Genomic DNA, 56,172 nt, shown 5'->3' with positions numbered 1-56,172 from the left:
GGCAAACATGTCTTCCTCGACCTCGACGACATCCATCGTTACGTGCTGCAGTTTGCCCTTCGGATCGGTGAAGCGCAGATCGACGAACTTCACGTCGTTGTCCTTGATCTGCTTCATGATGTCTTTGGCTGTCGTCATGTCCCTGCTTCCCTATGTGATGACGTTTTGAACATGGCCTTTTAACGGGAAAATTCAGACGGCGTCCATGCCGGTTTCGCCGGTCCGGATACGCACCACCTCCTCGATGTTGGAGACGAAGATCTTGCCGTCGCCGATGCGGCCGGTCTGGGCGGCCTTGCGGATGGCCTCGATCGCGGCTTCGACCGCATCGTCGCCGAGCACGACCTCGATTTTCACCTTCGGCAGGAAGTCGACGACATATTCGGCGCCGCGATAAAGTTCGGTGTGGCCCTTCTGGCGGCCAAAGCCCTTGGCTTCGGTGACGGTGATGCCTTGCAGCCCGGCCTCCTGAAGCGCTTCCTTCACTTCGTCTAGCTTGAACGGCTTGATGATCGCTTCGATCTTTTTCATGTAAAAAGTGGCCTCCACTGCCAAAAAAGACGGGTTGTGAGCCCCGCTTGCGCCTCAATCAAGCACGAACTGTGCCAGTTGATGCGGTGCCGGGCAGCCTCACATGATTTGGATAGCATGCCACGCGGGAATGTACATTCGCGTCATTCGCTGCATTGGATGCGCCATGAATGCCGCGAGCCTACACACCGCCGCTCCCGCCGTCCGCACAAAAATTGAGCAGATCGGATATTTCATGGGCAGCCATGGAATTGCGAACTCGTCGTTCCGAGCGCTGCCGGAGTGCTTCGTAGCCTTCGCTGTTTGCTTCGGATCAAAAACTGGACAATGCTTCGGGAGATGATGTGCATGTCGCCCGCATGAGCAACGAACTTCTGTCTCCGTCCGAAATGGCCGAGGCCGACCAGCTGGCGATTGCCGCTGGTCCATTCGACGGCATCGGGCTGATGCGCAATGCCGGCGCTGCGGTTGCTGCCGTAGTGCTCAAGCGCTACTCGAACGCAACACGCGTCCACGTGCTTTGCGGCCCCGGCAACAATGGCGGCGACGGCTATGTCGTGGCCCGCATCCTTCGGGAGAGCGCCGTCGACGTCTCTTTATGGGCGTCCGGATCGCCCACAGACGGCAGCGATGCAGCACTCGCTGCTTCGGAGTGCCCGGTCGAGGCTGGACCGCTGTCTGATTTCGTTGCTAAGACGGGCTCGATCGTGGTCGACGCGCTTTACGGGGCGGGGCTGTCCAAACCGCTGTCCGGCGACGCCGCCAAGTCGATCGAGATTGCTGCGGAGCTGAACTTGCCGGTTGTAGCGGTCGACCTGCCGTCGGGCGTTGCCGGTGAGAGCGGCAATGTCCTCGGCCAGGCCTTCCGCGCCCGAACCACCGTGACCTTTGCGCGAAAAAAGCCTGGTCACCTGCTGTTTCCGGGCCGCGAGCTGTGCGGCGACATCGTGGTCGCCGATATCGGCATAAACAACAGCATCGTTGCGCAGCTTCAACCGCGGACATTCGAGAACATTCCGGCGCTCTGGCTTGGCGGCCTTCCGGTTCCGGCCGTCGACGCCCATAAGTATAAACGCGGCCATGTCGGCGTCTTTTCCGGCGAGCCGTCAGCGACGGGTGCTGCGCGGTTGTCGGCATTAGCCGCGGCCAGGAGCGGGGCAGGGGCCGTCACCTTGCTGTCACCGGCGAACGCCATGCAGGTGAACGCGGCGCATCTGACCTCGATCATGCTGCGCAAGGTAGACACCGTCGCGGATGTGGACGAATTCGTCGGCAGCCGCCGGCCATCGGCCTTCGTTCTCTGCCCGGGATTTGGCATCGGGGAGAAAACGCGCGATTTTGCCCTGGCCGTGCTCGGCGGCGCCCGTGGGCAGGACAGCGGGATCGACGGGCTGGTGCTCGACGCCGACGGCGTCACCTCGTTTCGCGACGCGCCGGATGCCCTGTTCGAAGCCGCCCGTCGACCGAATACGCCGGCTCTGGTGATGACGCCGCATGACGGCGAATTCGCCAGGCTTTTTCCAGATATCGCCGGGGACAAGGACCTGTCCAAACTCGCCAAGGCACGCGCCGCAGCCGAACGGGCCAGCGCCACTCTCGTCTACAAAGGTGCCGACACTGTGATTGCGGCCCCCGATGGCCGGGCAGCGATTAACAGCAATGGCGCGCCTTGGCTGGCCACCGCCGGTTCGGGCGACGTGCTGTCGGGCATCATTGCCGCGCTGCTGGCGCAGGGCATGCCGGCCTTCGAAGCGGCCTGTGCGGCAGTCTGGATCCATGCCGAGGCCGGCAGCCGTTTCGGACCGGGGCTGATCGCGGAGGACCTGCCGGTGGCACTGGTGCCGGTGCTGCGCGAGCTTATCGAAGGTCGCGAGATGGCTGCCGAATGAACCGCCTGTTCGCGCTGCTCGTTGCGATCGTTATTGCCGTATTCATGGCGCAGCCCGCGCGCGCCGAAGCTCCACTGACGATCGTCGACGACCCGGCCGTTCTCACCGCCCTCGATAGCACAGGCTATGGGTTCGCCGGCATTTTCGGCGTCGATGGCAAGGGCGATTTGAGGACGCTTTACGACAAGGCGCCGGCCTATCACGCGATCGTCGAAACGGTTGCAAGCGACGTCGCAGCATTGCGGGCCGAGATGAAGGCCGGCGGGCGGCCACTTTATGAGGTGACCGACGGCAATGTCGGCCGCATCATGGACATGCGCTGGCTGAAGACCGACGCAGCACGCTTCCGCCTCGTCGGCATCGTAAATCGGCTCGATCGGCGCGATTTTTCCGCGCTGAAAGGCGACAAGAGTTGCGGCGAAGTGCGCTTCGTCTATCGTCTCGCCTATAGCTTCAAGAAGAACGGCAAGGTTCTGGCCTCGCGTCTGCCGTTCAATTTCAGTGCCGTCTACAGCGCCGCGCCGGATGCCGACGGCGGTTGTGTCGGCGTCGCCGGACGCTGGACACCGCAACTCGATGAAAGCGTCGATGCCGGCTGGCTGGCCGGTGGCCCGCTGGAAATGTCGGCGCTCACCTTCAAGCAGCTCGAGCTCAATGCGCAGGTGGTCCGCTTCCCCTCCGGCCAGGAGACCGAATTCGGCGGGCAGGCTGCCTATCTCATGCGCATCTTCGGCATCGATGGCGCGGCTGCCAGCGAAAAGCCGTTGGAAAACACGCCCGATGCGGCACGCCTTGCCGAAGACACCGCGCTGAAAGCAAAACTTGCGGACTATGTCCGCACCAATGTCGCGACGGTCGATCTCGGCGTTTACCAAATCCCCGACGAATTCTTGGCAAAGAAGGTCGTCTCGTGGTCGACCTTCGGCAGCGCGAGGCAAGCCAACCACCCATTCACGCCGCTGTTCCAGCCCGCGGATTTCGCCGGGATCGACTACTCCGCGCTAAAGCTGGTGCGCACGCCCGAGGCGCTGGTCGAGCGACTGGACAACGGCGCCTGCCACGGCTGCCATCAGGCGGGCTCGACCGCCGGCTTTCATTTCATCGGCCTCGACGACAAGACGACCTCGCCGCTCAACCGCATCGAGGTCGGCATCTCCCCGCATCTCCACGCCGACATCCCGCGCCGCGGCGCCTGGCTGCGCGCGACTGCCGACGGCAAGGAACCGAACCGCTTCCGCCCGCTGTCGTTCGCGCCGCCGGCGACATGGAACGATGCCGGCGAAATCGCCTATTCGCCGGCCGAAATGGCGATGCCGTGCCTGATGCCACAGGATGCGGCCCGCTTCGGCGCGACATGGCAATGCGGCGCCGGCACCGTCTGCACGCCGCTGGCGACCGCGTCCGGCGTGCGCACCAAGCTGGCGCAATGCCTGCTGCCCAAGGATAGCGAAAACATGTTTTCCGGCCACCCCTGTTTAACGGGGTCCATCGCCAGTAACCCGGCACAGCCTTTCAATGACCGCTATACCATCACCGGCCAGTTCGCGGCGTTCGCGCCAGGCATTTCGCGTACCAGCTACACCTGCCGACCGCCGAAGATCGGCGTGCCGGCGGGTGTCGCCTATCGCGGCTGCGACAACCGGGATCGCAGCTTTACCGCCTTCAAAACGGGCAAGCCGATGCCGAACGAGATTTGCGGGTTGGTTGGCGGCAAAAAATTCGATACCTGCGTGGCGACCAATAATTTCGACCAGTGCCTGGGCGGCGCCGTCAATCGCGGTAATCGTCCTGCCTGCTCGGCCGACCATTTCTGCCACGAGGATTATATGTGCCAGTCGCTGCCGCCCGACACGCCCGGTATCGGCAAGGTGAAGGGCATCGGCTTCTGCTCGCCGACCTATTTTATCTTCCAGATGCGCATCGACAATCACGCCACGCCATGGGCGAGTGCTGTCCGCGCGACGACGGGGGCCGGGTTTGGAGCGGTGGAAGCGGAATAGGCTGTCAGTTGCGGGTGGCGGCGATCGGCAAAAAAAGCGTCCCGCACTTGGGTCCCGCTGACACCAATGTGCGAACACCGCCTTAGCGTTGAAGATAGTCCTCCATGTGCCCAGTCCACGTCTTGTTGAATTCCGCAATATGTCGTTCGGCTGCGTTCGGGCCCAGCAGCGTCGAGAGTGCCGTGACGGCTATGGGTTGGATGTCGGGCGCTTCTCCGTACCCAAGTGCCGCCAGCCTCTGTGCCCATGACGGATGCGTCGACCTTTCGTCATCTGGACGTTCCCACGCCCTGTGAACGCAAGCGTTCAGGTAAGTGTGTTCCGACAACTGCCCGGCCATTTCTAGAAGGCGGTCGAGTGGTGGCCGTGGTGGTCGCATCGCTCCCATCAGTTCCTGGTGCAAAGGGTCATATACCTTTTCCTTGAAGTGCGCGTCTGCTGCAGCAACAAGCAACAGAGCGCGCGCAGCTTGTTCAGCGTTACCGGATACTGCCGCATGACGATCCGCCTTGATCTCGGCTTCGCGCGATAGCCGGATATCCTCCCGTTCAAAAGATTTCGACAGCCAGCCGATTGCAGCGTGAAGGAGGCTGCCTGAGATCGTCGTTCCTGGAGGTGCGTACTCGAAGACAAATTCGAAACTGTTCTCGAATTCGGCGAGATTGAGACCGCCATTTGTGTCCTTGTTCCGCACATGCGCGTCTTCATGGGCAAAAATTGCGGCGAGGGCCTTTTCGTCGGCCACGGCGAGGAGGGGAATGCCAACGGTCAAAAACAAGCGGCTGCCGAGAAGTCCGAGCAGCGTACGCTCTTCCCGCACACTGGCGTTAAGGTTGTCCTCCAGCGTAATGACCGTGCGCGCCGCCCGGCGCCGTCCAGCAATCGTTTCCCACAGCGCCCACAGCCCAGGCGCCTCCGCTCTGCTCACGCCCTTGACCTTGCTGCGCCGAAAACCGGCAAACAATGTGCCGAACAGGAATGCCGCTGCGGTGGTCGCGATCGGCATGGCAACAAAGCCACTGACGATGAACCAGATCGGATGGCTATCGAGCAGGGACATCCAGACGCAGAAAATGATGGCAGCCGGGGCAACGAAAAATAGGACTGCAAACCTGCCAAACCGCCGCCCAGCGCTGATGATCATGCGCGACATTCAGAATCACAGCGGGATGTTGTCGTGTTTCTTCCAGGGGTTCTGCATATCCTTGTTGCGCAGCATCCTAAGTGCGCGGGCGATGCGCCGGCGGGTCGAATGCGGCATGATCACCTCGTCGACATAGCCGCGCTCGGCGGCAATGAAGGGCGACAGGAAGCGATCCTCGTAAGCCTTTGTATGGGTTGCGATTTTCTCAGCGTCGCCGATATCCTTGCGGTAGATGATCTCGACCGCGCCTCTCGCACCCATCACCGCGATCTGCGCCGTCGGCCAGGCGTAGTTCATGTCGCCGCGCAGATGCTTTGAGGCCATCACGTCATAGGCGCCGCCATAGGCCTTTCTGGTGATGACGGTGATCTTTGGCACGGTCGCTTCCGCATAGGCGAACAAGAGCTTGGCGCCATGCTTGATCAGCCCGCCATATTCCTGCGCGGTGCCCGGCAGAAAACCGGGAACGTCGACGAAGGTGACGATCGGGATCGAGAAACAGTCGCAGAAGCGCACGAATCGCGCCGCCTTGCGGCTGGCATCCGAATCGAGCACGCCGGCCAGCACCATCGGCTGGTTGGCGACGAAGCCGACCGTGCGGCCCTCGACACGGCCGAAGCCGGTGACGATGTTTTTGGCGAAACTCTGCTGGATCTCGAAGAAGTCACCCTCGTCGGCAACTTTAAGGATCAACTCCTTGATGTCGTAGGGTTTGTTGGCATTGTCGGGGATCAGCCGGTCGAGCGACAGATCGTGATCGATGACCGACTGGTAGCATTCGATCTCGGGAATTTCCGCCGTGTTGGAAGCGGGCAGCAGATCGATCAGCCGGCGCATCTGCAGCAGCGCCTCGACGTCATTGTCGTAGGCCCCATCGGCGATCGAGGACTTCGTCGTGTGGACGGAGGCGCCGCCGAGGCTTTCTGCGGTCACCGTCTCGTTGGTGACGGTCTTCACCACATCCGGACCGGTGACGAACATGTAGGAGGTGTCACGGACCATGAAGATGAAGTCGGTCATCGCCGGCGAATAGACGTCGCCGCCGGCGCAAGGACCCATGATCAGCGAAATCTGTGGGATGACGCCGGAGGCCAGAACATTGCGCTGGAAGATCTCGGCGTAGCCGCCGAGCGCCGCCACGCCTTCCTGGATGCGGGCGCCGCCGGCGTCGTAGAGGCCGATGATCGGCGCGCGGTTGCGCAGCGCCATCTCCTGCACCTTGACCACCTTCTCGGCATGCGCCTCGGACAGCGAGCCGCCGAACACCGTAAAGTCCTTTGCAAAAAGGTACACAGGCCGGCCATTGACGGTACCCCAGCCGGTGACGACGCCGTCGCCGGCGATCTTGGTCTTCTCCATGCCGAAATCGGTCGAGCGGTGCTCGACAAACATGTCGAATTCCTCGAACGAGCCTTCGTCGAGGAAGACGTCGATGCGCTCACGGGCCGTGAGCTTGCCCTTGTTGTGCTGGGCGTCGATGCGGGCCTGTCCCCCGCCCATGCGGGCGACCTCGCGGCGGCGCTCGAGTTCCTTCAGCACGTTCTTCATGACCGGTCCCCGAAACGGAAAGCTGGATTGTGGTAATCATGCCCGCGGGAGAGCGCAAGCGCCGCTTCCTCATGGCCTTTGCTGCGCTGCAGCATCAGGCCCCTTGCATTTCGATGCGAACTGGGCCATATGCGGCGGTATAGGCGCTTGGGCCGGGATAATCCGGCCTTCTCGATGAATGAGACTGGTTGCGTCTGTTTTCCCTCTTCCCGACATATCGGCAAGGTGGCGAAAAAGCCCCGTGGCATGATGCCTGCGGGCACGACAGCGCAGCCGTGTGGACGATAGCGTCCGCCCGCCTTGTCGTTTCATGACAATTTTCGACGGCAGGTTGCGCCCTGCCGCCGGCGACGTTTGCGGCCAGGAGCCGCGTGAAAGAAGAATATTTTGACCAATGAAAACACAGCGGAACTGACCGGTTTCGCCGCACTTGGAATTACCGGCGCGCTGCTCAAGGCCACCCATGCCGCCGGCTTCACCGATCCGAAGCCGATCCAGGCTCAGGCGATCCCGCCGCAGCTCGAAGGCCGCGACATTTTCGGCATCGCTCAGACCGGCTCGGGCAAGACGGCGGCGTTCGCGCTGCCGATCCTGTCGAAGATCATCGCACTCGGCACTAAGCGCCGGCCGAAGACGGCCCGCGCCCTGATCCTGGCGCCGACGCGCGAACTCGCGGTGCAGATCGAGGACATGATCAAGCTGCTCGCCAAGGGCGCGCATGTCTCGACAGCGCTGGTGCTCGGCGGCGTCTCGCGCTTCAGCCAGGTGAAGAAGGTTGCCCCTGGCGTCGACATCCTGATCGCAACGCCCGGCCGACTGACCGATCTGGTGCGTGAAGGTGACCTCGTGCTTGCCGACACCAAATGGCTGGTGCTGGATGAAGGCGACCGCATGCTCGACATGGGCTTTATCAACGACGTCAAGCGCATCGCCAGGGCGACGGCGCCGGACCGTCAGACGGTGTTGTTCTCGGCGACCATGCCGGCCGAAATCGCCGAACTGGCGAAGGGCCTGCTGAAGAACCCGATCCGCGTCGAAGTCGCTCCCCACAGCACTGCCGCGGCCGAGATCGTGCAGGGCGTCGTCTTTGCCCGCACCAAGCAGAAGCGCCAGGTGCTGGCCCAGATGCTCGCCGGCGAGGCGATGAAATCCGTTATCATCTTTTCGCGCACCAAGCATGGCGCCGACAGGGTGACCAAGGACCTCGAGCGCGACGGCTTCAAGGCCGCCGTGATTCACGGCAACAAGTCGCAGAATGCCCGCCAGAAGGCGCTCAACGATTTCCGCGAGGGTTCGGTGCGCATTCTCGTGGCGACCGACATTGCGGCGCGCGGCATCGACGTGCCGGGCATCAGCCATGTGGTGAATTTCGACCTGCCGGACGAGGCGGAGAGCTATGTCCACCGCATCGGCCGCACCGGCCGTAACGGCATGGACGGCATCGCCATCACGCTTTGCGACCCGTCGGAAAACGCCAAGCTGCGCCAGGTCGAGCGCATCATCCGCACCAAGCTGCCGATCGTTGCCGACCATCTCGGCAGTCCCGATCCGCAGCGCAATCCCGCCGAGAAGAACGAGCGCAGCTTCGAACCGGCCAACGATCGCAACGACCACAACGGCCGTCGCGACGGCAGGCGGCCCGGCGGCGCAAACAACGGCTTCGGCAAGAAGCGGTTCGGCGACAAGCCGGCCTTTGCGGGCGAGCGCAAGCCGGAAGGCGCCAAGCCCTTCAAGGGCAACAACAAGCGCCGCTTCGGCGGCAAGCGGCCGGCAGCGCGCGCTGCATAATCAGGCCCGTTGCGGCCGGCCGGGCTTGGCTTGGCCACTCACGACTGAAAGAGGGCGACCGGAGTGATGCTTCGGTCGCCCCTTTCGTTTGAGGCGTTAGGTTCACTTCACCACCGCCTCGACCCACGCGACCATCCGTTGCGCGAGGAAGCCCGTGGTCGACGGCGACAGCGCGTCGCCCGCAATAACGTGGTTGTCCCGGTCGCCGGTATCGTCGACCGGCACCAATTCATGTGCGGCGCCCCAGCGCTCGGCTATTTCGCGCGTGCGATCCGGTCGCACTATTTTGTCCGAATCCGAAAAGATGAACAGAGCAGGGATGGACGCGTTCTCCACCGGCGCGCCATAGGCAAGCTCTGTCAGCGCCGCCATCGGCAATGTCGCAGCGATCGGGTAGCGGTAGGTCCAGAACCTTTCATGCAGCGCGTTGCGCGGCACGAAGCTGCGCTCCTTGCCGGCGACGAGCTCGGCGATCTGTCTGCCCCACGGTAGGGTCAGCAGTTCGGCGCCGGAAGCCTTGACGCCGAAATTCGGCGAGATGAATGCGATCGCCGCGACACCGTCCGATGCGCCTTGCTGCGTCGCGGCCCACGCTGCCAGCGAACCGCCGCTCGAGGTGGCTATGACGATCACCTTGTCGCCGATCGCCCGGCCGATGGCGAGCGCTTCCTCATAGTCGTTGATCCAGGCGTTGACGCTGCCTTGCGCTATCGCGGCTCCGTCCTGCCCATGTCCCGTCAGGCGAGTGTAGAAAAGATTGGCGTCAAGCTGGTCGGCCACCTCGTCGGGCAGTGGACGAACCTCGCCCTTCGACGCAGAAAAACCGTGGATGTAAAACGATCGCGAGTGGCGACTTGGCGTGGACCATCGGGTCGGCCCAGATGATTTCCTTGTCCAGCCCGTCGCGGATGCCGGGCACGGCCGCCTCCTGGCGCGCCAGATAGGCCTGCGGATCGTCGCCGATTGCTGACGGATCGAAACGGATCGCGGTTTCGACCGGGACGCGCGGACGAAGCACCAAGGCCAGGACGAAGATGAGGACAAGACCCAGCACCGCAAACACGATCCGTCGCCCCATCACAGATCCTATTCGACCGGCGGCTTGCGGTCGAAATTCAGCGGCCGTGCCTTCCAGCGGGTCACCGTGCTGATTACCCATCGACAGAACGGCCTCGGCAGTATTCTGAGCAGCTTCAGCGTCCAGCTCAGGCGGCGCGGGAAAGTGACTTCGAAGCCTCCGCATTGGATGCCTCGCGCGATGCGGCGCGAAGCCAGATTGACCGGCATCAGGCCCGGCATCGGCAGGAAGTTCTTCTCGGTCAACCGCGTGTCGACAAAGCCCGGATTCATCACCTGGATGCGGACGTTCATCTTGTCGAAATCGTATCTCAGCGACTCGGCCAAGATATTGACTGCCGCCTTGGTGCCGCCATAGGCGGCGGTGGTCGGCCAGCCGAAATAGGCGGTGACCGAACCGATCAGCACGACATGGCCGCGCGAGCGTACGCGCATGCGTTCGATGACCGGCACCAGGCCATTGATGATGCCGAAATAATTGACTTCGAAAGACTGACGGAAATTGCGCGCGACAAGGTCTTCGCCCGGCGTTGCGATATAGCTTCCCGCGTTGAACACCGCCAACACGATCGGACCGAGATCTTTCTCGATCGCTGCAACCGTCTTTGCCATGCGTTTTTCGTCGGTCACGTCGCAGGGATAGGCTGCGACACGGCCCGCCATCTGCGCCGTCTCGATGATGAGCGTATCGATCGGATGGTCATCGGGCGCAGTCACCGCGACGACATAGCCCTGAGCGGCAAGATCCTTGGCCAGCGAACGGCCGATACCGCTGCTGCCGCCTGTAATCCAGGCGACGCCATGTTTCGGATTGGCCCGATAGAGTGTCATGCTGCGCCCCGCCGGCTCTTCTTAGCCTGTGCTCTAGCGGTGAAGAAATCGAATGAAAAGAGTGCTTTTCGGTACATGGTTGAAATGAATGCCGGCCGGCCGCGCCTGGCTGCAGGAATTGCAGTGTGCGAAATGCGACTGGACCAGGCAAATTCTTGCCTTGAAACCGAAGCTTCGGGTTTCTAGGGTTTCGCCGCACCCACAAAGGAATCTCCATGCCCCGTTCTGTGATCGACGCGATCGGCAACACGCCCCTGATCCGCCTCAACAAGGCCTCGGAAGCAACCGGCTGCGAGATCCTGGGCAAGGCCGAATTCATGAATCCCGGGCAGTCGGTCAAGGACCGCGCCGGCCTGTTCATCATCCGCGATGCCGAACAGCGCGGGCTGCTGCGGCCCGGCGGCGTCATCGTCGAAGGGACGGCCGGCAACACCGGCATCGGATTGACGCTGGTTGCGAAGGCGCTTGGCTATCGAACCGTGATCGTCATTCCTGATACCCAAAGCCAGGAGAAGAAGGATACGATCAAACTGCTCGGCGCCGAGCTGATCGAGGTGCCCGCCGTGCCCTACAAGAACCCGAATAACTATGTGAAGCTGTCGGGCCGGCTGGCCGAGCAGATGGCGAAGACCGAGCCGAACGGCGCGATCTGGGCCAACCAGTTCGACAATGTCGCCAACCGTGACGGCCACATCCGCACCACCGCCGAAGAAATCTGGAACCAGACCGGCGGCAAGGTGGATGGTTTCGTGTCGGCGGTCGGTTCCGGCGGCACGCTGGCAGGCGTCGGTTTCGGGCTGAAGGCCAAGAACAGCCAGGTCAAGATCGCGCTGGCCGATCCGCTAGGCGCTGCGCTCTACTCCTTCTACACTACCGGCGAGCTGAAATCCGAGGGCAGTTCGATCACCGAAGGCATCGGGCAGGGGCGGATCACCGCCAATCTCCAAGGCTTTACGCCCGACTTCGCTTTTCAGATCCCCGACGAGGACGCACTGCCGATCGTATTCGACCTGATCCAGGAGGAGGGGCTTTGCGTTGGCGGCTCGACCGGCATCAACATTGCCGGCGCCATTCGCCTGGCGCGCGAGCTAGGCCCCGGCCACACCATCGTGACCGTCCTTTGCGACTACGGAACGCGCTACCAGTCGAAGCTGTTCAATCCTGAATTCCTGCGCGAAAAGAAGCTGCCGGTGCCGGACTGGATGGAACAGCGGAGCACGATTTCGGTGCCGTTCGAGAGGGTCGCGTGATGACGTACAAGACCGAAGCGCTATTTCGTGACGACGCCTATCTGGGGGCGGCCGACGCCACTGTCGTCGCAGTCGATGATCGCGGCGGCATCATTCTGGACCGGACGGTGTTTTACGCCACATCGGGCGGGCAGCCGGGCGACACCGGCAGTTTTGAACGCGCCGACCGCACCGGCATCGCGATTGCCGCTACGATCACCGGCGAAACCAAGGACGAGATCATCCATGTGCCGGCGCCCGAGCAGGCGGTTCCGCTGCTGGGCGAGCGGGTGAAGCTCGCCATCGACTGGCCGCGGCGGCAATTGCTGATGCGCATGCATTCAGCCTGCCATCTGCTTACCGTCGTCTGTCCGTTCCCGATCACCGGTGCCGCGGTTTCCGAGGAGGACAGCCGTGTCGATTTCGACATCCCGGACGCCGGCTTCACCAAGGAAGACGTGACGGCCAGGCTGATGGAACTGGTGCGGGCCGACCACCCGATCTTCACCCGGCTGATCTCCGACGAGGAGCTGGCATCCAATCCGGGGCTGGTGAAATCCAAGAATGTGCGGCCGCCGGCCGGCACGGGAAAGATCCGATTGGTCTGCATCGGCGAGAATGCTTCAGTCGACAGCCAGCCTTGCGGCGGCACCCATGTGAAGAGCACCGGTGAAATCGGCGAGATCCACATCGGCAAGATCGAGAAAAAGGGCCGCGAGAACCGGCGCTTCCGCATTCGCTTTGGACCGATGCCGGCGGCCTGATACATAGGGACTGCGACAGGCGGGCAGGAGAGAAAAAATGGCCGACGACAGTCCCTTTACCATCGATGCTGATTGGCTGCAGACGCGTCTCGGCGAGCCTGGTCTGACGATCGTTGATGCGTCCTGGTATCTGCCGGCGCAAAAGCGCGACGCACGCGCCGAGTATGACGCCGCGCATATTCCAGGCGCCCGCTTCCTCGACCAAGATGCGGTTTCGGACCCTGATGCGGCTCTACCGCACACGTTGCCATCGCCGCAGCATTTCGCCCAATATGTCGGCGCGATGGGCATTTCGGCCGACGACACTATCGTCGTCTATGACGGGCCGGGGTTCTTTTCGGCGCCGCGTGCCTGGTGGCTGTTTCGCGTCATGGGCGTGTTCCAGGTCTACATACTCGACGGCGGCTTCGATCGTTGGAAAGCAGCCGGACGGCCGGTTACGGCGGAGCCCACGAAGATCGCGCCTTGCGTGTTTTATGCCAACTTAGACACCGCCCGCGTCGCCAGCCTTGCCGATATGCGCCGGATCGTCGAGACAGGGGAGAGCCAGATCGCGGATGCCCGCTCGCCTGGCCGTTTTGCCGGCACCGAGCCGGAGCCGCGCCCTGGCATCCGCTCCGGTCATATGCCGGGCGCGCACAATGTGCCGTTTTCGGCGCTTTCGGAAAACGGCGAATTGTTGCCTAAGGACAGGCTGCGCAAAGTGATCGAGGAGGCCGGCATCGACCTGTCGAAGCCGGTCGTCACCTCCTGCGGGTCGGGCGTCACCGCGGCAGCCATCACGCTAGCCTTGGAGACGCTTGGCCATGCCGACAACAGGCTTTACGACGGTTCATGGACCGAATGGGGCGGGCTTTCCGACACGCCCGTCGTGACAGGCAAGGACCGACGGTGATGGAAAACGGAGCACTGGAAGACATCGACGTCACCGTGACGTTTCTCGAAATGCATGTGCCGCCTGCCTATTCGCCGCCGCTGCCGTACAACCGCCAGATCGCGCTGCTCAAGACCAAAGACATTCCGCTGCATTTCTACCGCTATTTGATGGATCGGGTCGGCCGTAAATGGCACTGGGTCAATGTGCTGAGGCTGAATGATGAGGAGCTTGCGGCGGGCATCCACCGCGAGGACCGCGACATCAGGGTGCTTTATCTCGACGGAGCGCCCGCCGGCTTCTTCGATCTCAAGCCGCATCTGCCGGAAGAAGTGGAGCTCGCTTATTTTGGCATGATGGAGCACGCGACCGGGCAAGGGATCGGCCGCTGGTTCCTCGGCGCAGCAATCGCGGCCGCCTGGTCGCACGGGCCGAAGCGGGTGACGGTGCAGACCTGCACCCTGGATCACCCGGCAGCACTGCCGCTTTATCAAAAGCTCGGTTTTGCGCCGGTGGCGCAAAAGAAGGAGGTCGTGCATCCGATGCCTTTTGCCGAGCGTGCCGCCAGCGTCATGCGGCCCTGATCTCAGGCCCGTTCATCCAGGCTTCAGCTTGTCGTTGCCACGTCCCAGGGGCTGGATCAACACTCAAAGGCGGGTCCGGCTTGAATGAGCCGGGCTCTTTCCATATCGCTGTCGTTTAAAAGCCGATGATGATGGAGGATCGAACGATGGCAATACGCGTGGTGATGGCCGGTGCGACCGGCTGGGTCGGCAAGGCGCTGGTCCCGGCGATCGTCGCGCAAAACGACATGGCGCTGGTGGGCGCTGTGTCGCGTAGCGGCGCGGGGCAGGATTCCGGCCTGCTGGTTGGCATGCCGGCCACTGGCGTGACCGTTTCGGCTTCGTTGGCGGAAGCGCTGCGAGCCCCGTCTGATGTGCTGGTCGACTACACCAAGCCGCATGTGGTTAAAGATCACGTGCTGCTCGCCATCGACAAGGGACGGCACGCGGTGATCGGCACCTCGGGACTGGGTGCGGCCGACTATGCCGACATCGACGCCGCGGCGCGCGCCAACGGCGTCGGCGTCGGTGCCGCCGGGAACTTTTCCATCACCGCCACGCTGATGAAGCGGTTTGCACTTATGGCGGCAAAATACGTGCCGGATGTCGAGGTCATCGATTATGCCAGCGCAAAGAAGCCCGACGCGCCCTCCGGCACCGCACGAGAGCTTGCAGAAGCGCTGGCCGACATCCGCAAGGCTTCGACGGCAAAGCCGGTCTCCGAAGTCTCCGGCGTGCCGGGAACACGTGGTGCGGCGGTTGGCGCGGGCGAGGGGGTGCAGGTGCATGCGCTTCGGCTGCCGTCCTACATCCTGTCCTGCGAGGCACTGTTCGGCCTGCCCGACGAGCGGCTGACCATCCGCCACGATGCCGGCTCGTCGGCCGCGCCGTACGTGGCCGGCACGCTGCTCGCCATCCGGCGGGTACAGGAGGTCAAAGGCCTGGTGCGTGGTCTCGACGCGCTGATGGACTGATCCGTTCCGGCAGGAATCGGGTGGGAAGCTTTGCCTTGGGAGCATAATTTCCGGTCAACGAGAACCGGAGATTTCGCCATGACCGTGAAATTCAAAGCCTTGCCGACCGATGCGGTCCGCGCACTTCAGCGCGGCGGACCGGACGCTTATGGCCTGACACCAGAGCGGAAGGTTTCGGACGGCGACGGAGTGCCTTGCCGTCACTGCCTGAAGAACGTTGCTGCGGGAGAAGACTATCTTGTTCTGGCCTATCGGCCTTTTCCTGAGCTGCAGCCTTATGCTGAAACCGGGCCGATCTTCCTGCATTCGGAAGAATGCGAACGCGCCGCCGAGGTCGAAGTGCTTCCCAAGATGCTCGAAAGCAGCGATTATATCGTGCGCGGCTATGGCAAGGACGACCGCATTGTCTACGGCAGCGGCGGTGTCATCCCGACCGACGTTATCGCGACACGGGCAGAGACCTTGTTCGAGCGCGACGACATCGCTTATGTCCACATCCGCTCGGCGCGCAACAATTGCTATCAGTGCCGGATCGACCGCGCGTAAACCGGACAAGCTGCACCGGCTTAGGGTTGTCGTACTCCCGTCGCATTCTTGCGGTAGAGAGGGATCGTCGATCGATTTGCCGACCGCGGATGAACCGGCGGGAAATCTCGACAACCGAGGAAGCGGGGCTTTGGCTCCGCTTTTTTGTTATCCGGTTATTCCGCGCGTCCGACGCTTTTCAGTTTTTCACAAAGAAAAGCCCGTCGGATAGACCGACGGGCAGCTCCGCTGGAGAAGCAGGTTCGGACAGCTCAGGCCGCGAGAACCGCCTTTGGCTCGACCAGCTCGTAGCCGAGCGCTTCGGCCACCGCGCGGTTGGTAATCTTCCCCTTGTGGACGTTCAGGCCGTTGCGCAGATGGTGGTCGTCGATCAGTGCCTTGAGGCCCTTGTCGGCGAGCTGCAGGCCATAATGCAGCGTCGCATTGTTGAGCGCATGGGCAGAGGTGACTGGCACCGCACCCGGCATGTTGGCGACGCAATAATGAATGACGCCGTCGACCTCATAGGTCGGTTCGGCATGGGTTGTGGCGTGCGAGGTTTCGAAGCAGCCGCCCTGGTCGATGGCGACGTCGACCAGCACGGCGCCTTTCTTCATGCCCGACAGCATTTCGCGCGTCACCAGCTTCGGCGCGGCCGCGCCAGGGATCAGTACGGCGCCGACGACGATGTCAGCCGAAAAACATTCTTCCTCCAGCGCCTCGACGGTCGAGTATCGGGTGTGGACGCGGCCGCCAAAGATGTCGTCGAGCTGACGCAGGCGCGGGATGGAGCGGTCGATGATGGTGACGTCCGCGCCAAGCCCTGCCGCCATCCGGGCGGCATGCAGGCCGACGACGCCGCCGCCGAGCACAGTCACCTTGCCGGGCAGCACGCCGGGCACGCCGCCGAGCAGGACACCGCGACCGCCATTGGCCTTCTGCAGCGCGGTGGCGCCCGCCTGGATCGACAAGCGACCGGCAACTTCCGACATCGGTGCCAAGAGCGGAAGGCCGCCGCGCTCGTCGGTGACGGTCTCGTAGGCGATGGCAGTCACGCCGGAGGCCAGCAGGCCCTTGGTCTGCTCGGGATCCGGCGCGAGATGGAGATAGGTGTAGAGGATCTGGCCGTCGCGGAGCTGAACCCATTCGTTGGGCTGCGGCTCCTTGACCTTGACGATCATGTCGGACTTGGCGAACACGTCGGCGGCTGTCTTGGCGATCGTGGCGCCGGCGGCGCGGTACGCATTGTCGTCGGAGCCGATGCCGGCGCCAGCCCCGGTCTCGACCAGCACTTCATGGCCATGAGCGACATATTCGCGGACCGAGCCCGGCGTCAGCCCGACGCGGTATTCGTGATTCTTGATTTCCCGGGGGCAACCGACGCGCATCTTTTTCTCCTGATCCGGCCCTTTGGGCTCGTTCCCTGTCTAGGGATAGTGAACCACGAATCGTTCGGTAAGTGTTTGCGAATGCGCTTGCCTGAGAGGCCGCTGTTCGATAATCGTTGCGCGAAACAGTAGAATTATCGCAGGAACCCGCAAAAATGCCGCTCGACAGGATCGATATCGCCATTCTCGAGACGTTGCAGAAAGATGGGCGAATACCGAACGCAGCCCTTGCCGAGAAGGTCGGCCTGTCGCAGTCGGCCTGTTCGCGGCGGCTGGACAATCTGGAGAAATCCGGAACCATCCGCGGCTATCATGCCCGGCTGTCCAATGCTGCACTTGGGCACCAGATGACGGCGATCGTGCATATATCGCTGTCCGGGCAGTTCGAGAAGACGTTGTCGGATTTCGAAGCGGCGATAAAGCGCTGCCCGAACGTGCTGTCCTGCCATCTGATGTCGGGCGAATATGACTACATCCTGCGCATCGCGGCGAAGGATCTCGTCGACTACGAACGCATCCACAAGGAGTGGCTTTCGGCAATGCCGCATGTGACGAAGATCAATTCGTCTTTTGCCTTGCGCGAAATCGTCGATCGCACAGCCGTGGGAATGAAGCCTGAACTCGCCTAGGCTTTGAATGCCTCGGTCACCACACGGTCCATCTGAATATCGTGCGGCTGCGGGTAGATGGTGACGATGCGCTGCAACTCGTAGCCGACGCCGATGACCAGCGGCTTGAACGGCATCGCGGCAAGCGTGCGATCGAAGAAGCCGCCGCCATAGCCGAGGCGAAACTGTCCGGGATCGATGCCGACGATCGGCGAAATGACGATGTCGGGCAGCACCGGATCGCCCTCGGCCGGTATCGGGATATTCCAGACGCCCTTCTCCAGCCGGTCTCCGTGAATATAGGCGCGAAAGACAAGCGGCCGGTCTTTCTCGACGACGACGGGCAACGCCGTGCGGCCGCCCCGCGCGTTAACGGTTTCCATCCACGGGCGCAGGTCCGGCTCGCCGCGAAACGGCCAGTAGAGGCTGACCATGCGGCCGGCGATGTCGCCGATCACCGCGTCGAGACTTTCGGCAATGCGCTGCGACATGGCCGTGCGCACGTCGGCGGAAACTGCAAGGCGGGATGCGATCAACCGCTCGCGCTCGGCCTTGCGCCAGCGCTTTACGTCGGTCCAGTCGGAGAGCGGCGCTTGGAACTCCGGATCGAGCTCGTGCATAAAACAAGGCGGCGAGGCGTACTGCGCAGAGCCTTCATCGTCATACCTAGCCATGCTTCACCTGCAATATACTGTTCCAATCAAGCCATATCTGGGACGTAAGCTATATCTGGGAATGAGTCTGCAGCATGCGTATTCACGACATCAAGCGACGAGTCCCAGGCAGTTGCAGCACAGGCATTGCTGCACTGCACAACGATGCTTACATCAGTTTTGGCGAGAGGGATGAGTGAGATGAACACAGCCAACCATCACGTCGTCGTCGTTGGCGCCGGTTTCGGCGGCCTCGAATTTACCCGCGCGCTTGCCGGCGCGCCGGTGCGCATCACCATGATCGATAGGCGTAACCACCATTTGTTTCAGCCGCTGCTCTACCAGGTGGCGACGACGGCGCTGGCCACCTCCGAAGTGGCCTGGCCGATCCGCCATCTTCTGCGCAAACGCAAGGACGTGACGACGCTGCTCGCCACCGTGACCGGCATCGACCGCACCGGCAAGCGCGTGCTGCTGCGGGATGGCGGCGCGGTCGCCTACGACACGCTGCTGCTGGCCACCGGTGCACGGCACGCCTATTTCGGCCATGACGAATGGGAGCCGTTCGCGCCGGGCCTGAAGACGCTGGAGGACGCCACCACCATTCGACGGCGTATTCTTTTGGCTTTCGAGCAGGCCGAGCGGGAAACCGATCCCGCCAAGCGCCAGGCACTGCTGACACTCGCGATCGTCGGCGGCGGGCCGACTGGCGTGGAACTGGCCGGCACCATTGCCGAACTGGCGCATGAGACGCTGCGCGGCGAGTTCCGCAACATCGACACGCGCGAGACGCGCGTGGTGCTGATCGAGGCCGGCGACCGCGTTCTTGCCAATTTCGCGCCGGAACTCTCCGATTATGCAATGAAGGCGCTCGAACGGCTCGGCGTGACGGTCGAACTCGGCCGGGCGGTTACGCGCTGCGATGCCGAGGGTGTCGTCTTCGGCGACACCCACTTGCCGGCCAGGACAATCCTTTGGGCGGCAGGCGTCGCCGCTTCGCCGGCCGCCGAGTGGCTCGGCGCGGCAGCGGACCGCGCGGGCAGGGTGCTTGTCGAGCCCGACCTCACTGTACCGGGAGACCCGGAGATTTTTGTCGTCGGTGACGCAGCGCACGTCCTGCGGCCGGATGGCCGGTTGGTGCCGGGCGTCGCGCCCGCTGCCAAACAGCAGGGACGGCATGTCGCCGCGACGATCAAGGCCAGGCTCGCCGGCGACGCGACACCGCGTCCGTTCCGCTACAGGCATGACGGCGACCTGGCGACGATCGGCAAGCGCGCCGCGGCCATTGATTTTGGCTGGATCAAGCTCACCGGCCGACCTGCCTGGTGGCTGTGGGGCTTCGCGCATATTTACTTCCTGATCGGCTTTCGTAACCGGCTTGCGGTTTCTCTGAGCTGGCTATGGATCTACTTCACCGGTCAGCGCAGCGCCCGGCTGATCACGCAGGGCGACGACGACAAGGGCTGATTTTTCGGTGGCGGATGTTCATCCGCCGGTCACCTTTTCCTGATCGACTGGACTTGCTGTTGGACCGGACTTCCTAATGGACTTGAGGGAATTTCGGCGCGAAGCTTTGCTTCGGGCAGGACTTGCCACGCCGTGGAAGAAAGAGAAACGAATGTCCCAATTGCGCCACCTCGTCTCACGCCGCGATTTCCTCGCCGCCGCCGCCGCCGGCGGAGCGCTGATCATGTTTCACCCGTTCTCCGCCCGGGCTCAAGTCAACCAGGCGCATCTGAGGATCATGGAGACGACCGACATCCACGTGAACGTGCTGCCTTACGATTACTACGCCGACAAACCTAACGACACGATGGGGCTGTCACGAACGGCATCATTGATTGAAGCGGTGCGCAAAGAAGCCACCAATGCGATGCTGATCGACAATGGCGACCTTCTGCAAGGCAACCCGATGGGCGACTACATCGCCTATGAGAAAGGCATGAAGGACGGCGACCTTCATCCGGTCATGAAGGGTATGAACCTGCTTGGCTACGAATGCTCGACGCTCGGCAACCACGAGTTCAACTACGGCCTGTCGTTCATGGACAAGGTGCTGGCCGGTGCCAATTTCCCCTTCGTCTGCGCGAATTTGATCCGCGGCACGGAACTTGCCGCGAACCCGCGCGACGACAAGCTCTATCTCAAACCCTACGTCATCCTCGATAGGAAGATCAAAGACGGGTCGGGCGCCGAGCAGCCGATCAGGATAGGCATCATCGGCTTCGTGCCGCCGCAGATCATGGTCTGGGATCTGAAAAATCTCGAGGGCAACGTCAAGACGCGCGACATCGTCGAGTCGGCCAAGGCGTGGGTGCCGCAGATGAAGGAAGAAGGCGCCGACATCGTCATTGCGCTCTCCCATTCCGGCATCGACGTGAAGCAGGGCGACATGATGGAGAATGCCTCCTTCTTCGTCGCCGGTATCGAAGGCATCGATGCGGTGTTCACCGGTCACCAGCATCTCGTCTTCCCTGGCAAGAAGGACTTTCAGTCGCTGGAGGCCGTCGATGCGGCAAAAGGCACGTTGCAAGGCAAGCCCGCCGTCATGGCTGGCTTCTGGGGTTCGCATATGGGGCTGATCGATCTGTTGCTGGAGCGCGACGGATCGACATGGAAAATCGTCTCGGCGACCTCTGAGGCAAGGCCTATCTTTGAACGGGTCGACAAGGCGAACAAACCGACGGTCGCGGACGACCAGCGCATCGTCGACGCGCTCAAGCTGGATCACGAGGCGACGCTTGCCTATGTGCGCCGGCCGGTCGGCAAAACCTCGGCGCCGCTCTATTCCTATTTTGCGCTGGTCGCCGACGATCCGTCGGTACAGATCGTCAGCCAGGCGCAGACCTGGTACTTGAAGGACATCCTAAAGAACACCGAGTGGAAGGATTTGCCGCTGCTTTCGGCGGCGGCACCGTTCAAGGCGGGCGGGCGCAACGGCGCCGATTATTATACTGACGTGCCGGTGGGCGATATCGCCATCAAGAACGTCGCCGACCTCTATCTCTATCCAAATACGGTGCGCGCCGTCGAAATTACCGGGGCTGAGGTGAAGGAATGGCTGGAAATGTCGGCCGGCATCTTCAACCGGATCGAGCCGGGCAAAGCCGACCAGGCGCTCATCAACACCGATTTCCCGTCCTATAATTTCGACGTGATCGATGGCGTCACCTACAGGATCGACCTGTCGCAGCCGCCGAAATATGATCCCAAGGGCGGGCTGGCGAATGCCGGCTCGAACCGCATCATCGAGTTGATGTTCGACCGAAAACTGATTGATCCGGCACAGAAATTCGTCGTCGCCACCAACAACTATCGCGCCGGCGGCGGCGGCAACTTCCCGGAGATCAATGCCTCGAAGGTCATCTACGAAGCGCCCGACACCAACCGCGACGTGATCGTGCGCTATATCATCAGCAAAGGCACCATCAACCCGTCGGCGGACGCCAACTGGTCGTTTGCACCGCTGCCGGGAAGCAGCGTCGTGTTCGAGACCGGCGCCAAGGCGAAGGAATTTATTGCGCAGGTGACGTCGCTGAAGATCGAGCCGGCGGGCGAGGGCGAAGCGGGGTTTTCCAAATACCGCATCACTCTTTGAAGCGAGGATTTGAGCGTCGGCTCGAGCTACTCCGGCGTAAACGTTCTGTCCCGTCCTCAAGCAGGTGGTGCGAAACGCCGCTTGACGGCAGGCATGACCAGATCCAGCGCGTCCGTCGAAATCCCACCGGAATAATCGTCCGGCAGTTGGTCGATCGAGGCGGGATCGTCGAGGCCTTGCGAAAAGTCGCCACCGAAATAGGGACCGAGCAGGTAGACGCGGCTGCCGACGCTGTCCATACGGTCGAGAAAACGGTCGGGCCAGCCCCACATCCAGTTTGCGACATTGACAGGAACGAGCAAGGTGCCTTGGCGGCAGGCATCCGGAACGTAGCCGCTCCAGCCGAGCGCAGCATAGCGAAGAATGCAGCGCGTCAGGGATGCGCGGCTCAGCGTATGCATGTCCGGCAACGCTGCCTTCACGGCTTCTATAGGTCTGTCCCCGCCGTAGACGGCCAGATCGGCGCGCTCGGCCGGCGTCAATGTGGCGAGCCAGCCGGCCAGCATTTCGCCTTCCTTGGGATCGTTGCTTTTGATGTTGATGTTGAAGCGCCGGTTCGGGAAGCGTTGCAAGACTTCGTTCAGCGACGGCATCATGCCGATTCCCTTGCCGCGAAACGGAAAGGTCCTGCCGCCGTCCGCCGTGTAGCCATAGCCGACATCGAGCTTCCTCAATTCGGACATTGCATGGCTGCGCGTTTCTCCCTTGCCGTCGGCGCGACAATCCAGCTTCCAGTCGTGGAAGACAGCGAACTTGCCGTCCGTGGTGGGATGGACATCGGGTTCGAGCGCGTCCGCGCCGAGTGCGAAGGCGGCCTCCATCGAGGGTATCGTGTTTTCGAGGAAGGAATGGCGCGGCGGCAGCATGCGATCGGCCGTGCATGTTTCCGGTCCGAGATTCGTGCGGTCGAAATCCTGAGCCAAGCCGCGATGGGCAAGTACCGAAGGGGTACCGGCCGGCCGGCTTGACAGCAGCGAGGTATTGTTGAGCCAGATGCCGCCCGCAGCGACAAGAATTGCAACGAGGAAGATTTTCCGTTTGCGCATAATGTGATTCCGATTGACCCGTAAAAGCCCGATCCTGGGTCACGATCGGGTTTTTTGACGGCCGCGAGCTTTTTAAAGCGATCGGCCCAAGCACGCATCGCGGCAAAGCAGATTTAACCACGCAAAAAATTTCAGGGGAGGGTCCCGGCAGCGCTGGAATCGCTATGGTTGCAACCGGCCATATGCGATAGTTTTAGCCATGCGTTATGTTATCGTTATCACGGCCGTCACTTTCTTCCTGATCTGGGACGGCATTTACAACCAAGGCCGTTACCTCGACAGGACCGTCAGGGAGGTAACCCGCGTCGTGCAATATGTAACCAGCATGGTGTAGTTTCTCTTCTTCGCCACGGGTCGCCGACGCGACATCCTGCCGATTGACGGCACGCTCCAGCTGACACAAAAGGACGCCGGTCCAACGGTCCAGGAGGCTGGGTTGATCCGGCATATCGTTTTCTTCAGCGCGCGGCGTAAAGTGGACGTCGAAGCAGTGCGTACGGGTCTGCTGGCGCTCGGCAAGATACCCCACTCGCGCCATTTCGAGGTGATGCTCAACACCAAGGTCGACCCGCTTTCGGATGAAATCGATGTGGTCGTCTACGCCGAGTTCGAGAACGAAGCAGCGCTCGCCTCCTACAAGGCGCATCCGCTCTATGCAGAGACGACCAGCCGGGTAAAACCGCTGCGCGAATTGCGTTATTCCGCCGATATCGTGGCAAGTTGATAGGCCCAAGGCAGATTTCACGTTGCGGAACGGGTTCGCGCCGCAGCCGGATTCATTCCGTCTGAGCCGCGGAGGTCTCGGTCGGATCGACGCCCGGCCGCTTTGGCGCGTTCCAGATCAGCACGACGATGATTGCCATCGCAATAACGGCCAGGGCGATGAAAAGGTCTCTTCCCATGGCAATGAGCTAGGATGATTTTTGACGGCGGCAAGTCGGCTCCTCGCCGGCCGGGCACTGCGATCGCCGCCGAGGCGCCAGGTAAGCCCTTGAACCATTTTCAGGAATGAGGCACACCGCGCGGGACATGACCGAGAACACGCCCGCAAGCCCTCTTCCGCTCGATCACCTTGTGCTGCCGACCGCGAGCCTCGATGTTGCGCGGGCGCGCTTGACCTTGCTCGGCTTTACCGTCGCGCCGACGGGTATCCATCCCTTCGGAACGGAAAACTGCTGTGTCTTCCTCACCGACGGTACCTATCTCGAGCCGCTCGCGGTTGCCGACCGACAGGCCGTGGCAACGGCGATCGGGAACCGCAATGTTTTTGTCGCGCGGGATCGCACCTATCGCGAAAGAAACGGCGATGAAGGATTTTCTGCCGTGGTGCTGGGCACCGAAAGCGCCGCCGCGGACCACGCGCGCTTCATCGAAGCCGGCCTGTCGGCGGGAGACACGCTCAGCTTTTCGCGCGCCTTCGCCGATGCGACAGGAAAGAGCGACACCGCATCGTTCAAGCTGGCCTTCGCGGCTCCAGGCAGGACAACGGACGCTTTTCTCTTCGCCTGCGAGCGGATCAATGCGCCGAAGGTCGACCGCTCCGCGTTGCAGTCCCACACCAACGGCGCAACGGGCACTGTCGAAGTCGTGGCAGTCAGCGGCGAACCTTCCGAACAGGGCCATGTGATTTCGATCGCAGCCGGGATCGAGGCGCAGAGCGGCACTGTCTATAAGCTGCCGAATACCGCTGTGACCGTTCTGGATCCTGCAGCCTTTGCGGCACGCTTCGGCATTCCTGCCGGCGCGCCGTCTGAACTCCGCTTTGCTGGGATCGTCTTTTCGGTTAAGCACGGCGACACCGTCGCAAAGCTGCTTGCAGCCAATTCCGTCGAACACGACATACGCGGCGGTGATATCATCGTGCCGCCGGCGTCAGGGCAGGGCGCAGCCTTCATTTTCCGGGAGATCGCATGAACAAGCTCAATCCTCTGATGCCAAATTCTTCCGTTGCGATCGGCAAAGTTATCTTCGGCAACAGCGCGCCCCTATCGTTGATCGCCGGTCCGTGCCAGCTGGAATCGCGGCAGCACGCTTTCGACATGGCTGGCGCGCTGAAGGAATTGACCGAAAGGCTCGGAATTGGGCTTGTCTACAAGACCAGCTACGACAAGGCCAATCGCACCTCGCTTGGCGGCACGCGCGGTGCGGGACTTGAAGCGGCAATGCCGATCTTCGACGATTTGCGCAAGAATTTTTCGCTGCCGATCCTGACCGACGTCCACACCGAGGAACAGTGCGCGATCGTCGCGCCGCATATCGACATTCTGCAGATTCCTGCGTTCCTCAGCCGGCAGACCGATTTGCTCATTGCCGCGGCAAGAACAGGCAAGGTGGTCAATGTAAAAAAGGGCCAATTCCTCGCGCCGTGGGACATGAAGAACGTCGTCGCCAAGATCACCGGCTCCGGCAACGCCAATGTCTTGGTGACCGAGCGCGGCGCATCGTTTGGTTACAACACGCTGGTGTCCGACATGCGGGCGCTGCCGATCATGGCCGAGATCGGCGCGCCGGTCATTTTCGATGCCACCCATTCCGTGCAGCAGCCGGGCGGGCAGGGCGGTTCGTCTGGAGGCGACCGGCGCTTTGTCGAGACGCTAGCGCGGGCGGCTGTCGCGGTTGGCGTCGCCGGTGTCTTCATCGAGACGCACCAGGACCCCGACAACGCGCCTTCCGACGGCCCCAACATGGTGCCGCTGAGGGATCTTCCAGCATTACTCGAACGGCTGATGGCGTTCGATCGCATCGCCAAGAGCGCGGGTTGAACCAGCAGTTGCGGTCTAGCGCCACAGTAGCGTCGCCAAGAAAACTTTGAAGAATTTCGAACCCGCCTGGAACCTTAGACCGCGGCCCTCATTGTCAAAATCTAATGTCAACGACGATGAGGAGCACACCATGACGACCCAGACAGGACACACCGAAGCCATTGCCGCTTCGCGGGTTATCGGCACATCGGTCTACAACACGGAAGGCACTCATATCGGCGACATCGAGGACGTCATGCTCGACAAATTATCGAACGGAATCATGTTTGCCGTGATCGGTTTTGGCGGTTTTCTCGGCATTGGCGAGAAATACCACGCCATTCCGTGGGCGAGCCTCGATTATGACGAGAACAGGGGCGGCTATGTCGTGCCGTTCACCAAGGACCAGCTGATGGCCGCTCCTTCCTATTCGATCAACGAACTGACCGGCGCCGACGGCGAGGCCGCGCGTGACGCCTCATACAACTACTACAAGGTCGAGCCTTACTGGCACTGACCAAGTCGCCTGGAATCAAAAAGGCCCCCGCGAAATCGGGGGCCTTTCGATGTGGCAGGATGCTACTGCGCAATTTGCAGGGCCGGCAAAGGCGACGATCCCTGCGGGGGTTGCTGATTGTCGCACGACGTCAGGAACGCAGCCGCAATCAGGAACAAACTCACAATACCGCTCAACTGGGACATGGCGAAACTCCTCCTGTTTCGCCCCGCGCGACAATAGCCATAAACCAGGAACCGGCATGCCGCGCATGACAAATGATAACAGCGCTTTGTGCTTCGTGAATCCCGTAGCGCGCGGGCAATATTTGCAAGTGCCCCGATTGCGTTTTGCAGCGCTTTGGCTAAGAGGTGCGCGACGCTTCAATCGATCAATCGGGGACATCGCAATGACGGCCATCATCGACATTGTCGGGCGTGAAATCCTGGACAGCCGCGGAAATCCGACCGTCGAGGTCGACGTCGTACTCGAAGACGGTTCTATGGGCCGCGCCGCGGTGCCGTCCGGCGCCTCGACCGGCGCGCATGAGGCGGTCGAACTGCGCGATGGCGGCCCCCGCTATCTCGGCAAGGGCGTGCTCAGGGCGGTCGAGGCAGTGAACGGCGAGCTGTTCGAAGCGATCGGCGGCATGGAGGCCGAGAATCAGATCCATATCGACCAGACCATGATCGAGCTCGATGGTACGCCCAACAAGAGCCGGCTCGGCGCCAATGCCATTCTCGGTGTGTCGCTGGCGGTGGCCAAGGCTGCGGCGGAAGCGGCCGGCCTGCCGCTCTACCGTTATGTTGGCGGCACCAAGGCGCATGTGCTTCCGGTGCCGATGATGAACATCATCAACGGCGGCGCGCATGCCGACAACCCGATCGATTTCCAGGAATTCATGATCCTGCCGATCGGCGCGCCGACGCTGCGCGACGGCGTGCGCTGGGGCTCGGAGATCTTTCATACGCTGCGAAAGAAGCTGAAGGATGCTGGCCACAACACCAATGTCGGCGACGAGGGCGGCTTTGCTCCCAACCTGAAAAGCGCGCCGGCCGCGCTCGACTTCATCATGGAATCGATCGAGAAGGCCGGCTTCAAGCCAGGCGAGGAGGTCGCACTCGGACTCGACTGCGCGGCGACCGAGTTCTTCAAGGACGGCAACTACGTCTATGAAGGCGAGAAGAAGGCCCGCGACCCGAAGGCGCAAGCCAAATATCTGGCTAAGCTCGCCGCCGACTACCCGATCATCACCATCGAGGACGGGCTGGCCGAGGATGACTGGGACGGCTGGAAAATGCTGACCGATCTCATCGGCAAGCAAACGCAGCTGGTTGGCGATGATCTGTTCGTCACCAACACGGCGCGGTTGCACGACGGCATCCGCATGGGTGTCGCCAATTCGATCCTGGTCAAGGTCAACCAGATCGGCTCGCTTACCGAAACGCTCGACGCCGTCGAGACCGCGCACAAGGCCGGCTACACGGCGGTGATGTCGCACCGCTCGGGCGAGACCGAGGATTCGACCATCGCCGACCTCGCCGTTGCCACCAATTGCGGGCAGATCAAGACGGGCTCGCTGTCACGCTCGGACCGCATGGCCAAGTACAACCAGCTCATCCGCATCGAAGAGGAGCTGGGCAAGCAGGCGCGATATGCCGGCAAGTCGATCGTGAAAAGCTGATTTTCGAGAGAAAATCCGGGACGGCGAGGACGGGGGACATTCCCGCCCTTTTGCTTTCAGGGCTCCGAATCCAACAGTCCGTAACCGTCCATTAAGCACAATCGGGCGAGAAAGGTACCATAGAGGATTCGGACCATGTGGACACGCCAGCACAAGCAAAGAAATACCGGCCGGCTTATCATCCCCTCGCTCTGCGTGGTGTTCCTGACCTATTTCGGCTTCCATGCCTATCATGGCGAGTTCGGCATCTATTCCAAGTATCGGCTCGAAGCCGAGACTGTCGAATTGCAGGGCAGGCTCGATGCCGTCAAGGCACGCCGGATCGACCTGGAGCGCCGCGTCCAGCTGATGCACGAGGGCACGCTCGAGAAGGACATGCTGGACGAGCAGGCGCGCAAAGCGCTTAATCTGTCCCATGCCGACGAGATCACCATCATGCTGCCGGCCGCAAGGTAACTTGATTTCAGTTAATCGGCGATATTTGCAATGATTTTAATCGCTTAGATGCATGACAGCCATGCGTTTTCGGCATGGCGAAAGCCTTCCCTGCATGTTAGCCTGCCTCAAATCGGTGGGAGAACTGATCTCCCTCGCTGTCCGCCAAGAGACGCCAACAGGGAGTGATGCATGGCCACCGCCGCCAGAAAAGCGCCTGCCAAATCCAAATCCGACGGCAAAACGCCGGGCCTTTCCACCCCAAAGCCTGTTGAATTCACTAAAGACCAGGAGCTTGCCGCCTACCGGCACATGCTGCTCATCCGCCGCTTCGAGGAAAAGGCCGGTCAGCTTTACGGCATGGGCTTCATCGGCGGTTTCTGCCATCTCTACATCGGCCAGGAAGCGGTCGTTACCGGCATGAAGATGGCGCTGATCGATGGCGACCAGATGATCACCGCCTATCGCGACCATGGCCACATGCTGGCCATGGAGTTGTCGCCGCGCGGCGTCATGGCCGAACTGACCGGGCGCCGTAGCGGCCTGTCCAGAGGCAAGGGCGGCTCCATGCACATGTTCTCCAAGGAGAAGCATTTCTACGGCGGCCACGGCATCGTCGGCGCGCAAGTGTCGCTCGGCACCGGCATTGCCTTCGCCAATCGCTATCGCGGCAACAACAATGTGACGCTGACTTATTTCGGCGATGGCGCTGCGAATCAGGGCCAAGTCTACGAAAGCTTCAATATGGCCTCGCTGTGGAAGCTTCCGGTGGTCTACATCATCGAGAACAACCGCTACGCCATGGGCACCTCGGTCTCGCGCTCGTCGGCCGAGACGGATTTTTCGCATCGCGGCGCCTCCTTCAAGATTCCAGGCATCCAGGTCGACGGCATGGATGTGCGCGCCGTAAAGGCAGCCGGCGACCTCGCCACCGAATGGTGCCGCGCCGGCAACGGGCCGCTCATTCTCGAAATGCAGACCTATCGCTACCGCGGTCATTCGATGTCGGATCCGGCAAAATACCGCTCCAAGGAAGAAGTACAGAAAATGCGCTCCGAACGTGACCCGATCGAACAGGTCAAAGCGCGGCTGCTCGATAAGAAATGGGCGAGCGAGGACGAGCTCAAGGCGATCGACAAGGAGGTCCGCGACGTTGTCGCCGACGCCGCAGAATTTGCCCAGAACGACGCGGAGCCGGATCCGTCCGAGCTCTGGACCGATATCGTACTTTAACGAGAGGGCAAGGACATGCCGATCGAAATTCTCATGCCCGCCCTCTCGCCGACCATGGAAGAGGGTAGTGTTTCCAAATGGTTGAAGAAAGAAGGTGACAAGGTCGCCGCCGGTGACGCTATCGCCGAGATCGAGACCGACAAGGCGACGATGGAAGTCGAAGCCGTCGATGAAGGCACGCTTGCCAAGATCGTGGTTCCTGCCGGCACGGAAGGTGTCAAGGTCAACAGCGTGATCGCTGTGCTGGCCGTCGATGGCGAAGACATCGACGAGGCACGCGAAGGCATCGGCGAGGAGCCTGCCAAGGCTGAAATAGCAGAGCCGGCGCCTGCCGCGGCCAAGAGCGAAGTTGCAGCACCTGTTGCCGCCGCGCCCAAGCTGGAAATTGCCGCCGATCCGGACATCCCGGCTGGCACTGAAATGGTCTCGACCACGGTGCGTGAGGCGTTGCGTGATGCCATGGCCGAGGAAATGCGCCGCGACGGCGACGTCTTCGTCATGGGCGAGGAAGTCGCCGAGTACCAGGGCGCCTACAAGATCACGCAAGGCCTGCTGCAGGAATTCGGTCCGAGGCGCGTGGTCGACACGCCGATCACCGAGCACGGCTTTGCCGGCGTTGGTGTTGGCGCGGCGATGGCCGGCCTGAAGCCGATCGTCGAATTCATGACCTTCAACTTCGCCATGCAGGCGATCGACCAAATCATCAATTCAGCCGCCAAGACGCTCTATATGTCCGGCGGCCAGATGGGCGCTCCGATCGTCTTTCGCGGCCCGAACGGCGCGGCTGCCCGCGTCGCCGCGCAGCATTCGCAATGCTATGCCGCCTGGTACAGCCATATTCCCGGCCTGAAGGTGGTGATGCCTTATACCGCCGCCGACGCCAAGGGCCTGCTGAAGGCGGCGATCCGCGATCCGAACCCGGTCATTTTCCTCGAGAACGAAATCCTTTACGGCCACTCCTTCGACGTGCCGAAGATGGACGATTTCGTGTTGCCGATCGGCAAGGCGCGCATTCACAAATCCGGCAAGGACGTCACCATCGTCTCGTTCGGCATCGGCATGACCTACGCGATCAAGGCGGAGGCGGAGTTGCGCGGCATGGGCATCGATGCCGAGATCATCGACTTGCGCACCATCCGCCCCCTCGACTTCGACACGATCATCGCCTCGGTCAAAAAGACCAATCGCCTGGTGGTGGTCGAGGAAGGCTTTCCGCAGAACTCGGTCGGCGACCATATCGCCAACCAGGTCTCGCAGCGCGCCTTCGATTTCCTCGACGCACCGGTCATCACCATTGCCGGTAAGGACGTGCCGATGCCTTATGCGGCGAACCTCGAAAAGCTGGCGCTGCCCAATGTCGGCGAGGTCGTCGAGGCGGTCAAAGCCGTCACGTATCGCTGAGCAGGGCGGGAGGACAAAATGCCGATCAACATCACCATGCCAGCCCTGTCGCCCACGATGGAAGAGGGCAATCTTTCCAAGTGGCTGGTCAACGAGGGCGACAAGGTCTCGCCGGGCGACGTGATCGCCGAGATCGAGACCGACAAGGCAACGATGGAAGTCGAAGCTGTCGACGAAGGCACGGTCGCCAAGCTGGTGGTTCCGGCCGGCACTGAGGGCGTCAAGGTCAATGCGCTGATTGCGGTGCTTGCGGCCGAAGGCGAGGATGTGAGCGCTGCCGCGAAGGCTGGTGACGGTACTGCATCGGCAAAGGCCGAGGCCAAGCAGGATAAGGCGCCAATCTCCCCACCCGTGGGGGAGACGTCGACGAAGTCGACAGAGGGGGGCGCTGTCCCGCCAGCCGCACGGAGCGAGGCGCCCCCCTCTGGCCTGCCGGCCATCTCCCCCATAGGGGGGGAGATCAGCCAATCGGACGGCCGCACCTTCGCTTCGCCGCTTGCCCGCCGCATCGCCAAGGAGGCCGGTGTCGACGTAGCGGCGGTGACCGGCTCCGGCCCGCATGGCCGCGTCGTCAAGGCCGACGTGGATGCCGCGATTTCCGGCGGTGGCAAGACGGCGCCGGCAGCAAAAGCGGCCCCTGCGGGCGCCCCGGCTCCGGCTGCCGCGCCAAGGCCGATGTCCGACGAGCAGGTGCTCAAACTGTTCGCCGAAGGCTCCTACGAGCTTGTCCCGCATGACAATATGCGCAAGACAATCGCGCGGCGGCTGGTCGAGGCCAAGACCACCATCCCGCATTTCTATCTAACGCTCGACTGCGAACTCGATGCGCTTCTGGCGCTGCGCACGCAGATCAACACGGCAGCCCCGGTGAAGAAAACCGAGAAGGGCGAAACGCCGGCCTACAAGCTATCGGTCAACGACATGGTGATCAAGGCTCTTGCCATGGCACTGATGGCGGTGCCGGATGCCAATGCCTCGTGGACCGAAAACGCCATGGTCAAGCACAAGCATGCCGATGTCGGCGTTGCCGTGTCGATCCCCGGCGGTTTGATCACGCCGATCATCCGGCGTGCCGACGAAAAGACGCTGTCGGTCATTTCCAATGAGATGAAGGACCTTGCCGGCCGTGCCCGCAGCCGCAAGCTGAAGCCGGAAGAATACCAGGGCGGCACCACGGCAGTGTCCAATCTCGGCATGTTCGGCATCAAGGATTTTTCTGCCGTCATCAACCCGCCGCATGCGACGATCCTGGCGGTCGGCGCCGGCGAGCAGCGCGCGGTGGTCAAGAACGGCGAGATCAAGATCGCGACTATCATGTCGGTGACGCTGTCGACCGATCACCGCGCCGTCGACGGTGCGCTCGGCGCCGAACTGCTCGTCGCCTTCAAGCGCATGATCGAAAATCCGATGGGCATGCTGGTTTAAGAGAAGGGAAACGGGGCGGTGCGGAAATTCTTCACCAGCCTTTTTGCCTTCTTCCTTTCCGGTTTGGCCGGCGGATTGGTGGCGCAGCAATTGGCGGTCATTACCGACGCTCAGGAAGAATACATCCTCGTTTTCATGACGTCGGTATTAGTAACCGTCATCCTGACAGCCGTGTTTTTCATCGCGCAGTTTATGCCGAACCCGCAAAAGGCAATAAATCTGACGATGTTTGTCGCGGTTGGATTTTTTCTGCTCGTCGGGGTTGGCCTGATCGGCTGGACTTTCTCCCAGCCGCCGGGCAAGCGCCAGTGGTCGGGCGATCTTCCCATTGTCGCCGGTCTCGTCCTGCCGGGCATCGCTACGGTGCTGGTCCAGTGGCTTTTCGTGCGCTGGCTATTGGGGCGCTCCCAACCAGGTTTCGGCGGGGCAGGCACATGAAGACGGTCCTCTGCTACGGCGATTCGCTGACCTGGGGCTATGACGCGGCAAGCCTCGGCCGTCATCGGCTGACGGATCGCTGGCCGAGCGTGCTGCAGGCAGAACTGGGCAGCGGCGTCGAGGTCATCGCCGAAGGCCTGAATGGCCGAACCACCGCCTTCGACGATCATTTGGCCGGGGCGGACCGCAATGGCGCAAGGCTGTTGCCGACGATCCTGACGACGCATGCACCGATCGACCTGATCGTCATCATGCTCGGCGCCAACGACATGAAACCGTGGATCCACGGCATTCCGGTCGCGGCCAAGCAAGGCATGCAACGCCTGATCGATATCGTGCGCGGTCACGATTACCCGTTCGATTGGCCGGCGCCGCAGATCCTGATCGTCGCGCCGCCCATAGTCAGCCGCACGGAAAACGCCGAGTTCAAGGAAATGTTCGCCGGCGGCGATGACGCGTCAAAGCGGCTGGCGCCGCAATATTCCGCCCTTGCCGACGAGGCCGGCTGCGGCTTCTTCGATGCGGGCACGGTGGCCGAAACGACGCCGCTCGACGGCGTCCACCTCGACGCGGAAAACACGCGGAACATCGGGCAAGCGCTGGCGCCGCTCGTGCGCGTCATGCTGGAATTGTGAAGGAGAAAGCCGTGGCTGAGAACTACGACGTCATCATCATCGGCTCCGGCCCCGGCGGCTATGTCACTGCCGTGCGTTCGGCGCAACTTGGCTTCAAGACGGCGGTTGTCGAGCGCGAGCACTTGGGCGGCATCTGCCTGAACTGGGGCTGCATCCCGACCAAAGCGCTGCTGCGCTCGGCCGAGATCATGCACTATTCGGATCACCTGAAGGACTACGGCCTGAAGATCGACGGCAAGGTCAGCGTCGACACAGCCGCCGTCGTCGATCGTTCGCGAAAGGTCTCGCTGCGGCTCAACGGCGGCGTCGGCTTCCTGATGAAGAAGAACAAGGTCGACGTCATCTGGGGCGAAGCCAAACTGACGAAACCTGGTGAGATCGTCGTGTCGAAGGCTTCGAAGAAGCCGATGGAGCCGCAGCCGCCGGCGCCGAAGGGCGTCAAGGGCGAAGGCACCTACAGCGCCAAGCACATCATCCTGGCGACCGGCGCCAGGCCGCGCGCGCTGCCCGGCATCGAGCCGGACGGCAAGCTGATCTGGACCTATTTCGAGGCCATGGTGCCGAAAGAGATGCCGAAATCGCTGCTGGTGGTGGGCTCGGGCGCCATCGGCATCGAGTTCGCTTCGTTCTACCGCACCATGGGCGCCGAGGTGACCGTGGTCGAGCTGCTGCCGGCGGTAATGCCGGTCGAGGACGCCGAAGTCTCCAAATTTGCGCAAAAGCAGTTCGAAAAGCAAGGCATGAAGATCATCCTCGAAGCCAGGGTGACAAAAGTCGAGAAGGGCGCCAATTCGGTCACCGCGCATGTCGAGATGAAGGACGGCAAGGTCGAGAAGATCACCGCCGACCGCATGATCTCGGCCGTCGGCGTGCAAGGCAATATCGAGAATCTCGGCCTCGAGGCGCTCGGCGTGAAGACCGAACGCGGCTGCGTCGTCGTCGACGGCTACGGCAGCACCAATGTGCCCGGCATCTATGCCATCGGCGATGTCGCCGGACCGCCGATGCTCGCCCACAAGGCCGAGCATGAGGGCGTGGTGTGCGTGGAAAAGATCGCCAATTTCCCCGGCGTGCATGCCATCGACAAGCTGAAGGTCCCGGGCTGCACCTATTGCAATCCGCAAGTCGCGTCGGTCGGACTGACGGAAGCCAAAGCGAAAGCCGACGGCAAGGACATCCGCGTCGGCCGCTTCCAGTTCGCCGCAAACGGCAAGGCGATTGCGCTCGGCGAGGACCAAGGCTTCGTCAAGACCATTTTCGACAAGAAGACCGGCCAGTTGCTGGGTGCCCACATGGTCGGCGCAGAAGTAACCGAACTGATCCAGGGCTTCGTCGTGGCGATGAACCTGGAGACCACCGAGGAAGAGCTGATGCACACGATCTTCCCGCACCCGACGCTGTCGGAGATGATGAAGGAGAGTGTGCTCGACGCCTATGGTCGCGCGCTGAATGCATGATAAATTAGTTGCGCGAGACTCACACGGAAGACCCAAAGGAACTCGACGGCAAGGCAATTCGTTTCGCACGCATCATCCATCATACAAGGAGAGGGCATATGGAAATGAACGGCGTGGGCTGGGTAGCAGCCATCATCATTGGTGGCCTGGCGGGGTGGCTCGCCGAGATGGTCATGAAGAGCAATACCGGCGTCCTCATGAACATTATTCTCGGCATTGTCGGCGCCATCGTGCTGAATGCCATCTTGCAGGCACTGAACATCGGCATCTTCGGCGTCGGCTGGATCGCCTATCTGATCACCGGCTTCATCGGCGCCTGCATTCTGATTGCGGTCGGACGGCTGGTGCGCCGCTAACCTCTGTCGGCACTTGCTATGCGAAAAAGCCACTGCGGCATGCGCGATCGCGGCCTTTTTCTTTTCGCCGAAAAGTCCTAGATGACGTGGGTAGAGCGAGCGCCGGATAGGCGCTCGCGAATGAGCCGGGTTTCACATGGTCACCGTCCTCGACACGATTGCCAATGCGCCGCGCCCGCGGCATCCCGAAAAGGCGCACAAGCCGGATCAGGACGTGCTGCGCAAGCCTGACTGGATCCGCGTCAAGGCGCCGATGTCGAAAGGCTATGCCGAGACGCGCGAAATCGTGAAGTCTCACAGACTGGTAACCGTGTGCGAAGAGGCCGGCTGCCCCAATATCGGCGAGTGCTGGGAGAAGAAGCACGCCACCTTCATGATTATGGGCGAGATCTGCACGCGGGCCTGCGCCTTCTGCAACGTCGCCACCGGCATCCCCACTGCACTCGATCCCGACGAGCCGACGCGTGTCGCGCATGCGGTCAAGCAGATGGGCTTGAGTCATGTCGTCATCACCTCCGTCGACCGCGATGATCTCGCCGACGGCGGAGCCCAGCATTTCGCCGAAGTTATCCGCGCAATCAGGGCGGCGACGCCGTCGACGACGGTCGAAATCCTGACGCCCGACTTCCTGCGCAAGGACGGCGCGCTGGAGATCGTCGTGGCGGCCAAGCCGGACGTTTTCAACCATAATCTAGAGACCGTGCCGTCGAACTATCTGACGGTTCGGCCGGGTGCGCGCTATTTCCACTCGATCAGGCTCTTGCAGCGGGTCAAGGAACTCGACCCCTCGATCTTCACCAAGTCCGGCATCATGGTTGGCCTTGGCGAGGAGCGGAACGAAATCCTGCAACTGATGGACGATCTGCGTTCGGCCAATGTCGACTTCATGACCATCGGCCAATATCTGCAGCCGTCGAAGAAGCACCATCCGGTGATCCGCTTTGTCACGCCGGAGGAGTTCAAGTCCTTCGAGACGATCGGCAGAACGAAAGGCTTCCTGCTGGTGGCGTCGAGCCCGCTGACGCGCTCGTCGCACCATGCAGGCGACGACTTTGCCAGGTTGCGCGCGGCGCGCGAAGCTTTTCTCAGGAAGTCCGCCTAATACACTGGTTTCATGCCACAATTCGAAGCCAATCGCCGCGTTTCGCATACGCCGGAGCAGATGTTCGCTCTGGTCGCCGATGTCGAATCCTATCCGCAATTCCTGCCGCTTTGCGAGGCACTTACGGTTCGTTCGCGCAAGGAACGCGACGGACGCACCCTGCTCATCGCCGACATGAGCATCGGCTACAAGGCGATCCGCGAGACCTTCACCACGCAGGTGCTGCTGAAGCCGGACGAGAACGCCATCGACGTCAAATATATCGACGGCCCGTTCAAATATCTGAGCAATGTCTGGCGCTTCGACCCGGCGGACGGCGGCGGTTGCAACGTCTGCTTCTTTATCGACTATGAGTTCAAGAGCCGCATTTTGGGTGCGCTCATGGGAACCATGTTCGACCGCGCCTTCCGCATGTTCTCCGAGGCGTTCGAGAAACGTGCCGAAATCATCTACGGTGCGCCATCGGCAGCCTGATCCGCAGCGAGCGCGCGCAAACCCAGTTCAAGCGCATGCCGGACCGTCTCCCGGCGGATGAAATCACGGCCCTTGTCGGCGAACAGCTGGCATTCGCTGACCACCGGCCGGCCAGCCACGGCAACGCCGAACCAGACCAGGCCGACAGGTTTTTCCGCCGAGCCGCCGCCCGGACCAGCGATGCCTGTCACCGCCAGGGCGAGCCCGGCCGGCGAATGGGCCAAGGCGCCGGCCGCCATCTCCACCGCCGTCTCGCGCGAGACCGCGCCGTGCGCCTCGAGCGTGGCGGCTGAGACGCCGAGCATCTCGGTCTTGGCCTGGTTGGAATAGGTGATGAAGCCGCGATCGACCACCGTGGAAGAGCCGGCGATGTCGGTCAGCGCGGCGATGATCATGCCGCCGGTGCAGCTCTCGGCCGTCGCCAGCATGATGCCGCGCTGCTGGCAGGCCTGAAGCAGGGCATCTGCGAAATCGTTGTTGCTCATTCGGGGACGTCACCTGGAAATACGACGCTGGCGGTCGCGATGGCCGCTATGCCTTCCTCGCGGCCGATAAAGCCGAGCTTTTCGTTGGTTGTCGCCTTGATCGAGATGCGGTCCCGGGAAATTCGCAGTATTGCGGAAAGCGTTTCGGTCATGGCCTCGCGATGCGGGCCGACGCGCGGCGCCTCGCAGATCAGCGTGATGTCGGCATTGGCGATGCGCCCGCCGCGCTCGCGCACCAGCTTCGCCGCGTGTTCGACGAAAATGCGTGAAGCGGCCCCTTTCCACTGCGGGTCGGAGGGCGGGAAATGCGTGCCGATGTCGCCGGCGCCGCAGGTGGCGAGCAACGCGTCAGTCAACGCATGCAGGCCGACATCGGCATCCGAATGGCCGGATAATTTCCTGTCGTGTGGAATGGCGACGCCGCACAGGGTGACATGGTCTCCGGGCTCGAAGGCATGAACGTCGTAGCCATTGCCGGTTCGGATGTCCGGAAACCGTGACCCGCCGGAAAGCCGCTGATCCGCCATTGCAATATCCCGTGCCCAGGTCAGCTTGACATTGTCCGGCGAGCCGGGAACGATCTTCACCGGAATATGCGCCCATTCGGCGATTGCCGCATCGTCGGTGAAATCCGCTTTGCCCAGATGATGAGCCTTTTCGTGCGCGGCTAGGATCGGCCAGAACGGAAAGCCTTGCGGTGTCTGTGCGGCATGGAGCCCGGCCCTGGACACCGTTTCGCCGATCATGCCTTCGGCCGTTTCGCGCTTGAGCGTATCGGCAACAGGCAAAGCAGGCAGTGCTCCCTGGCGCTCTTCAATGGCGGCGATCGTGCGGTCTATCAGTTCCGCATCGACAAACGGCCGAGCCGCATCATGGATCAGGACCCGGCCCGGCGCGTGGCTTCTCAGCGCCAGCAGCCCAAGCCGGACGGACTCCTGCCGTGACGTACCGCCGGTCACAGCGACAACACGGTCGGCATTCGCGCCGGCGGCGCGACGGAAAAGCGCGCCGTCGTCGGCATGAACAGCAACGACGACAGGTCCGATCTTCGGATGCGTCAGAAAGGCGTCGAGCGTGCGTGCGATGACAGCGCCGCCGCCAATCTGCTGGTACTGCTTCGGCCCATTGGCCTGTCCGGCGCGCGCGCCGCGGCCGGCCGCAACGATGACCACGGCGACCTTGTCGTCCGCAGCTTGCTTTTCGCTCACATCTCTCATGCCGAGACGCTTAGCGCATGATCCCGAAAAGTGGTATCGCTTTCGGAAGACCTAGGGTTGGTGCGGTCCGGCGATCCGTATTTTTCCCAAATGCGCCTTAATGTCACGACATTGCGCGTTGCACATTGCCGTCGTTCTGGCTAGAGAATGTGCAGCAATCGAAGGTGCTTGGTTTTTGTGCATGCCTGATGTGACCAAATTGGCCTCGCCGCTGGACGTGGGTGGCGTGAGAATCCGCAACCGCGTGTTTCTCGCGCCGATGTCGGGCATTACCGACGAACCGTTCCGGCAGCGCGCCCATGCGCATGGCGCCGGGCTGGTGGTGTCGGAAATGGTGGCGAGCGGTGAGCTTGCAAAGGGCAGGGCCGGTTGCGGCCTGCGCATCCGTCATTCCGGGCTGCCTGTCCACATGGTCCAGCTTGCCGGCCGCGAGGCGGTGCACATGGCCGAGGGCGCGCGAATCGCAGCCGGCGAGGGCGCCGACATCATCGACATCAACATGGGCTGTCCGGCCAAAAAGGTGACGGGCGGCTATGCCGGTTCGGCACTGATGCGAGACCTCGACCACGCACTGTCGCTGATCGAAGCGGTAGTCGGCGCGGTCGAGGTGCCGGTCACGGTCAAGATGCGGCTCGGCTGGGACGAAGGCGCGCTCAACGCGCCGATGCTGGCGCGACGCGCCGAGCAGGCCGGCGTCAGGATGGTGACGGTGCACGGCCGCACACGTTGCCAGTTCTATCAGGGCAAGGCCGACTGGCGTGCCATCGCACGCGTCAAGCAGGCCGTCTCGATCCCGGTCGTTGCCAATGGCGATGTCGGCTCGCCGGCAGAGGCAGCGTTGATCCTCGAGCAGTCTGGCGCCGACGCGGTGATGATCGGCCGCGCGCATTATGGCGCGCCGTGGACTGCCGGCAGCATCGTAGCGGCCGCGCTGGCCGAGCCAGTATCCGGCATGCCGGAAAGCCCGGGGGCGCTGTCGGACTACGTCGTTGCCCATTACGAAGACATGCTGACGCTCTATGGCGTGGAAAGCGGATTGCGCCAGGCGCGCAAGCATCTCGGCTGGTATCTCGACCGGCATACCGCCGCAAGCGACGACCGGCGCAGGGCCATACTCACGTCTTTCGGGCCTGGGCGTGTCATCGCCTTGCTGCGCGACATGTTTTCAAGCGCTCCCGAAGCGGCGAACCTGCGGAGTGCGGCATGAACGCCACCGTCACACAGAGCACGGATATGGCGGACGCCGCGCATATTGTGCTCAACACCATTCGTCGGCCGGTGATCATGGTCGATCCGCAAGGCTTCATCACCTTCGCCAATGCCGATGCCGAGGATTTTTTCCGCTCGAGCGCCACGATGCTCGCCCGCAACACGCTGCACAAGCTCATTCCTTTCGGCAGTCCGCTGCTGACGCTTGTCGACCAGGTTCGCGAGCGCCGAGCGCCGGTCAACGAATACCGAGTGGACGTGTCGTCGCCGCGTCTCGGCATCGAGAAGGTGGTCGACCTCTACGTTGCGCCGGTGACGGAATTTCCAGGCTCCGTCGTGGTGATGTTCCAGGAGCGCTCGATGGCCGACAAGATCGATCGGCAGATGACGCATCGCGGTGCCGCGCGCTCGGTCACCGGCCTCGCCGCGATGCTTGCCCATGAGATCAAGAACCCGCTGTCCGGCATTCGTGGTGCCGCCCAGCTGCTAGAGCTGTCGGCATCCGACGAGGATCGCGCGCTGACCAGGCTGATCACCGACGAGACCGACCGCATTGTCTCGCTGGTCGACCGCATGGAGGTGTTTTCCGACGAGCGGCCGATCGACCGCTACCCCGTCAACATCCATATCGTGCTCGACCATGTCAAGGCGATCGCCAAGAACGGTTTTGCCAAGCGGATCAAGATATTAGAGGACTATGATCCATCGTTGCCTCCGGTTTTTGCCAACCGCGATCAGCTCATCCAGGTATTCCTCAACCTAGTCAAAAATGCCGCCGAGGCGATCGGCAGCGATCCGCAGGGCGAAATCGTGCTGTCGACCGCCTTCCGGCCGGGCATCCGTGTTTCGGTGCCGGGAACGCAGGATCGCGTATCGCTGCCATTGGAATTCTGCGTGCGTGACAACGGCTCGGGAGTTTCGGAGGATATTCTGCCGATCCTGTTTGATCCCTTTATCACCACCAAGCCGAACGGCTCCGGTCTCGGTCTGGCGCTGGTCGCGAAGATTGTCGGCGAGCATGGCGGCATCATTGAATGCGAATCGACGCCGCGCGGGACCACCTTCCGCATCCTGATGCCGGCGTGGAAAGAAACTCAGTTTGGCACCGACGACGACGGTGAAGGAGACCGCAAATGACCGTTCGCGGCAATATTCTCGTCGCTGACGACGATGCGGCCATCCGCACTGTCCTCAACCAGGCGCTTTCACGCGTCGGCCATGACGTGCGTGTCACCTCCAACGCTTCGACGCTGTGGCGCTGGGTGGCGGCGGGCGAGGGCGATCTGGTCATCACCGACGTCGTTATGCCTGACGAGAACGCCTTCGACATGCTACCGCGCATCAAGAAGGCGCGACCGGAACTGCCGGTCATCGTCATGAGTGCGCAGAACACGTTCATGACCGCGATCCGGGCCTCCGAAACCGGAGCCTACGAATATCTGCCAAAGCCGTTCGACCTGACCGAGCTCCTCAATATCGTCAACCGCGCGCTTTCCGAGCCGAGGCGGCCGAAGATCGATACGCGTGCCGACGAGCCGCCGGAAACGATGCCGCTGGTCGGCCGCTCGGCGGCCATGCAGGACATCTACCGCATGCTGGCGCGCATGATGCAGACCGACCTGACGGTGATGATCTCAGGCGAGTCGGGTACCGGCAAGGAACTGGTGGCGCGCGCGCTGCACGAATATGGTCGTCGTCGTGGTGGTCCGTTCGTCGCCATCAACATGGCGGCGATCCCACGCGACCTGATCGAATCGGAGCTGTTCGGGCACGAGAAGGGCGCCTTTACCGGCGCGCAGAACCGTTCCACCGGCCGTTTCGAGCAGGCTGAAGGCGGCACGCTCTTCCTCGACGAGATTGGCGACATGCCGATGGAAGCGCAGACGCGGCTGCTGCGTGTGCTGCAGCAGGGCGAATACACCACGGTCGGCGGCCGCACGCCGATCAAGACCGACGTGCGCATCGTCGCTGCTACCAACAAGGACCTGCGCACGCTGATCAATCAGGGGCTTTTCCGCGAGGACCTGTTCTACCGCTTGAACGTCGTGCCGCTCAGGCTGCCGGCGCTGCGCGAGCGATCGGAGGACATTCCGGACCTCGTCCGTCACTTCTTCAAGCTCGGCGTCAGCGAAGGCCTGCAGACCAAGCGCATTTCCACCGGCGGCATCGAGTTGATGAAGCGCTACCCATGGCCGGGCAACGTGCGCGAACTCGAAAACCTCATCCGCAGGCTGGCTGCACTGTATTCGCAGGACGAGATTTCCGCCGAGATCATCGAGGCGGAGTTGAAGACTGGCGAAAGGCCGGTCGTTCCAGGTGGCGGCAACCTCATTCCCGACGACCTTTCCATCGGCCAGGCGGTGGAGCATTTCCTGCAGCGCTATTTTGCCTCGTTTGCCGGCGACTTGCCGCCAGCCGGGCTCTATCAGCGAATCCTTTCCGAGGTCGAGTATCCGCTGGTCCTCGCCTCGATGACCGCAACGCGCGGTAACCAGATCAAGGCCGCCGAACTGCTGGGACTCAACCGCAACACGCTACGCAAGAAGATTCGCGAACTCGGCGTCAACGTCTACAAATCCTCCAGGCAGGTCTAGACGAACCCTTACGAGCGCTTTCCAGGGGATCGATCGCCGAAAGATTTCCGTCTCGGCCACACTTGTTGCATAATCGCCACAATGCGTTGCATACATCCGACGCAATCACTGGCTCCAGACGGCGACATGGCTTCACAGACACCAATATTGAGAGAGCCGCTTTTCAGCGGTACCGGCGCGCGGGACGGGCGCCGGCTGCTTGCACTGCCCGGCGTGGTCGCCGTTGCCGGTGCGCTGGTGACGGCGGCAATCTCCTTCGCCATTCTTGTCGGCGCCACGCCGATCACGCCCGACGCGAGGACCACGCTGGCACTGATTGCGCTCAACGCCGCGTTCGTTCTGTTCCTGATTGCGCTGGTCGGCCGCGAAGTGCATCGCATCCTGATGGCACGCCGGCACGGCAAGGCTGCGTCGCGCCTGCACGTGCGCATCGTGGCGATGTTTGCGCTGGTCGCCGCCATTCCCGCGATCATGGTGGCGATCATCGCGTCGATCACGCTCGACATCGGCCTCGACCGTTGGTTCGAGATCCGCACCAAGACGATCGTTAATTCGTCGTTGTCGATCGCCGACGCCTATGTGCAGGAAAACGCACGGAATCTTCAGGGCACGACGTTGTCGATGGCTTACGACCTCGACGCTTCCCGTACGCTTTACGGCCTCGATCGCACCGGTTTCCTAGATCTTATGAACAAGGAGGCCGTAGGACGCTCGCTGGCACACGCAGCACTCATCAAGCCCGATGGTTCCTTTGTCATGAGCGCCAAGACCGACGCGGACTTTGCCATGCCGGAGCCGCCGGAGGGTGCCGTGGCAAGTGCTGCCGACGGCAAGCCGGTGCTGATCGAGCCGCGCACCCGCAACATCATGGGCGCCATCGTCAAGCTGCGCGAGATTGAAGGGCTCTATCTCTACACCATTCGCCTCGTCGATCCCGAGGTGATCAAGGCACGGCAGATCGTCAAATCCAACACCGCCGAATATCGCGGTCTCGAAGACAATCGCCGCACCTCGCAAGTGGCTTTCGCGCTTCCCTATCTATCACTGACGCTGATCATCATCCTGTCCGCCATCTGGACCGGCATTGCGGTGGCCGACCGCCTGGTGCGGCCGATTCGTCAGCTTATCGGCGCGGCCGACGAGGTGGCCACCGGCAATCTCGACGTAGCCGTGCCCGTCCGCCCTTCCGACGGTGACGTCGCCTCACTCGGCGACACCTTCAACAAGATGCTGATGGAGCTGAAATCGCAGCGCAACGAGATCCTGTCGGCCAAGGATTTGATCGACGAGCGGCGGCGCTTTTCGGAAGCGGTGCTTGCCGGCGTCACCGCCGGGGTCATCGGCGTTGATCCATATGGCATCGTCACTATCGTCAACCGTTCGGCCGAAACGATGCTGGCCATATCCGCTACGGCAGCGCTTGGGCAGAACCTTTCCGCCGTGCTGCCGCATGTCGGCCGCGTCTTCGAGATCGGCCGCAAGTCGGGCAAGCCGGTCTATCGCGAACAGGTCACCTTCTATCGTGCCGGCACTGAACGGACCTTCAACGTGCAGATCACGATCGAAGCCGGCGACGACGGTTCGGAGGATAAATCCTACGTCGTGACAGTCGACGACATTACCGACCTGGTCCAGGCACAGCGTTCCTCCGCATGGGCCGACGTGGCGCGGCGCATCGCTCACGAGATCAAGAACCCGCTGACGCCGATCCAGCTTTCGGCCGAGCGTATCAAGCGCCGTTACGGCAAAGTCATCACCGAGGACCGTGAGGTTTTCGATCAATGCACCGACACCATCATCCGGCAAGTGGAGGACATCGGCCGCATGGTCGACGAGTTCTCGGCGTTCGCCCGCATGCCGAAACCGGAAATGAAGGCCATCGATCTGCGTGATTCGTTGCGCGAAGCCTCGTTCCTGGTCGAAGTGAGCCGGGCCGACATCACCTTCGAGCGCGCCTTCGGCAGTGAGCCGCTCAAAGGCACGTTCGACAGCCGCCTGATGGCGCAGGCTTTCGGCAACGTCATCAAGAACGCTGCCGAAGCCATCGACGGACTTGATGCAGAGGATCGTCCGCACGGCATAATCCGGATTCAAGCCGGGCGTCAGAATGGCGCGATTCGAATCGACGTCATCGACAACGGCAGGGGCTTGCCGCGCGAAAACCGGCAGCGCTTGCTCGAGCCTTACATGACGACACGCGAGAAAGGCACCGGACTTGGCCTCGCTATCGTCAAGAAGATCGTGGAGGACCATGGCGGGCGACTCGAATTGCACGATGCTCCAGCGGAATTCCACGACGGGCGGGGCGCAATGATTAGCATCATCCTGCCGGTTGCCGCCACCGTTCCGATACGCGGCGAAGGTAAGACGGAACACGAAAGAGAAACTGAAAAGGTCGGTAATGGCGTCTGATATTCTCATCGTCGATGACGAGGAAGACATCCGCGAGCTTGTCGCCGGTATCCTGAGCGACGAAGGTCACGAAACCCGCACGGCATTTGATGCCGACAGCGCGCTGGCGGTGGTTGCCGACCGGGCACCCAGGCTGATCTTCCTCGACATCTGGCTGCAGGGCTCGCGCCTGGATGGCCTAGCCTTGCTGGACGAGATCAAGACGATGCACCCGAACCTGCCGGTGGTGATGATCTCGGGCCACGGCAATATCGAAACGGCGGTCTCGGCCATCCGCCGCGGCGCCTATGATTTCATCGAAAAGCCATTCAAGGCCGATAGGCTGATCCTCATTGCCGAACGGGCGCTCGAAACGTCCAAATTGAGACGCGAGGTTTCGGATCTCAAGCTGCGCAGCGGCGAGACTTTCGACCTCATCGGCATGTCGTCGGCGATGAGCCAGTTGCGCCAGACCATCGAGCGCGTCGCGCCGACCAACAGCCGCGTCATGATCATCGGCCCCTCCGGCTCGGGCAAGGAACTGGCGGCGCGCGCCATCCACGCGCTGTCGGCGCGCAAGAGTGCACCGTTTGTGACGCTGAGCGCCGCCAACATCACGCCAGAGCGCATGGAGATCGAGCTGTTCGGCACCGAATCGAACGGCGTCGAACGCAAGGTCGGTGCGCTGGAGGAAGCCCATCGCGGCATTCTCTACATCGATGAAGTGGCCGACATGCCGCGCGAGACGCAAAACAAGATCCTGCGCGTGCTGGTCGAACAGCAGTTCGAGCGGGTAGGGGGCACTAAGCGCGTCAAGGTCGACGTGCGCATCATTTCGTCGACCTCGCAGAACCTGGAAGCCATGATCGCCGACGGCCGTTTCCGTGAGGACCTTTATCATCGCCTGGCCGTGGTTCCGGTCATGGTGCCGGGACTGGCCGAGCGTCGCGAGGACATTCCTTATCTGGTCGACAATTTCATGAAGCAGATCGCTCGCCAGGCCGGCATCAAGCCGCGCCGCATCGGCGACGACGCGCTGGCGGTGCTGCAGGCGCATAACTGGCCGGGCAACGTTCGCCAGTTGCGCAACAATGTCGAGCGGCTGATGATCCTGGCGCGCGGCGACGATGTTGAGGCGCCGATCACCGCCGATCTCCTGCCTGCCGAGATCGGCGACGTCATGCCGCGCACTCCAAACAAGTCCGATCAGCACATAATGGCGCTGCCGCTGCGGGAAGCGCGCGAACAATTCGAGAAGGACTATCTGATCGCCCAGATCAACCGTTTTGGCGGCAACATCTCGAAGACGGCCGAGTTTATCGGCATGGAACGCTCCGCATTGCACCGCAAACTGAAGTCGCTGGGCGTCTGACAGCCAAACCAGTCGTGGCCCACGCAATTATCGGTTACGGCGGCCGTGGAATCGCATAAGAAAGCACTACAGCGCCGCGCGTCTTTTGGGACGCGCAAAGGACGCTGTAGCATTTTGATTTTTGCGCATGATCCTTTCCAAAAATCGATTCCGATTCGGGGTCATGCGCTGACTTCTCCAGGGATTACCCATGTCGCGCATTGCCTATGTGAACGGACGCTATGTCGCTCACGCCGAAGCTTCCGTGCATATCGAGGACCGTGGCTATCAATTCGCCGACGGCGTCTACGAGGTCTGCGAGGTGGCAAGGGGATTCATCGTCGACATGCCGCGCCATCTCGCCCGTTTGAACCGCTCGCTCACCGAACTCTCGATCGACTGGCCGATCACGCGCGGCGTGCTGCCGCTCGTCATGCGCGAAGTGGTGCGCCGCAACCATGTCGTCGACGGCCTGGTCTATGTCCAGGTGACACGCGGTGTCGCCAGCCGTGAGTTTTTCTTCCCGCCGGCAGGCACGAAGCCGTCGCTGGTGGTGACCGCCAAAAAAGCCGATCCTGCAGCTGCCGTGAAGCGGGCCGAGAGTGGGATCCGGGTTATCACGGTGCCGGAGAACCGATGGGATCGGGTCGATATCAAGTCGGTCGGCCTGTTGCCGAACGTGCTGGCCAAGCAGAAGGCCAAGGAAGCCGGCGCCCAGGAGGCGTGGTTCGTCGATGTTGACGGCACCGTCAAGGAAGGCGGATCGTCGAATGCCTGGATCATCACCAGAGATGGCGTGCTGGTGACGCGTCCGGCCGAGCACGGCATCTTGCGCGGTATCACCCGCACGACGCTGTTCGACGTGGCCGCCAAGCTCGGCCTGAAGATCGAGGAGCGCGGTTTTTCGGTTGCCGAAGCCAAGGCCGCACGCGAGGTCTTCATCAGCTCCGCGACCACGATCGCCATGCCGGTGGTGGCAATCGATGGCGCTCCCGTCGCCAACGGCCACCCGGGTTCGATAACAGTTTCATTAAGGCAGGCCTTTTTTGACGTTGCGGAAAAAAGTCCAGCCTGATAACCGCACAGATGGAATGAACATCAATATATCTCGTTCTGCTTGTCGTTGCTGACGGCAAGATGGTGTTTGCGTGCTTGACATGTGCCGGCTAATTTGGCGCATTGGCTCGCAAACCGAAGGGGATCGGCGAAAGACAAGAACAATGGCGGAACGATCGCAAAATCTTCAGGACCTGTTCCTGAATTCAGTTCGCAAGAGCAAAAACCCACTCACCATCTTTCTCATCAACGGCGTGAAGCTGACCGGGGTGGTCACTTCGTTCGACAATTTCTGTGTACTGCTGCGTCGCGACGGCCATTCCCAGCTCGTCTACAAGCACGCCATTTCCACGATCATGCCGAGCCAGCCGGTTCAGATGTTCGATGGTGAGGAAAGCCAGGGCGCCTGATTGGCACGTGAGAAAGACGCGGACCGCAGCGTTCGCGGAAAACCAGCACATCAGACCGGGACAGTGGCCAAAGGTCCGACCCGGGCAGTGGTCATCGTGCCGGTGCTTACCCGGCAGCCGCGTGGCGACGACGACACCAATCGCCCGCGCCTGACCCGTTCCGCCGAGGCCCGTCGCGACGAGGCGGTCGGCCTTGCCAGCGCCATCGACCTTGACCTGGTTCACACGGCGGTGGTGACCGTCAACGATCCACGCCCTGCGACCTTGCTCGGCAGCGGCAAGGTCGCCGAGTTCGCCGAGATCGTCAAAGAGGGTCACGCGGAAGTGGTCATTGTCGATCATCCGCTGACGCCGGTACAGCAGCGCAACCTTGAAAAAGAGTTGAACGCCAAGGTGCTGGACCGCACCGGCCTGATCCTTGAGATTTTCGGCGAGCGCGCCCGCACCAAGGAAGGCACGCTGCAGGTCGATCTTGCCCATCTGAACTATCAGAAGGGCCGCCTTGTGCGGAGCTGGACCCACCTCGAGCGCCAGCGCGGCGGCGCCGGCTTTCTCGGCGGCCCCGGCGAGACGCAGATCGAGTCGGACCGGCGTGTGCTTCAGGACAAGATCACCAAGCTGAAGCACGAGCTGGAAACCGTGCGCCGCACCCGCGACCTGCACCGCGCCAAGCGCAAGAAGGTGCCGTTTCCGGTGGTGGCGATCGTCGGCTACACCAATGCCGGCAAGTCGACGATGTTCAACCGGCTGACCGGAGCGGGGGTGCTGGCGGAAGACATGCTGTTTGCCACGCTCGACCCGACGCTGCGCCGTGTGCGCCTGCCGCATGGCACGCCGATCATCCTTTCGGATACGGTCGGCTTCATTTCCGACCTGCCGACACATCTGGTCGCGGCCTTCAGGGCGACGCTGGAGGAGGTGGTCGAGGCAGACCTCGTCATTCATCTGCGCGACATCTCCGACCCCGATACGGCGGCGCAGGCCGAGGATGTCGAGCGCATTCTTGCCGACCTCGGCGTCGATGCCCGCGATAGCAAGCGCGTCATAGAAGTGTGGAATAAGATCGACCGGCTCGACGAAGGCAACCGGGCGCGGCTGCTTGCCGATGGCGCTGATGGCAAGAAGGCGCCGCCGATCGCCATATCGGCGGTTACCGGAGAGGGTATCGATACGCTGAAGGCGATCATCGAGACGATGATGTCGGGCGAACTGGAATCGTTTACCGTCACGCTCAAGCCCGACCAACTCGGCGTCGTCGACTGGCTCTACCGCAACGGCGACATTGCCTCGCGCGATGACAATGAGGATGGCAGCGTGACCATCTCGCTCAAGGCCACACACAGTGCTCGGCAAGAGATCGAAAGCCGATTGCGCCGTCAAAACAACGGGTAGGGGCTTTTATTTCGCGTTTTTTGCCTGCTGCCAAAGCGCTTCCATTTCGTCCAGCGTCGCCTCTTCGAGGGTGTTTCCCGACGCGTGCAGCGTCCGCTCGATATAATGGAAACGTGCCCGGAATTTTTCGTTGGTGCCGCTGAGTGCCGCTTCGGAATCGATTTTAAGGTGCCGGCCGAGATTGACGACGGCAAACAGCATGTCGCCGAATTCGTCCTTGATCGGCGCAGTGTCGCCTTTGGCCAGCGCCTCGCGCAATTCGCCGATCTCCTCCTCGATCTTGTCGAGGATCGGTGCCGCCTCGCTCCAGTCGAAGCCAACGCGGGCGGCCTTTTCCTGCAGCTTGAGCGCCCGGGTCAGCGCGGGCAGGGCGACCGGCACGCTGTCGAGAAAGCCTTGGCCGTGGTCTTCCGGGTGGAGCCCGCGGGCGAGGCGCGCACTGCGCTTCTCCGCCTTCTCCTCCGCCTTGATCTTTTCCCACATGCCCTTGGCCATGCCGGCGCTGCGCGCCTTCTCGTCGCCGAAGACATGCGGGTGGCGGCGGATCATTTTAGTGGTGATGGCCTGGACCACATCGCCGAATGAAAATTCGCCGGCCTCCTCGGCCATTTGCGCGTGGTAGACCACTTGCAGCAGGAGGTCACCGAGCTCATCGCGCAGATCGTCGAGGTCGCCGCGCGCGATTGCGTCCGCCACTTCGTAGGCTTCCTCTATCGTGTATGGCGCGATTGTCGAAAAGTCCTGCTCGACGTCCCACGGACAGCCGGTTTCCGGCGCCCGCAGCGCTGCCATGATCTCGATCAGCCGGGAAATGTCTTTCGATGGATTCATCTGGCGAACGCTATCCTGCGCCCGGCCGCGCGGCCAACGGCTTCAGCCGGCGAGGGCGCAATGTCCACAGTTGGACGCCTATGTCAGTCGAGCACGGAGACAATCGCCTTGGCGAGCGCGTCCATGCCGTCCTCAGGCAGGCCGGCAACGTTGATGCGGCTGTCGCCGACCATATAGATACCATGGTCGGCGCGCAGCCGCTCGACTTGCGCTTCCGACAGGCCAAGCCGGGAAAACATGCCGCGATGGCTGGCGACGAAATCGAAACGATCGGAGGTCGACTGCCGGCGCAGCGCCTCGGCGAACTGGACGCGAAGCCGCAGCATGCGCAGGCGCATCTCTTCAAGCTCTGCTTCCCAGTCGGCCCGCAATGCGGGGTCTTCAAGCACCATGCGCACCGCAGCCGCGCCATGGTCCGGCGGCATCGAATACATGGCGCGCGCCGCCGACAGCATCTGGCCCATCGCCACATCCGCCTGAGTGCCGTCTTTCGCCATGATCATGGCCGCGCCAACGCGGTCGCGATAGACGGCAAAGTTCTTCGAGCAACTCGAGGCAACGACCATTTCAGGGACTTTCGCCGCCAGCAGGCGCAAGCCGGCGGCGTCCGCATCAAGCCCCTCGCCAAAGCCCTGATAGGCAATGTCGACAAAGGGCAGCAGGCCGCGCTCGCTGACAAGATCCGCAACGGCAGCCCATTGCGCCGCGTCCAGATTGGCGCCCGTCGGGTTGTGGCAACAGCCATGCAGCAGCACGACGTCGCCGGGATGCGCGGTTCTCAATGCATTCAGCATGTCGTCGAAGCGCACCGCGCCCGAGGCAGCGTCGAAATAGGGATACTCGTGTATCTGCAGGCCAGCGGCGCGCATCACCGGCATGTGGTTCGGCCATGTCGGGTCCGACAGCCAGATCGTTGCCTCGGCGCGTGTCCTTTTCAGCAATTCGGCGACCAGCCGCAGCGCGCCGGAGCCGCCGGGCGCCTGCGCAGCGCGGATGCGCGTCATGTCGGCCGCCGGGCCGAACACCAACCTAGCCATTGCGGCATTGAAGGCGGTGTCGCCGGCAAGTCCGAGATAAGTCTTGGTGTCCTGGCTTTGCAGCAGGCGCTTTTCGGCTTCGCGCACAGCGCGCATCACCGGCGTCTTGCCGTCGCGATCCTTGTAGACGCCGACGCCGAGATCGACCTTGTCGGGACGCGGATCGGCGCGATAGAGGCCGATCAAGGCAAGGATCTTGTCGGCAGGCGCGGGCTGGAGATTTTCGAACATCGATAAGGTTCCGTTGGCGGCGGAGTGATACGCAAACCGGCCGTGCTTTGCCAGCGGTTTCATGTGCGCCAACTCGGCGCCGGTTTTCCTCGAGCCCGGCCGATACTATCTGCCGGACTAGGGCAGGCGCGATATCTCCCAGAAAGAGCGCAGCGAGCCGCGCAAGAAAAATTCGGGGAAGCGGGATTAAAATCCCGACCTGCTCCGTAAACAGGACATGAAACGGCCGATGCCACGCTTCGATATTCTGGGACAGCTTGGTTCGCTGCGCCGCTACGCACGCTCGCTGACACGCGACAGCGCCGATGCCGAGGATTTGGTGCATGATGCGCTGGTGCGCGCCTATGAGCGACGCGGCAGCTTTCGCTCCGGCGGAAATCTTCGCGTATGGCTGCTGTCGATCGTCCACAATGCGTTCATCGACGGCTTGCGATCCCGCAAATCCGAAGCGATGCGCGTCGAGCAGGCCGGCTATCTCGCCGAGGCCAGCGTCCAGGCTCCCCAGGAACATTCAGTTCGTCTGGCACAGGTGCGCGACGCCTTTTTCACATTGCCGGAAGAGCAACGTTGCGCGCTGGATCTCGTTGCCATCGAGGGGCTTAGCTACAGCGAGGCGGCCGAGGTCAGCGGCGTGCCGCTTGGCACGCTGATGTCGCGCATCGGCAGAGCGCGTGCGGCCCTCCGCGAGATGGAGGACGCGGCACCGGCATGCACGAAAGGCCATCTGAAGATCGTCGGAGGTCGATGATGAACCAACTGCGCGATCCTGTGACCGATACCGATCTCTATGCCTACGTCGACGATCAGCTGGACGTTGCGCGGCGCATCGAGGTCGAAGCATTTCTTTCCGCGCGCCCGCAAGCGGCGGCGCGCGTGATGTCCGATCTCCGGACGCGTGACGAGCTGCGCGTGGCGCTTGCCGGATCGAAGGCCATGGCGCAGCCGAGAACGACCGATGCGGCACGGCGGCTGGAGCGAGGCTTGGCGCGCGGCCGCGTTCTCGGTGCTTTGCAGCGGGCGGCGGCGGTCGCTGTTTTCGTTGCCGCCGGCTGGCTTGCGAATGGGCTCATCGGACCGATATCGGTGACGGAAGTCGTCGCCTCGACCCATCCGCCCGCTTTTGTGGAGGAGGCGATCCGGGCGCACCGGACGACGCTCGTGCGCGAAGCCATGTCGTCGCAATCCGAAGCGCCCAATTACAATGCCGACGAAATCCGCGCTGCCACGGCGATCATTATGCCGTCACTGCCAAAGGACTGGAAAGTCCGTGACGTGCAGATCTACCCGTCACAGTTCGGCCCGAGCGTCGAGATGGCTGTCGAGACAAGGGAGATGGGCCTGCTCTCGCTGTTCGCTATCCGGCCCGGAACATTCGACGTCGTCAGGCCGACTGTCGTTCCGTCGGGCGAAGTTTCCTCGGCCTATTTCCAGATCGGCGAGGTCGCCTACGCAGTCGTCGCACGTAGCGGCGTCCAGGGCCTCGATCGCACGGCCGAAGCGCTCGCCAGAACGCTTTACTAATCGACTACCTCGAAGAAGGAGAACCAAATGAACAATCTGGGATATATCGGGGCCGGAGCCCGAGCCGGAGCAGTCTATGACGAGGGCCTGCGCCGGCACATGCTGCGCGTCTATAACTACATGGGCCTTGGCCTCGTCGTCACCGGCTTGATCGCGTTCGTGGTGTCTTCCACGCCCGCCCTTTACGTGCCGATCTTCTCCACTCCGCTGAAATGGGTGGTGATGCTGGCGCCGCTGGCCTTTGTGCTGCTGTTCTCATTCCGGATGCAGACGATGTCGGCAGCCGGCGCGCAGGCGATGTTCTGGGCTTTCTGTGCGGTCATGGGCCTGTCGCTGGCTTCCGTGTTCCTGGTCTTTACCGGCACCAGCATCGCGCGCACCTTCTTCATCGCCGCCACCATGTTCGGTGCGACCAGCCTTTACGGCTACACGACCAAACGCGACCTGACGCAGTTCTCGTCGTTCCTGATCATGGGCCTGATCGGCGTGGTGATTGCCAGCATCGTCAACATCTTTCTCGGCTCGACTGCGCTGCAGTTCGCGATCTCGGTAATCGGCATCGCTGTGTTCATCGGTCTCACCGCCTGGGATACTCAGACGATCAAGGAGCAGTATGCGGAAAACTTCGGTGCGGAATCGCAGCAGAAGCTCGCTGTCTTCGGGGCATTCTCGCTCTATCTGAACTTCATCAACATCTTCCAGCTGTTGCTGAACTTCACCGGAGAGCGCGAATAGCCGCGTCGCCAGGCACCGCCGCGCGATGCCGAGGCGGAGCGCTTCATCCAGGACCAGATCGCCCGGCAGTCAGGGGCACCATACTACATGGCGCAGACGATCGTAGTGCAAGAGCAGGCCCTGAACGCAGCACAGGCGCGCATCGAAGAACTGGAAGAGCAGGCGCGGCAGCCTGCCGGCGGTGGACCGCTCAGCGGCTTCTTCGGCCGCAGCGGCGGCAGGCGTTCTGGCTCGGTTCCGCGGGTAGGGCGCACCGCTTCTGCTGCAGCGGGAGGACCACAAGACAACCCACAGCGGGCCGGCGGCGGTTTTCTTGCCGGCGCGGCGCAGACTGCGATGGGTGTGGCTGGCGGCGTGCTGCTCGGCAATGCGATCGCCGGCATGTTTGGTGGCAACGAAGCGCAGGCAGCCGAACAGCCGGCACCCCAACCAGACGAAGCTGGCCAGCCAGACGATGCTGGCTCCGATAATGGCGGTGACTTCGGCGATATGGAATTCTGACGAGCGACCCAGCCTGCGCCGGTGCTCGTGGCGTTGCCGGTCAGCAGACAGGCGAGGGCAGCATCCGGGAAGCGAGCCCTCGCCGGCGGCTAATAGCCCAAGCGCTTCAATTCAGCCTTGACCGCCGCGATTGTCTTGAAGCGGAAACGCTTTGTCGTGCCGTCGCGCCATCCGCAGTCGCAGGTGGCGTCGAACTTTTGGCTCACTTTCAATTGGGTCAACGCCTTCTGACCCGGTTTGGGGGTGTCGAAGAAGCGAACTTCATAGAGCGTACCCGAGACATCGTAGTGCGACACTGGCCAGGCAAGTATGACGATCAGCTCCTTTGCCGGATCGTGATCGGCGTTGACGAGGCCGAGCGCTGTAATCTCCGGCGTGCCGCCTTCGTGTTCGCCAACCGTGACCTGGATTGCACGGTACCCGTTGGGCTGCTGCTGTAGCGCGACGAGTGGGCGTTCCGGATATTCCTCGGTGGTCTGGTAATCGACGAACAGCGTCTGGAGCCCGTTCCAGGTCACGGCTGTCGTGTGCGGGTCAGCGTTGTCCGCGAACCCAACAACACGTTTCGCGAAAGCCAGGTCATTCTCGCCTGGAGCATGATTGAGATCCTGCGCTCGCGTGTCGGTGAATGCGCAGGCGACAGCGAAGACAAAACCTGCAAACGACCAAAGTCTCTTCATGATTCGCAACTTAGCATGCTGTTGCGAATGTTTGCGATCTCACTCCAACTAGAACTGCAATGCGGCGCTCAAGAAGTTTAGCTTTGAGCGCATGTCATGAGAACGAGCGTGCGCGACCTCTGCAAGCCTCGCTTGCGCCATACGGCCGGGGCACTGGGACACGATCGGCGATCACGTTGAAGCCGGAGAGACGCTGGAAAATGTCGCGTCTCTAACTTGCTCAACCGTCGCATTCCTAAAATGGCTACAAGCTTCAGTCGCATAAGATAGATTATGGAACTGACATGGCCGATAGGATGTGGCGTGGAGATAGCATAAGCGAGCCGCTGGGCGGTTTTGGAGCGAGAATTGGTTTCATGCATCTCGCGAGACCTAATCCTGGAACCCAGCCATGAAAAACTTGGTCCTTCACGCTGATTTGTAAGGGATTTCGATCCTCATGCCGTCATAGGCAGGCTCGACGTTGACCGGCGTCTCGGCCATCACCGTGGCGTAGTCGAGCGGCACATGCATATGCGTCAGCACGGCGTTCTTCGGCGCCAGTCTTTCGATCCAGCCAAGCGCCTGGCCAAGCGACAGATGACTCGGATGGATGGTGTACTGCAGCGCATCGATGACCAGCATGTCCAGCCCTTGCAGACGCTCGGCGGTCGCTTCGGGAAAGTCGCTTATGTCAGGACAATAAGCGAGATTGCCGATACGAAAACCCAGCGAGATGATGTCGCCATGGATCTGCGGCAGCGGTTCGAGGGTGAGGGCACCGCCCTCGCCTCCGATCACCACCGGCCTGGCGTGGTCAATGATATGGGCGTTGACGATCGGCGGGTACGAACTGCCTTTCGGCGTTTCGAAACAGTAGCGAAACGCTTCCCGCAGCCGCAGCATGGTGGCCTGGTCGGCATGGATGTCGATCCGGTGGCGCTGCTCGATCACGAAGCCACGCAAATCGTCGATGCCGTGGATATGGTCGGCGTGCGGATGCGTATAGATGACCGCATCGATGCGCCTGACCGATGCCAGCAGCATCTGCTCGCGGAAATCCGGGCCGGTGTCGATGACGACAGTGGTCCGGGCGCCATTCGCCGCGATCCGCTCGACCAGCGCTGCGGTGCGCATGCGCCGGTTCCGGGGGTTCGCGGGATCGCAATTGCCCCAGTCGCCGGTGATGCGCGGCGTGCCTGGCGATGAGCCGCAGCCGAGGACGGTAAGGCGCAACCGGTCGCTCATGCGTCAGGCGCCCGGCGCGCTCGGGCGCGGCATTTTCCTGAACAACCGGAAGAAATTATCCGTGGTGACGGTCGCGATCTCGGCGTCGCTGACGCCGATCGTCTCGGCCAGCACCTTGGCTGTATGCGCGACAAAGGCAGGCTCGTTGCGCTTGCCGCGAAACGGGATCGGCGCCAGATACGGCGCGTCGGTTTCGACCAGCAGACGGTCGTGCGGCAGATCGGCGGCGATGGCGCGCAGCTCGGCGGAGTTCTTGAAGGTCAGGATACCCGAAAAGGAAACATAGCCGCCGAGCGCTACGCCGATCTCGGCCAGCCTGTGCCCCGACGAAAAACAGTGCAGGATGAAGGGGAAGGCGCCCTTCCCTGTTTCCTCTTCGAGAATATCAGCCATGTCG

General features: G+C 62.1%; 55 protein-coding genes and 2 pseudogenes (2 of these 57 only partly in view). 40 read left to right on the top strand and 17 right to left on the bottom strand.

Annotated elements, in window-relative coordinates:
* Together glnA and NKJ08_RS07710 are read right to left on the bottom strand one after the other, a co-directional pair.
* Positions 1-138: the start of a type I glutamate--ammonia ligase gene (gene glnA / locus NKJ08_RS07715; RefSeq protein ID WP_352523841.1), read on the bottom strand. The gene continues 1,272 nt to the left of window position 1, outside the view; only the first 138 of its 1,410 coding nucleotides appear in the window; its start codon is at positions 136-138; the stop codon falls past the left edge of the window.
* 54 nt (positions 139-192) lie between these two features.
* A complete protein-coding gene (locus NKJ08_RS07710; RefSeq protein ID WP_019857988.1) occupies positions 193-531 on the bottom strand; it encodes a P-II family nitrogen regulator in 339 nt (112 codons plus the stop codon).
* Between the two features lie 359 nt (positions 532-890).
* Here NKJ08_RS07710 and NKJ08_RS07705 point away from each other — a divergent pair, with 359 nt between their 5' ends.
* Complete coding sequence (locus tag NKJ08_RS07705; protein WP_352781587.1) at positions 891-2,420, top strand: NAD(P)H-hydrate dehydratase; 1,530 nt, start codon at positions 891-893, stop codon at positions 2,418-2,420.
* Positions 2,417-4,420, top strand: a complete 2,004-nt coding sequence (locus NKJ08_RS07700) for a hypothetical protein (protein ID WP_352781586.1) — start codon at positions 2,417-2,419, stop codon at positions 4,418-4,420. The genes NKJ08_RS07705 and NKJ08_RS07700 overlap by 4 nt, the downstream gene beginning before the upstream one ends.
* A gap of 82 nt (positions 4,421-4,502) precedes the next feature.
* Here NKJ08_RS07700 and NKJ08_RS07695 read toward each other — a convergent pair whose 3' ends face one another.
* The gene (locus tag NKJ08_RS07695; RefSeq protein ID WP_352523835.1) at positions 4,503-5,564 is read right to left on the bottom strand and encodes a M48 family metallopeptidase; all 1,062 of its coding nucleotides are present in this window, start codon (positions 5,562-5,564) and stop codon (positions 4,503-4,505) included.
* Between the two features lie 15 nt (positions 5,565-5,579).
* Positions 5,580-7,112, bottom strand: coding sequence for an acyl-CoA carboxylase subunit beta (locus NKJ08_RS07690; protein ID WP_352781585.1), 1,533 nt, complete (start codon positions 7,110-7,112; stop codon positions 5,580-5,582).
* A gap of 387 nt (positions 7,113-7,499) precedes the next feature.
* Between NKJ08_RS07690 and NKJ08_RS07685 the strand changes: the two genes are divergently transcribed.
* A complete protein-coding gene (locus tag NKJ08_RS07685; RefSeq protein ID WP_352523832.1) occupies positions 7,500-8,900 on the top strand; it encodes a DEAD/DEAH box helicase in 1,401 nt (466 codons plus the stop codon).
* 102 nt (positions 8,901-9,002) lie between these two features.
* Here NKJ08_RS07685 and NKJ08_RS07680 read toward each other — a convergent pair.
* Positions 9,003-9,978 (bottom strand): annotated as a pseudogene (locus tag NKJ08_RS07680) (alpha/beta hydrolase).
* An 8-nt stretch (positions 9,979-9,986) separates the two neighbouring features.
* Positions 9,987-10,808: an SDR family oxidoreductase gene (locus NKJ08_RS07675; protein WP_352523830.1), complete on the bottom strand. Its 822-nt coding sequence runs from the start codon at positions 10,806-10,808 to the stop codon at positions 9,987-9,989.
* A gap of 215 nt (positions 10,809-11,023) precedes the next feature.
* Here NKJ08_RS07675 and NKJ08_RS07670 point away from each other — a divergent pair, with 215 nt between their 5' ends.
* The 6 genes from NKJ08_RS07670 (at position 11,024) to NKJ08_RS07645 (ending at position 15,758) form a co-directional block, all read left to right on the top strand.
* On the top strand, positions 11,024-12,058 hold the full coding sequence (locus NKJ08_RS07670; protein ID WP_352523829.1) for a cysteine synthase A: 1,035 nt from the start codon (positions 11,024-11,026) through the stop codon (positions 12,056-12,058).
* Positions 12,058-12,801: an alanyl-tRNA editing protein gene (locus NKJ08_RS07665; protein ID WP_352523828.1), complete on the top strand. Its 744-nt coding sequence runs from the start codon at positions 12,058-12,060 to the stop codon at positions 12,799-12,801. The genes NKJ08_RS07670 and NKJ08_RS07665 overlap by 1 nt, the downstream gene beginning before the upstream one ends.
* A 37-nt stretch (positions 12,802-12,838) precedes the next feature.
* Entirely contained in the window at positions 12,839-13,696 is an 858-nt protein-coding gene (gene sseA, locus NKJ08_RS07660; RefSeq protein WP_352523827.1) for a 3-mercaptopyruvate sulfurtransferase, read from the top strand.
* Complete coding sequence (locus NKJ08_RS07655; RefSeq protein ID WP_352523826.1) at positions 13,696-14,259, top strand: GNAT family N-acetyltransferase; 564 nt, start codon at positions 13,696-13,698, stop codon at positions 14,257-14,259. The genes sseA and NKJ08_RS07655 overlap by 1 nt, the downstream gene beginning before the upstream one ends.
* 146 nt (positions 14,260-14,405) lie before the next feature.
* Positions 14,406-15,212 (top strand): 4-hydroxy-tetrahydrodipicolinate reductase, encoded by an 807-nt coding sequence (gene dapB / locus NKJ08_RS07650; RefSeq protein ID WP_352781584.1) that lies wholly within the window; start codon positions 14,406-14,408, stop codon positions 15,210-15,212.
* Positions 15,213-15,290: 78 nt separating this feature from the next.
* Positions 15,291-15,758: a DUF1203 domain-containing protein gene (locus NKJ08_RS07645; RefSeq protein ID WP_352523823.1), complete on the top strand. Its 468-nt coding sequence runs from the start codon at positions 15,291-15,293 to the stop codon at positions 15,756-15,758.
* A gap of 251 nt (positions 15,759-16,009) precedes the next feature.
* On the opposite strand, the gene ald is transcribed toward NKJ08_RS07645, so the two are convergent.
* The gene (gene ald, locus NKJ08_RS07640; protein WP_352781583.1) at positions 16,010-17,125 is read right to left on the bottom strand and encodes an alanine dehydrogenase; all 1,116 of its coding nucleotides are present in this window, start codon (positions 17,123-17,125) and stop codon (positions 16,010-16,012) included.
* A gap of 155 nt (positions 17,126-17,280) precedes the next feature.
* Here ald and NKJ08_RS07635 point away from each other — a divergent pair, with 155 nt between their 5' ends.
* Positions 17,281-17,754: an Lrp/AsnC family transcriptional regulator gene (locus tag NKJ08_RS07635; protein ID WP_023675099.1), complete on the top strand. Its 474-nt coding sequence runs from the start codon at positions 17,281-17,283 to the stop codon at positions 17,752-17,754.
* Here NKJ08_RS07635 and NKJ08_RS07630 read toward each other — a convergent pair.
* A complete protein-coding gene (locus NKJ08_RS07630) occupies positions 17,751-18,407 on the bottom strand; it encodes a 5-formyltetrahydrofolate cyclo-ligase (protein WP_352523819.1) in 657 nt (218 codons plus the stop codon). The genes NKJ08_RS07635 and NKJ08_RS07630 overlap by 4 nt on opposite strands.
* Positions 18,408-18,587: 180 nt before the next feature.
* Here NKJ08_RS07630 and NKJ08_RS07625 point away from each other — a divergent pair, with 180 nt between their 5' ends.
* Entirely contained in the window at positions 18,588-19,853 is a 1,266-nt protein-coding gene (locus NKJ08_RS07625) for an NAD(P)/FAD-dependent oxidoreductase (RefSeq protein WP_352781582.1), read from the top strand.
* 151 nt (positions 19,854-20,004) lie between these two features.
* The gene (locus NKJ08_RS07620) at positions 20,005-21,984 is read left to right on the top strand and encodes a bifunctional 2',3'-cyclic-nucleotide 2'-phosphodiesterase/3'-nucleotidase (RefSeq protein ID WP_352781581.1); all 1,980 of its coding nucleotides are present in this window, start codon (positions 20,005-20,007) and stop codon (positions 21,982-21,984) included.
* 56 nt (positions 21,985-22,040) lie between these two features.
* Here NKJ08_RS07620 and NKJ08_RS07615 read toward each other — a convergent pair whose 3' ends face one another.
* Positions 22,041-23,030, bottom strand: a complete 990-nt coding sequence (locus NKJ08_RS07615) for a glycerophosphodiester phosphodiesterase family protein (protein WP_352523815.1) — start codon at positions 23,028-23,030, stop codon at positions 22,041-22,043.
* 199 nt (positions 23,031-23,229) lie between these two features.
* On the opposite strand from NKJ08_RS07615, the gene NKJ08_RS07610 reads away from it, so the two are divergent.
* Positions 23,230-23,364 (top strand): hypothetical protein, encoded by a 135-nt coding sequence (locus NKJ08_RS07610; RefSeq protein ID WP_352523813.1) that lies wholly within the window; start codon positions 23,230-23,232, stop codon positions 23,362-23,364.
* A 102-nt stretch (positions 23,365-23,466) separates the two neighbouring features.
* Positions 23,467-23,754 (top strand): Dabb family protein, encoded by a 288-nt coding sequence (locus tag NKJ08_RS07605; RefSeq protein ID WP_352523812.1) that lies wholly within the window; start codon positions 23,467-23,469, stop codon positions 23,752-23,754.
* A 52-nt stretch (positions 23,755-23,806) separates the two neighbouring features.
* Here NKJ08_RS07605 and NKJ08_RS07600 read toward each other — a convergent pair whose 3' ends face one another.
* Complete coding sequence (locus tag NKJ08_RS07600; RefSeq protein WP_352523811.1) at positions 23,807-23,932, bottom strand: hypothetical protein; 126 nt, start codon at positions 23,930-23,932, stop codon at positions 23,807-23,809.
* Between the two features lie 127 nt (positions 23,933-24,059).
* Here NKJ08_RS07600 and NKJ08_RS07595 point away from each other — a divergent pair, with 127 nt between their 5' ends.
* From NKJ08_RS07595 to NKJ08_RS07530, 14 genes are all read left to right on the top strand, one after another.
* Positions 24,060-24,944, top strand: a complete 885-nt coding sequence (locus NKJ08_RS07595) for a VOC family protein (protein ID WP_352523810.1) — start codon at positions 24,060-24,062, stop codon at positions 24,942-24,944.
* Positions 24,941-25,792, top strand: coding sequence for a 3-deoxy-8-phosphooctulonate synthase (gene kdsA / locus NKJ08_RS07590; RefSeq protein ID WP_352523808.1), 852 nt, complete (start codon positions 24,941-24,943; stop codon positions 25,790-25,792). Before NKJ08_RS07595 ends, kdsA begins: the two co-directional genes overlap by 4 nt.
* 130 nt (positions 25,793-25,922) lie before the next feature.
* On the top strand, positions 25,923-26,288 hold the full coding sequence (locus NKJ08_RS07585; RefSeq protein WP_023717559.1) for a PRC-barrel domain-containing protein: 366 nt from the start codon (positions 25,923-25,925) through the stop codon (positions 26,286-26,288).
* A 388-nt stretch (positions 26,289-26,676) separates the two neighbouring features.
* The gene (gene eno, locus NKJ08_RS07580; protein WP_352523807.1) at positions 26,677-27,951 is read left to right on the top strand and encodes a phosphopyruvate hydratase; all 1,275 of its coding nucleotides are present in this window, start codon (positions 26,677-26,679) and stop codon (positions 27,949-27,951) included.
* A 135-nt stretch (positions 27,952-28,086) separates the two neighbouring features.
* Entirely contained in the window at positions 28,087-28,407 is a 321-nt protein-coding gene (locus tag NKJ08_RS07575) for an FtsB family cell division protein (protein WP_352523806.1), read from the top strand.
* Positions 28,408-28,578: 171 nt separating this feature from the next.
* Entirely contained in the window at positions 28,579-29,619 is a 1,041-nt protein-coding gene (gene pdhA / locus NKJ08_RS07570) for a pyruvate dehydrogenase (acetyl-transferring) E1 component subunit alpha (protein WP_352523804.1), read from the top strand.
* A 15-nt stretch (positions 29,620-29,634) separates the two neighbouring features.
* On the top strand, positions 29,635-31,020 hold the full coding sequence (locus NKJ08_RS07565; protein WP_352523803.1) for a pyruvate dehydrogenase complex E1 component subunit beta: 1,386 nt from the start codon (positions 29,635-29,637) through the stop codon (positions 31,018-31,020).
* 18 nt (positions 31,021-31,038) lie between these two features.
* Entirely contained in the window at positions 31,039-32,445 is a 1,407-nt protein-coding gene (locus tag NKJ08_RS07560; protein WP_352523802.1) for a pyruvate dehydrogenase complex dihydrolipoamide acetyltransferase, read from the top strand.
* Between the two features lie 18 nt (positions 32,446-32,463).
* Positions 32,464-32,883 carry a hypothetical protein gene (locus NKJ08_RS07555; RefSeq protein ID WP_352777988.1) on the top strand — a complete coding sequence of 140 codons (420 nt, stop codon included), beginning with the start codon at positions 32,464-32,466 and terminating at the stop codon, positions 32,881-32,883.
* Positions 32,880-33,518 (top strand): SGNH/GDSL hydrolase family protein, encoded by a 639-nt coding sequence (locus NKJ08_RS07550; protein WP_352523799.1) that lies wholly within the window; start codon positions 32,880-32,882, stop codon positions 33,516-33,518. Before NKJ08_RS07555 ends, NKJ08_RS07550 begins: the two co-directional genes overlap by 4 nt.
* 11 nt (positions 33,519-33,529) lie before the next feature.
* Positions 33,530-34,975: a dihydrolipoyl dehydrogenase gene (gene lpdA / locus NKJ08_RS07545; protein WP_352781580.1), complete on the top strand. Its 1,446-nt coding sequence runs from the start codon at positions 33,530-33,532 to the stop codon at positions 34,973-34,975.
* A 98-nt stretch (positions 34,976-35,073) separates the two neighbouring features.
* Positions 35,074-35,331, top strand: coding sequence for a GlsB/YeaQ/YmgE family stress response membrane protein (locus NKJ08_RS07540; protein ID WP_352523796.1), 258 nt, complete (start codon positions 35,074-35,076; stop codon positions 35,329-35,331).
* A 136-nt stretch (positions 35,332-35,467) separates the two neighbouring features.
* Positions 35,468-36,433 carry a lipoyl synthase gene (gene lipA, locus NKJ08_RS07535; protein ID WP_352523794.1) on the top strand — a complete coding sequence of 322 codons (966 nt, stop codon included), beginning with the start codon at positions 35,468-35,470 and terminating at the stop codon, positions 36,431-36,433.
* A gap of 12 nt (positions 36,434-36,445) precedes the next feature.
* Positions 36,446-36,907, top strand: coding sequence for a type II toxin-antitoxin system RatA family toxin (locus NKJ08_RS07530; protein WP_352523792.1), 462 nt, complete (start codon positions 36,446-36,448; stop codon positions 36,905-36,907).
* Here the strand turns inward: NKJ08_RS07530 and NKJ08_RS07525 are convergent.
* Together NKJ08_RS07525 and NKJ08_RS07520 are read right to left on the bottom strand one after the other, a co-directional pair.
* Complete coding sequence (locus NKJ08_RS07525) at positions 36,883-37,392, bottom strand: CinA family protein (RefSeq protein ID WP_352523790.1); 510 nt, start codon at positions 37,390-37,392, stop codon at positions 36,883-36,885. The genes NKJ08_RS07530 and NKJ08_RS07525 overlap by 25 nt on opposite strands.
* Positions 37,389-38,609: a bifunctional 2-C-methyl-D-erythritol 4-phosphate cytidylyltransferase/2-C-methyl-D-erythritol 2,4-cyclodiphosphate synthase gene (locus NKJ08_RS07520; protein ID WP_352523788.1), complete on the bottom strand. Its 1,221-nt coding sequence runs from the start codon at positions 38,607-38,609 to the stop codon at positions 37,389-37,391. The genes NKJ08_RS07525 and NKJ08_RS07520 overlap by 4 nt, the downstream gene beginning before the upstream one ends.
* A gap of 181 nt (positions 38,610-38,790) precedes the next feature.
* Between NKJ08_RS07520 and dusB the strand changes: the two genes are divergently transcribed.
* The 8 genes from dusB to hflX all read left to right on the top strand — a co-directional run bounded on the left by dusB (position 38,791) and on the right by hflX (position 49,012).
* Positions 38,791-39,816: a tRNA dihydrouridine synthase DusB gene (dusB, locus tag NKJ08_RS07515; protein ID WP_352523787.1), complete on the top strand. Its 1,026-nt coding sequence runs from the start codon at positions 38,791-38,793 to the stop codon at positions 39,814-39,816.
* On the top strand, positions 39,813-40,955 hold the full coding sequence (locus tag NKJ08_RS07510) for a two-component system sensor histidine kinase NtrB (protein WP_352523785.1): 1,143 nt from the start codon (positions 39,813-39,815) through the stop codon (positions 40,953-40,955). The genes dusB and NKJ08_RS07510 overlap by 4 nt, the downstream gene beginning before the upstream one ends.
* On the top strand, positions 40,952-42,412 hold the full coding sequence (ntrC, locus tag NKJ08_RS07505; RefSeq protein ID WP_254817199.1) for a nitrogen regulation protein NR(I): 1,461 nt from the start codon (positions 40,952-40,954) through the stop codon (positions 42,410-42,412). Before NKJ08_RS07510 ends, ntrC begins: the two co-directional genes overlap by 4 nt.
* A 126-nt stretch (positions 42,413-42,538) precedes the next feature.
* Complete coding sequence (locus NKJ08_RS07500; protein WP_352523784.1) at positions 42,539-44,824, top strand: sensor histidine kinase NtrY-like; 2,286 nt, start codon at positions 42,539-42,541, stop codon at positions 44,822-44,824.
* Positions 44,814-46,175 (top strand): nitrogen assimilation response regulator NtrX, encoded by a 1,362-nt coding sequence (gene ntrX / locus NKJ08_RS07495; protein ID WP_352523783.1) that lies wholly within the window; start codon positions 44,814-44,816, stop codon positions 46,173-46,175. Before NKJ08_RS07500 ends, ntrX begins: the two co-directional genes overlap by 11 nt.
* A gap of 190 nt (positions 46,176-46,365) precedes the next feature.
* Complete coding sequence (locus tag NKJ08_RS07490) at positions 46,366-47,229, top strand: D-amino-acid transaminase (protein WP_352523781.1); 864 nt, start codon at positions 46,366-46,368, stop codon at positions 47,227-47,229.
* Positions 47,230-47,374: 145 nt separating this feature from the next.
* Entirely contained in the window at positions 47,375-47,620 is a 246-nt protein-coding gene (hfq, locus tag NKJ08_RS07485; protein WP_006202172.1) for an RNA chaperone Hfq, read from the top strand.
* Positions 47,621-49,012 carry a GTPase HflX gene (hflX, locus tag NKJ08_RS07480; protein ID WP_352523780.1) on the top strand — a complete coding sequence of 464 codons (1,392 nt, stop codon included), beginning with the start codon at positions 47,621-47,623 and terminating at the stop codon, positions 49,010-49,012.
* A 6-nt stretch (positions 49,013-49,018) separates the two neighbouring features.
* On the opposite strand, the gene mazG is transcribed toward hflX, so the two are convergent.
* Together mazG and NKJ08_RS07470 are read right to left on the bottom strand one after the other, a co-directional pair.
* Entirely contained in the window at positions 49,019-49,843 is an 825-nt protein-coding gene (gene mazG / locus NKJ08_RS07475) for a nucleoside triphosphate pyrophosphohydrolase (protein ID WP_352523778.1), read from the bottom strand.
* A gap of 83 nt (positions 49,844-49,926) precedes the next feature.
* Entirely contained in the window at positions 49,927-51,111 is a 1,185-nt protein-coding gene (locus tag NKJ08_RS07470) for an amino acid aminotransferase (protein WP_352523777.1), read from the bottom strand.
* Positions 51,112-51,328: 217 nt separating this feature from the next.
* On the opposite strand from NKJ08_RS07470, the gene NKJ08_RS07465 reads away from it, so the two are divergent.
* From NKJ08_RS07465 to NKJ08_RS07450, 4 genes and pseudogenes are all read left to right on the top strand, one after another.
* Entirely contained in the window at positions 51,329-51,859 is a 531-nt protein-coding gene (locus tag NKJ08_RS07465) for a sigma-70 family RNA polymerase sigma factor (RefSeq protein ID WP_502896076.1), read from the top strand.
* The gene (locus NKJ08_RS07460; RefSeq protein WP_352523869.1) at positions 51,859-52,632 is read left to right on the top strand and encodes an anti-sigma factor family protein; all 774 of its coding nucleotides are present in this window, start codon (positions 51,859-51,861) and stop codon (positions 52,630-52,632) included. Before NKJ08_RS07465 ends, NKJ08_RS07460 begins: the two co-directional genes overlap by 1 nt.
* A 27-nt stretch (positions 52,633-52,659) precedes the next feature.
* Positions 52,660-53,367 (top strand): Bax inhibitor-1/YccA family protein, encoded by a 708-nt coding sequence (locus NKJ08_RS07455; protein WP_352523774.1) that lies wholly within the window; start codon positions 52,660-52,662, stop codon positions 53,365-53,367.
* Between the two features lie 21 nt (positions 53,368-53,388).
* Positions 53,389-53,868 (top strand): annotated as a pseudogene (locus NKJ08_RS07450) (DUF2076 domain-containing protein); the annotation flags it as partial.
* 89 nt (positions 53,869-53,957) lie between these two features.
* On the opposite strand, the gene NKJ08_RS07445 reads toward NKJ08_RS07450, so the two are convergent.
* The 3 genes from NKJ08_RS07445 to NKJ08_RS07435 all read right to left on the bottom strand — a co-directional run.
* On the bottom strand, positions 53,958-54,557 hold the full coding sequence (locus NKJ08_RS07445; protein ID WP_352523772.1) for a hypothetical protein: 600 nt from the start codon (positions 54,555-54,557) through the stop codon (positions 53,958-53,960).
* A 399-nt stretch (positions 54,558-54,956) separates the two neighbouring features.
* Positions 54,957-55,775, bottom strand: a complete 819-nt coding sequence (locus NKJ08_RS07440; protein WP_352778013.1) for an MBL fold metallo-hydrolase — start codon at positions 55,773-55,775, stop codon at positions 54,957-54,959.
* Positions 55,776-55,778: 3 nt separating this feature from the next.
* Positions 55,779-56,172 carry the 3' portion of a TatD family hydrolase gene (locus NKJ08_RS07435; RefSeq protein ID WP_352523768.1) on the bottom strand. It continues 401 nt past the right edge of the window, so only the last 394 of its 795 coding nucleotides appear in the window; its start codon lies beyond the right edge, outside the window; it ends in the stop codon at positions 55,779-55,781.

The organism is Mesorhizobium sp. M0244, assembly GCF_040321795.1.
In the GTDB taxonomy this organism is placed as follows: Bacteria; Pseudomonadota; Alphaproteobacteria; order Rhizobiales; family Rhizobiaceae; genus Mesorhizobium.
The sequence above is the reverse complement of the archived record's forward strand: the minus strand, read 5'-3'. Positions and strand labels throughout refer to the sequence as shown.

Excerpts from the sequence above, each read along its gene's own strand:
- NKJ08_RS07635 (WP_023675099.1), top strand. The coding sequence starts at position 17,281 with ATGCCGCTCGACAGGATCGATATCGCCATTCTCGAGACGTTGCAGAAA.
- pdhA (WP_352523804.1), top strand. The coding sequence starts at position 28,579 with ATGGCCACCGCCGCCAGAAAAGCGCCTGCCAAATCCAAATCCGACGGC.
- NKJ08_RS07520 (WP_352523788.1), bottom strand. The coding sequence starts at position 38,609 with ATGAGAGATGTGAGCGAAAAGCAAGCTGCGGACGACAAGGTCGCCGTG.
- NKJ08_RS07465 (WP_502896076.1), top strand. The coding sequence starts at position 51,329 with ATGAAACGGCCGATGCCACGCTTCGATATTCTGGGACAGCTTGGTTCG.
- eno (WP_352523807.1), top strand. The coding sequence starts at position 26,677 with ATGACGGCCATCATCGACATTGTCGGGCGTGAAATCCTGGACAGCCGC.
- NKJ08_RS07585 (WP_023717559.1), top strand. The coding sequence starts at position 25,923 with ATGACGACCCAGACAGGACACACCGAAGCCATTGCCGCTTCGCGGGTT.
- NKJ08_RS07595 (WP_352523810.1), top strand. The coding sequence starts at position 24,060 with ATGACCGAGAACACGCCCGCAAGCCCTCTTCCGCTCGATCACCTTGTG.
- NKJ08_RS07565 (WP_352523803.1), top strand. The coding sequence starts at position 29,635 with ATGCCGATCGAAATTCTCATGCCCGCCCTCTCGCCGACCATGGAAGAG.
- ntrX (WP_352523783.1), top strand. The coding sequence starts at position 44,814 with ATGGCGTCTGATATTCTCATCGTCGATGACGAGGAAGACATCCGCGAG.
- NKJ08_RS07700 (WP_352781586.1), top strand. The coding sequence starts at position 2,417 with ATGAACCGCCTGTTCGCGCTGCTCGTTGCGATCGTTATTGCCGTATTC.
- NKJ08_RS07525 (WP_352523790.1), bottom strand. The coding sequence starts at position 37,392 with ATGAGCAACAACGATTTCGCAGATGCCCTGCTTCAGGCCTGCCAGCAG.
- ntrC (WP_254817199.1), top strand. The coding sequence starts at position 40,952 with ATGACCGTTCGCGGCAATATTCTCGTCGCTGACGACGATGCGGCCATC.
- NKJ08_RS07440 (WP_352778013.1), bottom strand. The coding sequence starts at position 55,775 with ATGAGCGACCGGTTGCGCCTTACCGTCCTCGGCTGCGGCTCATCGCCA.
- NKJ08_RS07695 (WP_352523835.1), bottom strand. The coding sequence starts at position 5,564 with ATGATCATCAGCGCTGGGCGGCGGTTTGGCAGGTTTGCAGTCCTATTT.
- NKJ08_RS07655 (WP_352523826.1), top strand. The coding sequence starts at position 13,696 with ATGGAAAACGGAGCACTGGAAGACATCGACGTCACCGTGACGTTTCTC.
- NKJ08_RS07500 (WP_352523784.1), top strand. The coding sequence starts at position 42,539 with ATGGCTTCACAGACACCAATATTGAGAGAGCCGCTTTTCAGCGGTACC.
- NKJ08_RS07530 (WP_352523792.1), top strand. The coding sequence starts at position 36,446 with ATGCCACAATTCGAAGCCAATCGCCGCGTTTCGCATACGCCGGAGCAG.
- NKJ08_RS07600 (WP_352523811.1), bottom strand. The coding sequence starts at position 23,932 with ATGGGAAGAGACCTTTTCATCGCCCTGGCCGTTATTGCGATGGCAATC.
- kdsA (WP_352523808.1), top strand. The coding sequence starts at position 24,941 with ATGAACAAGCTCAATCCTCTGATGCCAAATTCTTCCGTTGCGATCGGC.
- NKJ08_RS07460 (WP_352523869.1), top strand. The coding sequence starts at position 51,859 with ATGAACCAACTGCGCGATCCTGTGACCGATACCGATCTCTATGCCTAC.
- NKJ08_RS07490 (WP_352523781.1), top strand. The coding sequence starts at position 46,366 with ATGTCGCGCATTGCCTATGTGAACGGACGCTATGTCGCTCACGCCGAA.
- NKJ08_RS07705 (WP_352781587.1), top strand. The coding sequence starts at position 891 with ATGAGCAACGAACTTCTGTCTCCGTCCGAAATGGCCGAGGCCGACCAG.
- NKJ08_RS07625 (WP_352781582.1), top strand. The coding sequence starts at position 18,588 with ATGAACACAGCCAACCATCACGTCGTCGTCGTTGGCGCCGGTTTCGGC.
- mazG (WP_352523778.1), bottom strand. The coding sequence starts at position 49,843 with ATGAATCCATCGAAAGACATTTCCCGGCTGATCGAGATCATGGCAGCG.
- dusB (WP_352523787.1), top strand. The coding sequence starts at position 38,791 with ATGCCTGATGTGACCAAATTGGCCTCGCCGCTGGACGTGGGTGGCGTG.
- NKJ08_RS07615 (WP_352523815.1), bottom strand. The coding sequence starts at position 23,030 with ATGCGCAAACGGAAAATCTTCCTCGTTGCAATTCTTGTCGCTGCGGGC.
- NKJ08_RS07690 (WP_352781585.1), bottom strand. The coding sequence starts at position 7,112 with ATGAAGAACGTGCTGAAGGAACTCGAGCGCCGCCGCGAGGTCGCCCGC.
- hfq (WP_006202172.1), top strand. The coding sequence starts at position 47,375 with ATGGCGGAACGATCGCAAAATCTTCAGGACCTGTTCCTGAATTCAGTT.
- NKJ08_RS07665 (WP_352523828.1), top strand. The coding sequence starts at position 12,058 with ATGACGTACAAGACCGAAGCGCTATTTCGTGACGACGCCTATCTGGGG.
- sseA (WP_352523827.1), top strand. The coding sequence starts at position 12,839 with ATGGCCGACGACAGTCCCTTTACCATCGATGCTGATTGGCTGCAGACG.
- NKJ08_RS07630 (WP_352523819.1), bottom strand. The coding sequence starts at position 18,407 with ATGGCTAGGTATGACGATGAAGGCTCTGCGCAGTACGCCTCGCCGCCT.
- NKJ08_RS07560 (WP_352523802.1), top strand. The coding sequence starts at position 31,039 with ATGCCGATCAACATCACCATGCCAGCCCTGTCGCCCACGATGGAAGAG.
- NKJ08_RS07620 (WP_352781581.1), top strand. The coding sequence starts at position 20,005 with ATGTCCCAATTGCGCCACCTCGTCTCACGCCGCGATTTCCTCGCCGCC.
- NKJ08_RS07645 (WP_352523823.1), top strand. The coding sequence starts at position 15,291 with ATGACCGTGAAATTCAAAGCCTTGCCGACCGATGCGGTCCGCGCACTT.
- NKJ08_RS07510 (WP_352523785.1), top strand. The coding sequence starts at position 39,813 with ATGAACGCCACCGTCACACAGAGCACGGATATGGCGGACGCCGCGCAT.
- NKJ08_RS07455 (WP_352523774.1), top strand. The coding sequence starts at position 52,660 with ATGAACAATCTGGGATATATCGGGGCCGGAGCCCGAGCCGGAGCAGTC.
- NKJ08_RS07550 (WP_352523799.1), top strand. The coding sequence starts at position 32,880 with ATGAAGACGGTCCTCTGCTACGGCGATTCGCTGACCTGGGGCTATGAC.
- NKJ08_RS07575 (WP_352523806.1), top strand. The coding sequence starts at position 28,087 with ATGTGGACACGCCAGCACAAGCAAAGAAATACCGGCCGGCTTATCATC.
- lipA (WP_352523794.1), top strand. The coding sequence starts at position 35,468 with ATGGTCACCGTCCTCGACACGATTGCCAATGCGCCGCGCCCGCGGCAT.
- NKJ08_RS07670 (WP_352523829.1), top strand. The coding sequence starts at position 11,024 with ATGCCCCGTTCTGTGATCGACGCGATCGGCAACACGCCCCTGATCCGC.
- NKJ08_RS07470 (WP_352523777.1), bottom strand. The coding sequence starts at position 51,111 with ATGTTCGAAAATCTCCAGCCCGCGCCTGCCGACAAGATCCTTGCCTTG.
- NKJ08_RS07675 (WP_352523830.1), bottom strand. The coding sequence starts at position 10,808 with ATGACACTCTATCGGGCCAATCCGAAACATGGCGTCGCCTGGATTACA.
- NKJ08_RS07610 (WP_352523813.1), top strand. The coding sequence starts at position 23,230 with ATGCGTTATGTTATCGTTATCACGGCCGTCACTTTCTTCCTGATCTGG.
- ald (WP_352781583.1), bottom strand. The coding sequence starts at position 17,125 with ATGCGCGTCGGTTGCCCCCGGGAAATCAAGAATCACGAATACCGCGTC.
- NKJ08_RS07710 (WP_019857988.1), bottom strand. The coding sequence starts at position 531 with ATGAAAAAGATCGAAGCGATCATCAAGCCGTTCAAGCTAGACGAAGTG.
- NKJ08_RS07540 (WP_352523796.1), top strand. The coding sequence starts at position 35,074 with ATGGAAATGAACGGCGTGGGCTGGGTAGCAGCCATCATCATTGGTGGC.
- dapB (WP_352781584.1), top strand. The coding sequence starts at position 14,406 with ATGGCAATACGCGTGGTGATGGCCGGTGCGACCGGCTGGGTCGGCAAG.